The sequence below is a fragment of the Rubrivivax sp. JA1026 genome (genome assembly GCF_011065555.1).
In the GTDB taxonomy this organism is placed as follows: Bacteria; Pseudomonadota; Gammaproteobacteria; order Burkholderiales; family Burkholderiaceae_C; genus Rubrivivax; species Rubrivivax benzoatilyticus.
Genome location: NZ_JAALCQ010000012.1, coordinates 110,964 through 155,589 on the forward strand (window position 1 = coordinate 110,964; position 44,626 = coordinate 155,589).

Sequence of the window (44,626 nt, forward strand, 5' to 3'; positions counted from 1 at the left end):
GGCGGCGGCACCAGGCCGCGTTCGAGGCCGTCGAGCCCGGCGGCGATCAGCCCTGCGGTGGCCAGGTATGGGTTGGCGCTGGCGTCGGGCAGCCGCCACTCGAAGCGGCCGGGCAGGGTGCGCACGAGCGCGGTGCGGTTGTTCGGCCCGTGGGCGATGCAGGCCGGCGCCCAGGTCGTGCCCGACAACGATTCGCCGACGGTCAGCCGCTTGTACGAGTTGACGGTCGGCGCGGCGAGCGCGGCCAGCGCAGGTGCATGGGCCAGCACACCGGCGACGAAGGCCGGCAGCAGCTCGGCCGCCGGCTCGGCGCCGCGCCACAGCGAGACGTGGAGGTGCAGCCCGCTGCCCGGCTGGTCGGCGAAGGGCTTGGGCATCATCGAGAAGACGAGCCCACGCTCCTCGGCCAGTGCATGCGCGGCGAGCTTGAACAGCATCAGGTGGTCGCAGCTCGCCAGTGCCTCGTCGTGGCCGAAGTTGACTTCGTACTGGCCGTGGGCGTCCTCGTGGTCGATCTGCAGCACGTCCAGCCCGGCGTCGGCCAGCGCGGAAGACAGCGCGTGCAGAAACCCATGCTGGCGCGGCAGCGACTTCAGGTCGTAGGAGGGCTTGTCCAGGCGGTCGGCGTCGTCGGCCGGCAGCCAGCGGCCTGCGGCGTCGCGCTTCAGCAGGAAGAACTCGGGCTCGATGCCGGTCTGCATCGCGAGCCCGTGCGCGGCCAGACGCTCGCGCGCGCGGCGCAGCACCTGGCGCGGACAGGCGTCGAAGGGTTCGCCGGCCACGAAACCGTCGCCGACCAGGCGCGCGACCCCCGGCCACCACGGCAAGGGCAGGGCGGTCGCGGCGTCGCCGCGGGCGTAGTACTCGGAGCGCGGGCCGCAGCGCGGCAGCGCCGTGCCCCAGATCGACGGCCCGGCGAAACCGGCGCCGGTGGCGAGCACCTCGTCCAGGTGCGCCAGCGGCACGAGCTTGCCCTTGGCGACGCCGTGCACGTCGGTGAACTGCAGCAGCAGCGTGTGCACGCCGGCGGCCTCGAGCCGCTCGCGCAGCGGCTTCATGCCGGGTTGATGCGCAGCCAGGTGGTCTTCAACTCGGTGTACTTGTCGAAGGCGTGCAGGCTCTTGTCGCGGCCGTTGCCGCTCTGCTTGTAGCCCCCGAACGGGACGGTGATGTCGTCCTCGTCGTACTGGTTGACGTGCACGGTGCCGGCGCGCAGCGCACGCGCGACGCGGTGCGCGCGGTGCACGTTGTCGCTCCAGACGCTGGCCTGCAGGCCGTAGGCGCTGGCGTTGGCCATCGCCACCGCCTCGGCCTCGTCGGCGAAGCGCAGCACCGACAGCACCGGGCCGAAGATCTCCTCGCGGGCGATGCGCATCGTGTTCGTCACGCCGGCGAAGACCGTCGGCTCGACGTAGAAGCCGCCGCTGTCGGCGCGCGCGCGCCGGCCGCCGGCCAGGCAGCTCGCGCCTTCGGCCAGGCCGGCGTCGATGTAGCCGAGCACGGTGGCCATCTGCTGCTCGTCGACCAGCGCGCCCATCACGGTCGAGGGCTCCAGCGGGTCGGCCGGCGTGAACCTGGGCGCCAGCGCCGCCACGCGCGCGGCGAACTCGTCGGCGATGCTGTCGTGCACCAGCAGGCGCGACGGTGCGTTGCAGCTCTCGCCCTGGTTGAAGAAGATGCTGTCGGCCACCGTCTCGGCGGCGCGGCCCAGGTCGGCGTCGGGGAAGACGAGGAATGCCGACTTGCCGCCCAGCTCGTTGTAGACGCGCTTCAGGTTGGAGCGGCCCGCGTACTCCAGCATGCGCCGGCCGATGCGCGTGCTGCCGGTGAAGCCGATCGCGTCGACGTCGGGGTGCAGCGCCAGCGCCTCGCCGGCTTCACCGCCGTAACCCGGCACGACGTTGAAGACACCCGGCGGCAGCCCGGCCTCGATGGCGATCTCGGCCAGGCGCAGCGCGGTGTACGGGCTCTTCTCGCTGGGCTTCAGCACCACCGAGTTGCCCGCCGCCAGCGCCGGCCCGAGTTTCCAGGCGGCCATGATCATCGGGTAGTTCCAGGGCACGATCGCCCCGACGACGCCCATCGGCTCGCGCGTGATCAGCGCCAGCGCGTTGTCGGCGGTCGGCGCGATCTCGTCGTAGACCTTGTCCACCGCCTCGGCGTACCAGGCGATGCAGCGTGCCGTCGCCGGCACGTCGACGGCAAGCGACCAGCGGATCGGCTTGCCCATGTCCAGCGTCTCGAGCAGGGCCAGCTCGTCCTTGGCGGCGAGGATGGCGTCGGCGAAACGCTGCAGGATCTTCTTGCGCACCGCCGGGGCCTTGCCGGCCCAGCGGCGGTCGTCGAAGGCCGCGCGGGCCGCAGCCACCGCGCGGTCCACGTCCTCGGCGCGGCCGCGCACCACGTCGCCGAGGCGGCGGCCGTCGATCGGCGAGCGTTTCTCGAAGGTCTCGCCGGAGGCTCCGGCAATGCGCTGGCCGTCGATCAGCGCGCGGCCGTCGAAAGCCAGCGCCGCGGCACGTTCGTGCCAGTTCGGGGTAGAGGAAGTCATCGCGTCTCCTGGAGGGCTCGGCACGGGCCGTGCCGGCCCGCCGGGGGGCGCGGCGTCAGAACTTGACGACCACCGAGGCGCCGAGCAGGTGGTTGTTCTTGCGGTAGCTGCCGTCCTTCACGTCCTCGAACACGGCCAGCGAGGCACCGTCGTAGCGGTACTCGAGCTTGAAGATCGTGTTCTCGTCGTAGAGGTAGTTGCCGCCGACCGTCAGCGCGTAGCGGTTGGCGCCCTTGGACGGATCGCCGACGACGATCGGATTGCCGTCTTCGTCGTAGCCGCTGAGCGCCCGGCCGATGCCGTTGGCACCGTCGTCGAAGCTGTAGCCGAGCAGGCCGCCGCCGTTCTTGCGGTTGTGGATGTAGTCGGCGCGCACCACGCCTTCCAGACGCGGCGTGATCTTGTAGGCCGCGGTCGTCGACAGGCCCCACCAGCGTGCGTCGCGCGGGCCGTCCTCCTGGTAGATCGCGGCCTTCTTCTGCTGGCCGTAGCTGATCTGGCCGAACAGCGAGAGGTCGCCCCGCGTGTAGTAGGCGTCGGCTTCGAGCAGGTGGACCTGGGTGCGCTCGCCTTCGGCGTCGGTGCCGTCGGCGGCGTAGTTGACGGTCTTGCCGTGCAGGCCGGTGAAGCCGAAGCCGCTGAACTCGCCCTTCGAGTAGTCGACGCGGTAGATCAGCGACGGCGACTTCTGGCCCCGGCCCTGGCGCGGCGTGTTGAAGTTGGCCAGGCCGACCTTGGCCACCCACTTGCCGCTGGTCAGTTCGTAGACCGCGCCGGTGTACGACGTCGGCGCCATGAAGTCGAACAGCAGGTTGTGGGTGACAAGCTTGTTGCCGTCGGGCAGTGTCATCTCGTAACCGGTCCAGTCGGGGATCTGGCCCACCCAGAGGCGGTTCTGCAGGTCGCCCAACGGGATCGACACCGAGGCCTCGTGCACGATCGAGCCGCCGTTGGTCAGCGCGCCGGTGCCGCGTTCGGGCGCCAGCGTCAGGTGCCAGATCGTGCCGCCCTCGGTCTCCTTCAGGAAATCGAGCACGGCCATGCCGAAGTACGAGTTGTCGTAGGTGTAGCGGCCGTCCTCGCCGTTGAGCAGCACGAAGGACGCGTTGTCGGCGCGGCGGTTGTAGATCCAGGTCGGGTCGATCTGGCCACTGATCTTCAGGCCCTTGAAGCCCTGCATCTCGAGGTCGTCCTGCAGCGCCTCGGCCTTGGTGCCGATGCGCGCCAGCTCCTGCGCCTGCTCGGGCGTCATGCCCCACTGGCCGGGCTGCGGCGCGGCCGCGGGCTGCGCGGCGAGCTTCTTCTCGAGTTCGCCGACGCGGTCGCGCAGCGCACGCAGTTCCTTCAGCAGTTCCTCGTTGCTCTGGGCGGCCGCGGGGAAGGCGGCCCCGATCGCGATGACGAGGGCGGTCAGGCGGACGGGCTTCATCAGGATTCCTCCTCGGGTGGTCTTCGGATCCGGTTCGATGCTCAGGCGCGGGACGCGGCGGCCAGGTCCAGCAGACGCTGGCGCTCGCGACGGGCAATGACGTAGCTGGCGACGATCACGCCGATCGCGACGACGGCGACGGTGATTGCGGCGACGGCGTTGACGCTCGGGTTCAGCCCCAGGCGGGCGCGCGAGAAGATGACCAGCGGCATCGTCGTCGCCCCGGGGCCGGACAGGAAGTTCGACAGCACGACGTCGTCCAGCGAGATCGTGAAAGTCAGCAGCCAGGCCGAGACCAGCGACTGGCCGATCATCGGCAGCGTCACCAGCCAGAAGACCTGGGCCGGGCGGGCGCCGAGGTCCATCGCCGCCTCCTCCAGCCGCGGGTTCAGGTCCTGCAGCCGCGACTGCACGACCACCGTCGCGTAGGCCATGCCGAGCAGCAGGTGGCCGATCCAGATCGTCGTCAGGCCGCGTTCGGGGAAGCCCAGCGCACGCTGCACGCTGACCAGCATCAGCAGCAGCGACAGGCCGACGACGACCTCGGGCATCACGAGCGGCGCATTGACCATGCCGGAGAACACGGTGCGGCCGAAGAAGCGCTTGTACTTGACGAGCACGAAGGCCGCCAAGGTGCCCAGCACGACCGAGCCACAGGCCGTCAGGAAGGCGACCTTGAGGCTCAGCCACAGCCCCGAGATGATCTCGGTGTCGTGGATCAGCGACTGGTACCAGCGCAGCGTGAAGCCGCGCCAGACGTTGGGCAGCGGCGAGTCGTTGAACGAGTAGACGACCAGCGCGACGATGGGCACGAACAGGAAGGTGTAGCCCGCCGCCAGCCAGGCGCGCCCGAACCACAGGTTGAAACGCGAAGGCTTCATCGCTGTGCCTCCTGGGCTTCGGCCTGGTATTTGTTGAAGATCGCCAGCGGCACGATGATCAGCAGGATCATGATGACCGCGACGCTCGAGGCCATCGGCCAGTCGTTGTTGGAGAAGAACTCGTCCCAGATGACGCGGCCGATCATCAGCGTCTCGGGGCCGCCGAGCAGTTCGGGGATCACGTACTCGCCGACGCAGGGGATGAACACCAGCATCGAGCCGGCGATGATCCCGGCCTTGGACAGCGGCACGGTGATCTTCCAGAAGGCCACCCAGGGCGAGGCGCCGAGGTCGGCCGCCGCCTCCAGCAGCCGCAGGTCCATCTTGGACAGGTTGGCGTACAGCGGCAGGATCATGAACGGCAGGTAGGTGTAGACCATGCCGAGGATCAGCGAGAACGGCGTGTTCATCAGCTTGCCCGGCGCCGGGATCAGGCCGATGGCGGCCAGCAACTGGTCCAGGCCGATGCCGACGACGAACTGGGCGACGACGCCGCCGTCGCTCAGCAGACCCTTCCAGGCGTAGACGCGCAGCAGGAACGAGGTCCAGAACGGCAGCATCACCAGCATCAGCAGCGCCGGCTGCACCGTGCTGCGCGCGCGTGCCATGAAGTAGGCGAACGGGTAGCCGATGGCCAGGCACAGCAGCGTCGTCGTCGCCGCGTACTGCACGCTGCTCAGGTAGGTGCGGAAGTAGAGGCTGTCCTCGGCGATGTAGAGGTAGTTGCCGAACTTCAGCGTCAGCTGGAAGACGCCGTCGGCGAAGCTGATCACGTCCTTGAACGCGACCGTCTCCATCTCGGAGACGCTGATCTTGCCGACGATCAGGAACGGGAACAGGAAGAACAGCAGCAGGAACGCGTACGGCAGCGCGATGACGAGCTGCCGGCCGTTGAACCAGGACTTCAGACGTTGCACGGCCGCGCTCACTGGGTGAGGACGACGTGGGCCGAACGAGACCAGTGCACCCAGACCTCGTCGCCCCAGGTGTAGCTCTCGTCGCGGTGACGCTGCGTGTTGGCCACGCTCACCTTGATCAGCGCGCCGCTGGGCAGCACGACGTGATAGACGGTGAACATGCCGAAGTACGACAGCTCCTTGATCTTGCCGGGGGCGCAGTTGAACTCGTGCTCGGCCGGCTGGTGGTGCGAGATGTGGATCTTCTCGGGGCGCAGGGCCACCGTGACCGGCATGCCCTCGGTGCCGGTGATGCCGTGGCCGACGAAGTGGCGGCAGTCGGCGCAGTCGATGACGACGTGGTCGGGCTCGTCGACGGTCAGCGTGCCGTCCATCAGGTTGACGTTGCCGATGAAGTCGGCGACGAAGCGCGTCGCCGGCGTCTCGTAGATCTCGCTGGGGGCGCCGACCTGCAGGAAGCGGCCTTCGGACATGATGGCCAGGCGGGTGGCCATCGTCATCGCCTCTTCCTGGTCGTGGGTGACCATCACGCAGGTCACGCCGACCTGCTCGATGATGTTGACGAGCTCGATCTGGGTCTGTTCGCGCAGCTTCTTGTCGAGCGCGCCCATCGGCTCGTCGAGCAGCAGCAGTTGCGGCTGCTTGGCCAGGCTGCGCGCCAGCGCGACACGCTGCTGCTGGCCGCCGGAGAGCTGGTGCGGCTTGCGCTGGGCGTACTTGCCCAACTGCACCAGCTTGAGCATGGCCTCGACACGTTCGGCGATGCGATCCTTGGGCTGGCCTTCGCGGCGCAGGCCGAAAGCGATGTTCTCCCACACCGTCAGGTGCGGGAAGAGCGCGTAGCTCTGGAACATCATGTTCATCGGCCGCTCGTACGGCGGCAGCGTCGCCAGGTCGACGCCGTTCAGCAGGATGCGCCCGGAGGTCGGCGTCTCGAAGCCGGCGAGCATGCGCAGCAGCGTGCTCTTGCCGCAGCCCGAGGGGCCGAGCAGGGCGAAGATCTCGCCCTTGGCGATGTCGACGTTGGCGTGGTTGACGGCACGGTGACCGTCGAAGTCCTTGACGACGTCCTGGATCTGCAGGAACTGCTTTTCTTTGTCGGTGGCAACCATCTCAGCGGCGGGCCTGTGTCTGTCTGAAGAAGGAAAAAGAACGAGCGGAAAGCGAGTCAAGCTGCCGCTGCGGACCGGCTCCGCCGGTCCGCTGGCGGCGCCCCCCCTCGGGGGGGGGAGCGCCGCAGGCGCTACGGGGGGCTCAAATCCCGGGGGCTACATCCCCGTCTTGAACGAGGTGAAGGTCCGGGTCATCAGCCGGCGCAGGTCGTTGTTCAGCGAGTCCGGCGAAACCATGCGGGCCATGTCCGAGGGTGACAGGAAGACCGTCGGATTGTTGGCCACTTCGGGCTTGACGAACTTGCGCGACTCGGCGTTCGGGTTGGCGTAGAAGACCTTGTTGGTCAGCGACGCGTGCACCTCGGGGCGCAGGATGTAGTTGATGAACTTGTGCGCGTTGCCCGGACGCGGCGCGTCCGCCGGGATCACCATCACGTCGAAGAACAGCAGGCCGCCGGTCTTCGGGATCAGCGCCTCGATCTTCTGGCCGGTCTTGCCGTCGATCGCCCGCTGGCGCGCGATGTTGATGTCACCCGACCAGCCCAGCGCCAGGCAGATCGAGCCGTTGGCCATGTCGTTGATGTAGCCCGACGAGCTGAACAGCGTGATGTGCGGTCGCACGCTCTTCAGCAGCTGGCCGGCCGCGGCGTAGTCGCTCGGCGTCTTGCTGAACGAGGGCTTGCCCAGGTAGTGCAGCGCCGCGGGCACGACCTCGGAGGCCGAGTCCAGGAAGCTGACGCCGCAGCTCTTGAGCTTGGAGATGTACTCGGGCTTGAAGACCAGGTCCCAGGCGTTGTCGGGCATCGGCATCGAGCCCAGCGCCGCCTTGACCTTGTCGACGTTGATGCCGACCGTCGTGTAGCCCCACAGCCAGTCGACCATGTACTCGTTGCCCGGATCCATCTTGGCCAGTGCCGCCTGCACCGCCGGGTCGAGGTTCTTCAGGTTCGGGATCTGCGCCTTGTCCAGCTTGCGCAGCAGGCCGCCTTCGAGCTGCAGCTTGGCCCAGTTGGACGACGGCACGACGATGTCGTAGCCCGTCTTGCCCGCCACCAGCTTGGCGTGCACGATCTCGTTGTTGTCGAAGTTGTCGTACCGGACCTTGATCCCGGTTTCCTTCTCGAAGTTGCGGATCGTGTCCTCGGCGATGTAGTCCGACCAGTTGTAGACGTTCAGGATCTTTTCTTCTTCCTGGGCGAACACGGACGAGCAGGCCAGGGCCAAGCCTGCCATCGCTAGGACGGACTTCAAGTTCATGAGGGAACCTCCGAAGGGGTGGGGATTGTCGTGAACAGCGCGCGAGTCTAAGACAGCTAGGACAGCCAGCCGCCCGCCTTGGCGTCGGCAAGCGTCAGATCCAGGCAACGACGGATCAGACCCATCATCTCGTCGATCTGCTGCCGGGTGATCACGAGCGGGGGCGCGATGATCATCCGGTCACCGACCGCCCGCATGATCAGGCCTTCGCGGAAGCAGTGGCCCCGGCAGACCATGCCGATCTCCACGGACTCGGGGAAGGGCGTGCCCGTCGCCTTGTCTTTGGCCAGCAGGATCGCCCCCATCAGCCCGCAGCTTTCCGCGTCGGCGACCAGCGGATGGTCGCGCAGCGTCGCGAACTGACTCGCAAGATACGGGCCGACGTCGTCGCGCACGTGCTCGACGAGCTTGAGCTCGCGCATCAGCTTGATGTTGGCCAGGGCCACCGCGCAGGCCACCGGGTGGCCGCTGTAGGTGTAGCCGTGGTTGAACTCGCCGCCCTTCTCGATCAGCACCTTGGCGATGCGCTCGCCGACCATCACGCCGCCCAGCGGCACGTAGCCGCTGGTCACGCCCTTGGCGAAGGTCATCAGGTCGGGCTTGGTGCCCATGGTCTCGCAGCCGAACCAGCGGCCGGTGCGGCCGAAGCCGCAGATGACCTCGTCGCTGACCAGCAGGATGCCGTACTGGTCGCAGATGCGCTGGACTTCGGGCCAGTAGGTCGCCGGCGGGATGATGACGCCGCCGGCGCCCTGGATCGGCTCGCCGATGAAGGCGGCGACTCGCTCGGGGCCGAGCTCGAGGATCTTGGCTTCGAGCCAGCGTGCGGCGACGAGGCCGAACTCGTCGCGCGACAGGCCCTTGCCGTGTTCGTGCCAGTAGGGCTGGCCGATGTGCACGATGCCGGGGATCGGCAGCCCGCCCTGGGCGTGCATGCCGCTCATGCCGCCCAGCGAGGCGCCGGCCATCGTCGAGCCGTGATAGGCGTTGTCGCGGCTGATGATGACCTGGCGCTCGGGCTGGCCGAGCAGGTCCCAGTAGCGGCGCACCATGCGCACGACGGTGTCGTTGCCTTCGCTGCCCGAGCCGCTGAAGAAGACGTGCTGGAACTGCGGCGGCGTCACCTCGGCCAGCAGCTCGGCCAGCTCGATGGCCGGCGGCGTCGCGGTCTGGAAGAAGGCGTTGTAGAACGGCAGCTGCTTGAGCTGCGCGGTCGCGGCGTCGACCAGCGCCTGCTGGCCGTAGCCGACGTTGACGCACCACAGCCCGCTCATCGCGTCGAGGATCTTGTGGCCCTCGGTGTCCCAGAGGTAGATGTTCTCGGCGCGTTCGATGACGCGCGCTCCCTTGCGCGACAGCGCCTGGAAGTCGGTGAACGGGTGCAGGAAGTGCGCCGCGTCGGCGGCCTGCCATTCCCGGGTGGTGCGTTGCGTGGACATCGGGCTTCCTTCAGACGTGGAGCAGCAGGTGTTCACGCTCCCAGGGCGAGATCACCTTCATGAATTCGGCGTGCTCGATCTCCTTCACCTCGGTGTAGACGGTGATGAAGTCCTCGCCGAGCACACGCGCGAGCTCGCGCTCGTCGCGCAGCAGCGTCAGCGCCTCGCCCAGGCTGCGGGGCAGGGCGTACTCGCCGAGGTAGGCGTCGCCCTTGCACTCGGCCGAGGGCTCGATGCGGTGCTGGATGCCGAGCCAGCCGCAGGCCAGCGTCGCGGCCAGCGCGACGTACGGGTTGGCGTCCGCGCCGATGACGCGGTTCTCGATGCGGCGCGCGTTCGGCGACGCCACCGGGCTGCGGATGCCGACGGTGCGGTTGTCGGTGCCCCACTGGATGTTGATCGGCGCCGCGGTGAAGCGCGCCAGCCGGCGGTAGCTGTTGACGTAGGGGGCGAACAGCGCCATCGCCGCCGGGATGTATTTCTGCAGGCCGCCGATGTACCAGTAGAACTCCTTGCTCGGCGTGCCGTCGTCGTTGCTGAAGATGTTGCGGCCGTCGCTCTTGCGCACGATGCTCTGGTGCACGTGCATCGCGCTGCCCGGCTCGCCGGCGATCGGCTTGGCCATGAAGGTCGCGAACATGTCGTGGCGCAGCGCCGCCTCGCGCACCGTGCGCTTGAAGAGGAAGACCTCGTCGGCCAGGCCCAGCGGGTGGGCGTGGAAGAAGTTGATCTCCATCTGCCCGGCGCCGATCTCGTGGATCAGCGTGTCCACGTTCAGGCCCATCTTCTCGCAGTAGTCGTAGACGTCCTCGAACAGCGGGTCGAACTCGTTGACCGCGTCGATCGAATACGCCTGGCGCGAGGTCTCGCTGCGGCCGCTGCGGCCGACCGGCGGCTTCAGCGGCACGTCGGGGTCGGTGTTGCGCGCCACGAGATAGAACTCGAGCTCGGGCGCCACCACCGGCTCCAGCCCGAGATCGGCGTACAGGTCGCAGACGCGGCGCAGCACCGAACGCGGCGCGAACGGCACGAGCTTGCCTTCGCGGTCGTAGCAGTCGTGGATGACCTGTGCCGTCGGGTCGCTCGCCCAGGGCACGATGCGCACCGTCGTCGGGTCCGGCTGCAGGTGCATGTCGCGGTCGGTCGGCGTGATGACGTCGTAGTACGGCCCCTCCTCGGGGAACTCGCCGGTCACGCCCATCGCGACGATGGCCTCGGGCAGCCGCATGCCGCGGTCTTCGGTGAACTTCTCGCGCGGCAGGATCTTGCCGCGGGCCACGCCGGTGAGGTCGGGCACCAGGCACTCGATCTCGGTGACGCGGTTCTTGTCGAGCCACTGTTCGAGCTCGCTGAAGGTGTAGGGATCTTTCTTGACCATGGGGTACCTGTCTTCGCTGTCGGCGCGCCGCGATCGAAGGGGCGGCGCACGAAACCCTGTCGTTCAAGCGGCAGGGACGCGAGGCAAGGGCCCGCGCACCCGGTCGCGGTAGGCACGCACGGCGACGCCGAACGCGGTGAAGAGCTGGACCGAGACGGGGTTGTCCGCGGCACGCCACTCGGGGTGCCACTGGACGCAGAGGTTGAAGCCCGGCGCGGCGGGCAGGGTGAAGGCTTCGACGAGACCGTCGGGCGCATGGGCCTCGGCGCGCAGGCCGGGCGCGAGCCGGCAGACGCCCTGGCCGTGCACCGAGTTGACCTCGAAGTGCTCGCGCCCGGTGATCGCCGCCAGCACGCCGCCGGCGACGACGTCGACACGGTGCGCCAGGTCGTACTGAATCGCCGCCGGCTGGTCGGCCGGCGCGCGGTGGTCGTGGCGGCCCTCGGCCTGGTGCACCGCCTGGTACAGCGTGCCGCCGAGCGCGACGTTGACCTCCTGGAAACCGCGGCAGATGCCGAACAGCGGCACGCCGCGTTCGAGCGCCCGCCGGATCAGCGGCAGCGTCCAGGCGTCGCGCTCCGGGTCCAGCGGTAGCGTTGGGTCGAGCACCGTCTCGTTGAAATGCGAGGGGTGCACGTTGGATTGCGAGCCCGTCAGCAGGACGCCGTCGCAGGTGTCCAGCAGCGCGTCGATCTCGTCGGGTCCGAAGGGCGGTGCGATCAGCGGCAAGGCGCCGGCGAGGCGCACGGCGTCGACGTACTTGCGTCCGGCGACGTGGAACGGGTGTTCGCCGGAAGGGCGATTGCAGCTGGTGACGAGAACGACGGGCGGGCGTTGGCTCATGAAGTACGGGGGTCAGCCGAGGATGTCTCGCAGCCTATACCAGGCCATGCCGAGCACCAATGCGGGTGTACGCAGCATCCGGCCGCCGGGGAAGGCCCGGTGGCGCAGCCTGGCGAAGACGTCGAAGCGGGACGCGTCGCCGGCGATCGCCTCGGCGACGAGGCGGCCGGCCAACCCGGTCAGCGCGAGGCCGTGACCGGAGAAACCTTGCAGGTAGTAGACGTTGGGCGCGCCGGCGAGGCGGCCGAAGTCGGGGGCGCGGTTCATCGAGATGTCGACGAAACCGCCCCAGGCGTAGTCGACCTGGGCCGACGCGAGCTGGGGGAAGCTCAGCAGCATGCGCTGGCGCATGCTCTGTGCGAGGTTGGACGGCGTCAGCGTGCTGTAGCTGACGCGGCCGCCGTAGAGCATGCGGTTGTCGTCGGTGGTGCGGAAGTAGTCGAGCACGAAGTTGGTGTCGCAGACCGCCGATCGCGACGGGATCAGCCGGTCGGCCACCGCGTCGTCGAGCACGCTGCTGCACGCAATGTACGTGCCGACCGGCATGATGCGCGGCTCGAGCGCCGGCGCCAGTCCCGAGAGGTACACGTTGCCGGCGAGCAGCACGCGCCGGGCGTGCACCTCGCCGCCGGCGGTGCGCAGCACGGCCGGCTCGCCCGGCGTCATCGACACCACCGGGCTGTGTTCGTGCAGGCGCACGCCGGCCTCGGCGGCGGCGCGCGCGATGCCCAGCGCGTACTTCAGCGGATGCAGGTGCCCGGAGCGCGGGTCGTGCACGCCGCTGTGGAATCGCGGGCTGTCGATCCAGTCGCGCACCTCGGCGTGGCCGACGCGGGTCAGCGGGTAGCCGTAGACCGAGTCCATGCGGTCGGCCCATTCGGCGAGCTCGGCGCCCTTGCGGGCGTTGGTCGCCAGGCCCAGGTAGCCGTCGCGCCATTCGCATTCGATGCCGTGGCGGGCGATGCGCTCGCGGATCAGGTCCAGGGCCTCGATCGACATCGCCCAGACGCGCTTGGCTTCGTCCAGGCCGAGCTGGGCCTCGATCGTGGCCTGGTCGCAGGCCAGGCCGTGGATCGCCTGGCCGCCGTTGCGGCCGCTGCCGCCCCAGGCGAGCTGGCGGCCTTCGAGCAGCACGACGTCGAAGCCGCGCTGGCGCAGCTCCAGCGCCGCCGACAGCCCGGCCAGACCGCCGCCGACGACGGCGACGTCGCAGCTCGTCGTGCCGGCCAGCGGTGCATGGCCGGGGCCACGCGCCACGGTCGCCGCGTAATAGGAGTCGCGGGCCAGGTCCTGGTCCGTGTCGAGCAGCGGCATCGCGGCGGCCTCCGGGCGTCCGTGCGTCAGGCCAGGCGGCGCAGGGCCGTGCGGATCGTCTCGACGATGCGGTCGATCTGCGCCGTCTCGATGATCAGCGGCGGCGACAGCGCGATGACGTCACCGGTGGTGCGGATCAGCACGCCCTGCTCGTAGCAATCGAGGAAGGCGTCGAAGGCGCGCTTGCCGGGCTCGCCCGGCCGCGTGGCCAGCTCGATGCCGCCGACGAAGCCGACGTTGCGCACGTCGACGACATGCGGCTCGCCCTTCAGCGAATGCACCGCCTGCGCGAAGTGGCCGCCGAGCTCGGTGGCGCGGGTCAGCAGGCCTTCCTCGGCGTAGGTGTCGAGTGTCGCCAGGCCGGCGGCGCAGGCCAGCGGGTGGCCGGAATAGGTGTAGCCGTGGGCGAACTCGATCAGGTGCTCGGGCCCGTTCATGAAGGTGTCGTGGATCGTGTCCTTGACGAGCACGGCCCCCATCGGCACGGTGCCGTTGGTCACGCCCTTGGCCAGCGTCACGAGGTCCGGCGTCACGCCGAAGGTCTGTGCCGCGAAGGGCTGGCCGGTGCGGCCGAAACCGGTGATGACCTCGTCGAAGATCAGCAGGATGCCGTGGCGGTCGCAGATCTCGCGCAGGCGCTGCAGGTAGCCCTGGGGCGGCAGCAGCACACCGGTGGAGCCGGCGACCGGCTCGACGATGACCGCGGCGATCGTCGACGCGTCGTGCAGCGCGACCAGGCGCTCCAGGTCGTCGGCGAGTTCGGCGCCGTGCGCGGGCTGGCCGACGCTGAAGGCGTTGCGCGCCGGGTCGTGGGTGTGGCGGATGTGGTCGACACCCCCCAGCAGCGTGCCGAAGACCTTGCGGTTGCCGACGATGCCGCCGACCGAGATGCCGCCGAAGTTGACGCCGTGGTAACCACGCTCGCGGCCGATCAGCCGCGTGCGGCTGCCTTCACCGCGCGCGCGGTGATAGGCCAGCGCGATCTTCAGCGCCGTCTCGACCGACTCGGAGCCCGAGTTCGTGAAGAAGACGTGGTCCAGCCCGGCCGGTGCCAGCTTGGCGAGACGGTCGGCGAGCTCGAACGCCTTGGGGTGCGCCATCTGGAACGGCGGCGCGTAGTCCAGTTCGGCGGCCTGGGCCTGGATGGCCTGCACGATCTTCGGGCGCGCGTGGCCGGCGTTGACGCACCACAGGCCGGCCACGCCATCGAGGATCTGGCGGCCACGGTCGTCCCAGTAGTACATGCCTTCCGAGCGGGTCAGCAGGCGCGGAGCCTTCTTGAACTGCCGGTTGGCGGTGAAGGGCATCCAGTAGGCGGAAAGATCCTGAGTCATGGCGGTGTTCCGGGGTGGCGCCAAGGCTGGCGCCGGGTGTTTCGACGTGGGAAGACGGGTGCGGGACCCGGCCTCAGTCTAGCCAGGACCGTTAGCAATGTGCGTGCTCGGTCGATGCGGGTTGGCCCGTGGCAACGCACTATGATGCGATCGAACTGACGGAAAGCGCAATTTCATGCGAACTAGCGAAGCATCGCCGCAATGGCCTGCCAAACTCGACGCGATCGACCGGGCCATCCTGCAGGAACTGCAGATCGACGGCCGGCTGTCCAACGTCGACCTCGCGCAGCGTGTTCACCTGTCGCCGTCGGCCTGCCTGCGGCGCGTCAAGGCGCTGGAGGAGCAGGGCGTCGTCGACCGCTACGTCGCGCTGCTCAATCCACGCGCCATCGGTCGCCACGGCACGAGCTACACCATCGTCAACCTGGAGAGCACGCAGCCGGGCAAGCTCGAAGCCTTCGAGCGCGCGGTGAAGGACACGCCGGAGATCCTCGACTGCTTCTACGTCGCCGGGGCCAACGACTACCTGGTGCGCTTCACCTACCGCGACGCCGAGGACCTGGAGCGTTTCCACGCCGAGGTGCTGCCCCGCCTGCCCGGCGTGGTGCGCTCCAACTCCATGTTGGTGCTGCGCACCGTGAAGAAGACCAGCGCCTTGCCGCTGTGACGCCACAACGAAAACGGGCGCCCTCGGGCGCCCGCGTCGGCTGGAGACGATGCCGCTCAGCCGCGCGACTTCGCGCCTTCCTCCAGCGAGGCCTGGTGGCGCCGGGCCGCCGGGTAGACCAGCGACTCCTCCAGGCCGATGTGCTCGTAGTAGAGCGCGGTGAAGACCGGCAGCGCGTGGCGCAGCATCACCAGGTCGTACCAGTTGTAGCCCTCGGCGATGGCCTCGATCTGCGGCGCCAGCTCCAGCCAGTCTTCCTCGAGCCAGCCGTGGTCCTGCTGCAGACGCTTGATGCTCTGCACCAGTTCGGCATCGCCCTTGGCCAGCAGCTGCGGGAAGACGAAACGCTCTTCGTCGGCGTGGTGCTGGCGGGCGTGGCCGCTGAAGAACGCGTGGATCTCGGCGGCGCTGGCGCGCGCCACCTCGTCGGCACCGTTCTCGTCGATGTGCGCCAGCAGGCGGTCGAACTGGCCCAGCACCTCGATCACGCGGGCATGCGTGCGGTCGAGCGCCTCGAAAGGCGGAACCGGCGGCGCCGGGATGCGGGCGGGACGGGCCTTGGTTCCAGAGCTAGCAACCATCGCGACTCCTTCAGGGTTTTCCTGATTGTTCGAACGAGCAAAGTGCCGGACTTGCGCGGGATCAAGTTCGGTTCGCCGTCACCGGCGCACCGCTCCTGCTCCGGTCGGGGCCTGGGACAGCCGGCCGGACAGGTAGGTCCAGACGAAGGTCGCGGCGGCCGACGACGCGAGTTCCGCATGATCGTACGGCGGCGAGACCTCGACGCAATCCATGCCCACGAAAGCAAGGTCTGCCCACTCCTCGAGCAGCGTCAGCACCTGGTTGGTGCTCATGCCACCCGGTTCCGGGGTGCCGGTGCCGGGCGCGAACGCCGGATCCAGGCAGTCGATGTCCAGCGACAGATAGACCGGCGGCATGCCGTGCGCGGCGAAACGCTCGCGCACCGCGGCCAGCACCGGAGCCAGTTGCGCCGGGCTCTCCAGGCCGCGCAGCTCGCGCGCGCCGAAGAACAGGCCGCCCCGGTCGGGCACGTAGTCGCGGGCCTCGCGCACCGCGGCCGAGCGGATGCCGACCTGGACGAAGCAGGCAGGATCGACCAGGCCTTCGACGAAGGCCTCGTGCACCCAGGTGCCGTGGCCCGAGGGCTCGCCGAAGTGGTCTTCCCAGGTGTCGCAATGGGCGTCGAAATGGATCACCGCCAGCGGCCGGCCGAGCCGGGCGCGGTACTCGCGCAGCAGCGGCAGCGTCATCGAGTGGTCGCCGCCCAGCCAGGCCATGTGGTGGGCGGCGATCAGTTCCGCCGCCGCGGGCTGCAGCGCACGCCGCATGCCCTCGATCGAGGTGTTGGGCAGCGGCAGGTCGCCGGCGTCGGCCAGCGCGCCGATCGGCGACGTGCCGAACAGCGGATGCGTGGCGTCGCAGAGCATGTGGCTGGCGGCGCGGATCGCGCGTGGCCCGAAGCGTGCACCGGGCCGGTTGGTCACCGCGCCGTCCCAGGCGACGCCGGCGACGCAGAACGGCATCGCCGGCGCGGCCTCGCGCGTCGGCACCTTCAGGAACGAGGCGTGATCGGAAAGGAAGGCGAAGTGGCTCATCGGACGGGAGGGCAGCGGCGCGATCGCGCCGCAGTGGCAGCCATCATAAGGAAGCGCGGGCGATGAAGCCGGTGCTCGTGCTGCAGCACCAGTCGAGCGACGGGCCGGCCTTTCTGGCGACGTGGCTGCGCGCGCGTGGCGTCGCCTTCGAGGTCCGCAACGCCGAGGCCGGAGAGGCCTTCCCCGAATCGACCGAAGCCTATGCCGCGCTGGCCCTGCTGGGCGGCGAGATGAGCGCCAACGACCCGCTGTCGGCGCTGCGCGCCGGCGAGCGCCTGATCCTCGACGCGATGCAGCGCTCGCGGCCGGTGATCGGCCACTGCCTAGGCGGGCAGCTGATGGCGCGGGCACTCGGTGCGCGTGTCGTCGAGTCGCCGGCCCCCGAGATCGGCTGGTTGCCGATCGACGTCGCCGACTAGGACGTCGCGCGCGCCTGGTTCGGCGAGGCGCGGCAGTACACGGTCTTCCAGTGGCACTACGAGGCGTTCGAGCTGCCGCGTGACGCCGTGCGCCTGGCCGGCAGCGCAGCCTGTCCGAACCAGGCCTTCGCGATCGGCCCGCACCTGGCGCTGCAGTTCCATGTCGAGCAGGACGCCGAGAAGCTGGCGCGATGGTCGTGCGACGACGGCCCGCGCTATCGGCAGGCGCTCGGAGCGCACGCCAGCGTGCAGGACGGCGAGGCCATGCGTCGGCACGGCCTGGCCGCACTGGCCGCGCAGCAAGGCCTGGCCGATGGCCTTTACCGGCGCTGGCTGGCGGCGAGCGGCATCGATCTCACGTGATGGAAGGCTTCTTCCGCATCGCGGGATCGGGCGACGCTGCACCGCAGCAAAATGCACCATATGAAAGAAAGCGATCTCGCATCGCGGGACTTTCTTGCTAAGTCATTGATTTGTCTAGACTCAATCTTTTGTCTTATATAAGACAGAAGTCTTGGCAGCGCGCGTCGCGAAGGGTACGCTTGCGTCATCGTTTCTCCCTTGGACCAGGAGTCTTCCGATGACGCAACCGACCCGCGAACAACAGGCCGCCGCACTCGAAAAAGAGTGGGCCGAGAACCCGCGCTGGAAAGGCATCAAGCGCGGCTACACCGCCGCCGACGTGGTGCGCCTGCGCGGCTCGCTCGCCATCGAGCACACGCTCGCCAAGCGTGGTGCCGAGAAGCTCTGGACGCTGATCAACAACGAGCCGTTCATCAACGCGCTCGGCGCGCTCACCGGCAACCAGGCGATGCAGCAGGTCAAGGCCGGCCTGAAGGCGATCTACCTGTCGGGCTGGCAGGTCGCCGGTGACGCCAACAGCAACGGCGAGATGTATCCCGACCAGTCGCTGTACTCGGTGGACTCGGTGCCCAAGGTCGTCAAGCGCATCAACGCGACCTTCCAGCGTGCCGACCAGATCCAGTGGAGCGAAGGCAAGAACGACATCGACTTCTTCGCGCCCATCGTCGCCGACGCCGAAGCCGGCTTCGGCGGCGTGCTCAACGCCTTCGAGCTGATGAAGGCCATGATCGACGCCGGTGCCGCCGGCGTGCACTTCGAGGACCAACTCGCCGCCGTCAAGAAGTGCGGCCACATGGGTGGCAAGGTGCTGGTGCCGACGCGTGAAGCGATCAGCAAGCTCGTCGCCGCCCGCCTGGCCGCCGACGTGATGGGCACGCCGACCGTGCTGCTGGCGCGCACCGACGCCGAGGCCGCCGACCTGGTGACCAGCGACGTCGACGAGAACGACCAGCCCTTCCTGACCGGCGAGCGCACCGTCGAAGGCTTCTTCCGCACGAAGAACGGCCTCGAGCAGTCGATCAGCCGCGGCCTGGCCTACGCGCCGTACGCCGACCTGATCTGGTGCGAGACCGGCAAGCCCGACCTGGCGTTCGCCAAGGCCTTTGCCGACGCGATCCACGCCAAGTTCCCGGGCAAGCTGCTGGCCTACAACTGCTCGCCGTCGTTCAACTGGAAGAAGAACCTCGACGACGCGACGATCGCCAAGTTCCAGCGCGAGCTGGGCGCGATGGGCTACAAGTTCCAGTTCATCACGCTGGCCGGCTTCCACAGCCTGAACTACGGCATGTTCGACCTGGCCTACGGCTACGCCCGCGACAACATGACGGCCTTCGTCGAACTGCAGCAGAAGGAGTTCGCCGCCGCCGAGCGTGGTTTCACCGCGGTGAAGCACCAGCGCGAGGTCGGCACCGGCTACTTCGACGCCGTGACGACGACGATCGAGAAGCAGGCCTCGACGGCCGCGCTGAAGGGTTCGACCGAGGACGAGCAGTTCCTCGACGGCGCGCACTGACGCGCCCCGCGCCGGGCCGCAGCGCCCGGCGCGCAACCGGTTCCGAGAGGAAGCCAGAGGAGACAGGCGAACGGCACGGCCCGCGAGGGTCGTGCCGTTTTGCCATGCGAAGTCGGGATTTGCCCCGCGGGAAGCCCGGCGGCGTAGCATGGCCCGCCAGGAGGTGACTCGATGAAAGTCGGAATCATCGGCGTCGGTTATGTCGGCGCCAGCGTGGCGGTCTCGCTGCTGCACGGCGGCGTCACGCGTGAACTGCTGCTGCACGACCGCGACGCCGCGCGCGCCGAAGGCGAGGCGATGGACCTGGCGCAGGGCGCGCCGTACTACCCACGCGCCACGGTGCGTGCGGTCGACCTCGACGAGGTCTCGCGTTGCGACGTCGTCGTCTTCGCCGCCGGCCGCAACGGCCGTCCGGGCGAATCGCGGCTGCAGCTGCTGGCCGACAACTTCCGCGTCGCCAGCGACATCGGCCGCGTCGTCGGCCGCCATGCGGGGATCATCGTCGCGATCTCCAACCCGGTCGACGTGTTGACGCGCGTGCTGCAGCAGTCCTCGGGGCTTCCGCCGGAGCGTGTCCTCGGCACCGGCACGATGCTCGACACCGCGCGCCTGCGCCAGGCGCTGGCCGAACGGCTGGCGGTGGACTCGCGTTCGGTGCACGCCCAGGTGCTGGGCGAACACGGCGACTCCGAGATCGTGCAATGGTCCGGCGCCCAGGTCGGCGGCCGGCCGCTGCGCGACTGGCCGGGCTGGACGCGCGACGACGAACAGCGCCTGGGCCACGAGGTCAAGCGCGCGGCCTACGAGATCATCCAGCGCAAGGGGGTCACGAACCACGCGATCGGCCTCGTCACCGCCGACCTGGTGCGCGCCATCGTGCGTGACGAGCACCGCGTGCTGACCGTCACACGCTGCCACGCGGGCGAGGGGCTGGACGGTGTCGCGTTGTCGCTGCCGGCGATCGTCGGCCGCGACGGCGCGACGAAGGTGATCCCGCCGTCGCTCGCCGACGACGAAGCCGAGGCCCTGGCGCATTCGGCGCAGGTGCTGCGCGACGCCTGGTCGCAGCTGGCGCCGGCCTGAACTACATCGACGCTTCGAGCATTGCGAGGTAGTCCTCGGCGCTGGCCAGCCGCGGATTGGTCTTGTGGCAGTGGTCGGCCAGCGCGCCGGCCACGACCTTGTCGAACAGCTCGCGCGTGACGCCCATCTCGGCCAGCCGCGCCGGCAGGCCGAGGCGGGCATTGAGCGCGCGCACGGCCTCGGCGACTTCGGCGCCGTCGTCGCCGCAACCCGGCAGGCCCATCGCCTGCGCCAGGTGCTGCATGCGCTTGTCGCGACGCACCGACTCGGCCTTGGCGTTGAAACACAGCACCGCCGGCAGGAAGACCGCGTTCAGGCTGCCGTGGTGCAGCCGCGGGTCGGCACCGCCCAGCGCGTGGCTCAGCGAATGCACGCAGCCCAGGCCTTTCTGGAAGGCCAGCGCGCCCTGCATGCTGGCGCTCATCATGTTCCAGCGCGCCTCGCGGTCCTGGCCGTCGCGGGTCGCACGTTCGATGTGCGCCCAGCCGCGTGCCAGGCCATCGAGCGCGATGCCATCGGCCGGCGGGATCGGCGCCGGCGCGAGAAAGGTCTCGATGCAGTGCGCGATCGCGTCCATGCCGGTGGCCGCGGTCAGCTTCGGGGGCAGCGCCAGCGTCAGCTCGGGGTCGAGCAGCGCGGCCTTGGGCACCAGATGCCAGCTGTGGAAACCCAGCTTGCGGCCGTCGTCGACGATGACGATCGCGCCGCGTGCGACCTCGCTGCCGGTGCCGGCGGTCGTCGGCACCGCGATCAGCGGCGCGACACGCTCGCTGATGCGTGCGCTGCCGCCTTCGATCGTCGCGTAGTGCGCCAGCGGGCCGTCGTGCGTCGCGGCGATCGCGACGCCCTTGGCCAGGTCGATCGACGAGCCGCCACCGACGGCCACCAGCCCGTCGCAGCCGTGTTCGCGCCAGACGCGCACGGCCTCGCGCACCGCGGCTTCGGTCGGGTTGGACGGCGTGCCGTCGTAGACCGCGTGCGGCAGGTCGCCGAGCGCGTCCAGCGCCGGTTGCAGCACGCCGGCGGCACGCACGCCGGCGTCGGTGACGACGAGCGGGCGGCGCATGCCGGTGCGTTCGCACTCGGCGCGCAGCAGGCGCACCGCGCCGAAATCGAGGTCGATCTGGGTGACGTAGAACATTCGGGCCATCGGGCCAGTATCCTCGCGGCCACCTTGGGAACGCATCTGCTGAAACCCGCAATGGCGGGCCTGCTCGAACGCATCCGCCGCGCCGAGCGCAGGCCCTTCCATGCGATGGAACCCGCGGCCGCCCGCGCCGCCTACGAAACCGCCGCCGAAGTGCTGGACCTGCCGCGTGCGCCGCTGGCCCGTGTCGAGGACTTCACGATCCCCGCCGCCGACGGCACGGCGCTGCGCGCGCGGCTCTACGCGCCGTCGCACGAACGCCTGCCGCTGCTGCTGTACCTGCATGGCGGCGGCTTCGTCGTCGGCAGCCTGGAGACCCACGACAGCCTGTGCCGCCAGCTCGCGCGGCGCAGCGGCGGCGCCATCGTCGCGCTGGACTACCGCCTGGCGCCCGAGCACCGTTTCCCGGCCGCGGTCGACGACGCCTGGGCGGCGATGGCCTGGCTGGCCGCGAACGCCGGCACGCTGGGGCTGGACGGCTCCCGGCTGGCGGTCGGCGGCGACAGCGCCGGGGGCACGCTGGCCGCGGTCTGCGCGATCCACGCCCGCGACCTCGGCCTGCCGCTGGCGCTGCAGCTGCTGGTGACGCCGGGCACGACGGCGCACGCCGACACCGCCAGCCACACGCTGTTCGCCAACGGCTTCCTGATCGACGCCGCGACGATCGCCTGGTTCTTCGACCATTACATCGACCACCACCACCGCCGCGACTGGCGTTTCGCGCCGCTGGAGGCCGAGGACCTGGATGGCGTCGCGCCGGCCTGCCTGCTGCTGGCCGAATGCGACCCGCTGGTCGACGAAGGCATCGCCTACGCCGACCGGCTGCGCCTCGCCGGCGTGCCGGTGGCGCTGGAGATCGCGCGCGGTTTGACCCACGACTTCATCAAGATGGGCCGCGCGCTGCCCGAGGCCGCCATGGCTCTCGAACAGGCTGCCGCGGCGCTGAAACACGCCTGGAACCCATGACGACGCACGACACCTTCCGATCGCCGACGACGCTGCGCGTCGGCACCTGGGCCGAACTCGGCACCGACGCGCAGGCCGTGCGCAGCGCGGTCTTCGTCGTCGAGCAGGGCATCCCGGCCGAACTGGAATGGGACGCGGCCGACGCCGGCGCGCTGCACGTCGTCGCCTGCGCGGATGGCGTGCCGGTGGCCACCGGGCGCTGGCTGACCAGCGACGAGCCGGGCGTGGTGCGTGTGGGCCGCATGGCCGTGCTGGCGGCGCACCGAGGCGGTGGTCTCGGCCGCCGGGTGCTCGACGCCCTGATCGACGCCGCGCGCGCCGCGGGCCACGCCACGGTGATGCTGCACGCGCAAGAGAGCGCGATCGGCTTCTACGACCGGGCGGGGTTCGAGGCCGTCGGCCCGAGCTTCGTCGAGGCCGGCATCGTGCACCAGGAGATGCGCCGCCGGATCTGAGCCGGTGCGCGGCGCAAGTTCAGGCCAGCGGCACGAAGCGCTCGACGTGGCGCTCGCCGACGATCCACGGTGCCAGCGCCGTCGCCAGGTGCGCCTCGGCGGTGTCGGCCTCGCGTTCGTCAGCAGCGCCGTGCACTTCCATCAGCGTCGCCAGGCCGTCTCGGACCTCTGGCCGGCGCAACAGCTCGACGGCAAAGGGCAGCGCTGCGAAGGCGGCGCGCGCCGCCACCGCGCAAGCCTCGACGTCGCGTTCGGCGACGCGGTAGTAGACGTAACGCCGCGCCGGCGCGGCCATCAGGCCTCGGCCGCCGGGATGGCGTAGGGCAGGGCGGCCGGGCGCAGCGCCGGGCCGTCGGCGGCGCCCAGGTGCAGCGCGACACCGTCGGCCAGCGCGGCGATCTTGGTTTCGGCCAGCACCGCCCAGGCGCCGGAGCCGTCGGGTGCCGGCGCCGCGGCGACGACCATGCCGGCCGGCTGTGCCGGATCGTCGGCGGCATAGACGTCCTGGCCAGGGGCGGCCGGGGCGTCGGCGTCGAACAGGAAGGCGCGGCGCTTGAGCGTGCCGCGGTACTGGCTGCGCGCGACGATCTCCTGGCCGGGGTAGCAGCCCTTCTGGAAGTTGACGCCGCCGACGAGTTCCAGGTTCACCATCTGCGGCACGAACTGCTCGACGGTGGCGGCGACGATGCGCGGCACCGCGCTCTGCACCTCCAGCCAGGCCCAGGCTTCGGGCGCCAGCGCCGGCAGCACCGGCGGCTCGGCGCCGGCGAACAGCCAGCGCGGCACGCCCTGCACGTCGTCCAGGCGCAGCAGCTCGCTGGCTTCGTCGGGCGCGACGCGCCGCCAGGCCGCAGCCGGCGCCCCGGCACCGAGCGCGGCCGCCGCCGCGTCACCGGCCAGCCCCCACAGCGGCCATTCGGCGCTGGCGTCCTCAAGCTGGCACTGGGCGCGCAGCACGAACATCTTCAGCCGCTTGAGCACGGCTGGCAGCAGGTCGGCGCTGCAGGCCAGCAGGAACTCGGCCGGGCCGCGGCGCCAGACGACGAAACTGGCCAGCAGCCGGCCCTTGGCCGAGCAGTAACCGGCGAGGCGCACGGTGCCCGCATCCAGGCGCAGAACCTCCTGCGTCAACTGGCCTTGCAGAAAGGCGGCGGCATCGTTGCCGGAGGCCCGAATCACGCCCCAGTCGGTCAGACGAACGGCACCCTGGAGCTTTGACATGGCAGCGACGGTTGACTTCATGCGGCCCATTATCATCGCCGCCCATGTCTAGAAGGGGGTCCGGCTCGGGCCGGTGGCAGGCTGCGATCCTGTCCTTGTTGCTGCTGCCGCTGGTCGGCGTGGTCATCGCGCTGTGGTGGCTCGGCCGCCCGCTGGAGCTGGCCGCGCCGACGGTGGAAGTCTCGGTCGAAGCCGGCACGCCGCCGCGGCAGATCGCCGAGGCCTGGGTGCGCGCCGGCGTCGTCACGTCGCCGCGCCTGCTCTACGAGTGGTTCCGCTGGTCGGGCGAGGCGCGCCGCATCCGCGCCGGCAGTTATGCCGTCGAACCCGGCGCGACGCCGCGCACGCTGCTGGCCAAGATGGTCGAGGGTGACGAGCAGCTCGCCACCGTGCGCCTGATCGAAGGCTGGACCTGGCGCCAGTTCCGTGCCGAGCTCGCCAAGGCGCCGCGGCTGAAGCCGACCACCGCGCAGATGAGCGACGCCGAGCTGATGGCCGCGATCGGCGCGCCCGGCATCGCGCCCGAAGGCCGCTTCTTCCCCGACACCTACGCCTACAGCGTCGGCGTCAGCGACCTGCTGGTGTTGAAGCGCGCCTACGCCAAGATGCAGCAGGAACTGGACGCTGCCTGGGCCGAACGCGCCGCCGACCTGCCGCTGAAGACGCCCGAGCAGGCGCTGACGCTGGCCTCGATCGTCGAGAAGGAGACCGGCCGCGAGGCCGACCGTTCGCTGGTTGCCGGCGTGTTCACCAACCGGCTGCGTGTCGGCATGCCGCTGCAGACCGACCCGACCGTCATCTACGGCCTGGGCGAACGTTTCGACGGCAACCTGCGCCGCGTGCACCTGGAAACCGACGGCCCGTTCAACACCTACACCCGTCCCGGCCTGCCGCCGACGCCGATCGCGATGCCCGGGCGCGCCTCGCTGCGCGCCGCGGTGCAGCCGGCGGCGACCAAGGCGCTGTACTTCGTCGCCCGCGGCGACGGCAGCAGCCAGTTCAGCGAAACGCTGGACGCCCATAATCGCGCGGTGAACCAGTTCCAGCGCGGCCGCAAGTGACGGCGGGCCGCTTCCTCAGCTTCGAAGGCATCGACGGCGCCGGCAAGAGCTCGCACATCGAGTGGCTGGCCGGCTGGCTGCGCGAGCGTGGCCGCGAGGTGCTGGTGACGCGCGAGCCCGGCGGCACCGAACTCGCCGAACGCCTGCGCGAACTGGTGCTGCACCAGCCGATGGACGCGCTGACCGAGGCGCTGCTGGTCTTCGCCGCACGTCGCGACCACCTCGCCACGCGCATCGAGCCGGCGCTGGCTGCGGGTGCCGTCGTGCTTTGCGACCGTTTCACCGACGCGACCTTCGCCTACCAGGGCGCCGGCCGCGGCTTCGACCTCGGCGTGCTCGCCACGCTGGAAACCTGGGTCCAGCAGGGCCGCCAGCCCGACCTGACCGTGTGGTTCGACCTGCCGACGGCGGTCGCTGCCGCGCGCCGCGCCGCGGTGCGTGCACCCGACCGCTTCGAGAGCCAGGACGAGGCCTTCTTCGAGCGTGTGCGCTCGGGTTACGCCCGCCGCGCCGCGGCCGACCCGGGCCGCTTCGTGATCCTCGACGCCGCAGCCACGCCCGACGCGGTGCGGGCGCAGCTCGAAGCCGCCTTGGAGTCTCGCGGCCCGTGGTGAACCTGGTCGTCGACGAACACGGCGCGCCGCCGCTGCCCTGGCTGGCCGCGCCGCTGGCCGACACGCTGGCACGCCAGCGTGGCCACGCGCTGCTGCTGCACGGCGCGGCCGGTGTCGGCACGCTGCATTTCGCCGTCGCGCTGGCGCAGAGCTGGCTGTGCGAGGGCCACGACGGCCATCCGCGCCCGGCCTGCGGCCGCTGCCCGAGCTGCCATCTCGTGCAGAGCAAGCTGCACCCGGACCTGCTGGTGCTGATGCCTGCGACGGCCCGCCAGAGCCATGCCTGGCCGGCCCCGGGGGACAAGACCGAGGACGAAGGCAAGAAGAAACCCAGCCGCCAGATCCGCATCGACGAGATCCGCCACGCGATCGACTGGGTGGCGCGCACCACCTCGCGCGGCCGCGGCAAGGTCGTCGTGCTGCATCCGGCCGAGGCGATCAACCTGCAGGCCGCCAACGCGCTGCTGAAGACGCTGGAGGAGCCGCCGCCCGGCACCCGGCTGCTGCTCGGCGCCGGCGACCCGCAGCACCTGCTGCCCACCGTGCGCAGCCGCTGCCACCGCGTCGCGCTGGCCGCCCCGCCGACGGCGCAGGCGCTGGACTGGCTGGCCGGGCAGGGCGTCGCCGAACCCGAGGTGCTGCTGGCCGCGGCCGCCGGCCGGCCCCTGGATGCCCAGGCGCTGGCTGCCGACGGTGTCAGCGCCGCGGCCTGGCGCGCGCTGCCGGCGGCGCTGGCGCGCGGCCAGGCGCAGGCCGTTTCGGGCTGGCCGGTGCCGCGCATCGTCGACGCGCTGCAGAAGCTCTGCCACGACGCGGCGGCGATCGGCGCGGGCGCCGCGCCGCGTTACTTCCCGGCCGGCAGCGTGCCGCGTGCGCGCAGTCCGCAGGCGCTGCACGACTGGCATCAGGCGCTGCAGCGCGTCGCCCGCCACGACGAGCACCCCTGGCACGAGCCGCTGCTGGTCGACGCGCTGGTCGCCCAGGCGAGCGCCGCGCTTACACTGCGCTCATGACAGATCGCGTGCCGTCGAGACTTGGCGGGCTGGGCCCGGCCACGGCGCCAGCCGGCCTGCAGAGCCGCCCCAGCGTGATCCAGCTGGTGTTCCGCGAGAAGGGCGCGCTGTACGCGGCCTACATCCCCTTTCTCAGCGAAGGCGGGCTGTTCGTGCCGACCACGCGTGACTACCGGCTGGGCGACGACATCTACCTGCTGCTGTCGCTGCCCGAGGACCCGCAGCGTTACCCGGTCGCCGGCAAGGTCGCCTGGATCACCCCGGCCAACGCCTCCGGCGGCCGCACCCAGGGCGTCGGCGTGCGTTTCCCGGCCGACGAGAAGACCCGCGCGCTGCGGCTGAAGATCGAGGAAGTGCTCGGCACGTCGATCTCCTCGTCCAAGCCGACGCAGACGATCTGACCCCGTCGTGACACCCGGCCGGCGCGAGCACGGTCCTGCATTGCCCATGTTCGTCGACTCGCACTGCCACCTGACGTTTCCTGAATTGCACGGCCGCGTCGACGCCGTGCTGGCCGACATGGCCGCCGCCGGCGTGCACGCCGCGCTGACGATCTGCACCACGCTCGAGGAGTTCGAGGCCGTGCATGCGCTGGCGCTGGCCCACCGCGAGCTGTGGTGCAGCGTCGGCGTGCATCCCGACACCGAAGGCCAGGCCGAGCCCGACCTGTCGACGCTGGTGGCGCTGGCCCGCCGCGACCGTGTCGTCGCCATCGGCGAGACCGGGCTGGACTACTACCGGCTCAACGGCCGCAGCCTGGCCGACATGGCGTGGCAGCGCGAGCGTTTCCGCGTGCACATCCGCGCCGCGCGCGAGACCGGCCTGCCGCTGGTCGTGCACACGCGGTCGTCGGCCGAGGACACGCTGGCGATCCTGAAAGAGGAGGGCGCGGAGGCGGTCGGCGGCGTCTTCCACTGCTTCACCGAGACGCGCGAGGTCGCGCGTGCGGCGCTGGACCTGGGGTTCCACATCTCGTTCTCCGGCATCCTGACCTTCCGCAACGCCGAGGAGTTGCGCGCGGTGGCGCTGGAGGTGCCGCTCGATCGCTGCCTGATCGAGACCGACAGTCCCTACCTGGCCCCGGTGCCGCACCGCGGCAGGACCAACGAGCCGGCCTACGTCGCCCACGTCGCGGCCAGGCTCGCCGAGCTCAAGGGGCTGGACCCGGCCGAGGTGGGCGCCGCGACGACACGCAACTTCGAGCGGCTGTTCAGGGTCTCGACGGCCTCTGCGCAGGCTTGAGAAGACACTTCAGCTTCAGGCCACAAGTTGCTGTCCTGAAATGAGTTTTCTCGGAAGATCGGGATCTGTCCAGATGTTCAAGCGTTGGTTGAAGTTCATCCTACAGGCAGCTGTCGCACTGAGCGTTTTTCCCGCCGCAGCCGATTCCTACGTCGATTTCTTCCGCGCGGTCCAGATCGACAACGACAGCGCCGTGAGCCGGCTGCTCGAGCGCGGCTTCGACCCGAACTCGGTCAGCGAGCAGGGTGAGCTCGCTCTGGCGCTGGCGATCAAGGAGCGCGCCGATCGTGTCGCGCAGCGTCTGCTGCAGGACCCGCGCATCGACATCGACCGCGCCAGTGCCCGCGGCGAGACGGCGCTGATGATGGCGGCGATCCACGGCCGGCTGGACTGGGTCGAGCGCCTCGTCGCGCGGGGGGCCGCGATCGACCGCGAGGGCTGGACGCCGCTGCATTACGCGGCCAGCGGGCCCGACATGCGCATCGTCACCCGGCTGGTCGCGCTGGGCGCCCGCATCGACGCCCGATCACCCAACGGCAGCACGCCGCTGATGATGGCCGCCGGTTACGGCGACCAGCGCAACGCCCTGGCGCTGCTCGGCCTGGGCGCCGACCCGGCACTGCGCAACGCCCGCGGCCTCAGTGCCGCCGACTTCGCCCGCCAGACCGGCCACGACGCGCTGGCCGACCAGCTCGACGCCGCCGCCAAGGCCGGCGCGGCGCGGCGCTGACAGCACGCTTGTCGGAAAGCCGCCGACATCCGCCATGGCATCGGCCCGACTCGGCAGGCCGAGCCGCCGCCCGTACATTGAGATCAGCCGGAATCGCCGGCCAACGGGAGGTCCGCCATGGCCCGCATCACGTCTCGCAGCAATCCGTTCACGCTGATGATGAATCCCGAGGTCGTGCTCGCCGCGATCGAGCGTTCCGAACGACTGGGTCAGCTGAACCGCCGGATCTGCCGCCCGCTGGACCGTCCGGTGCTCCGCGCCGTCATCGGCTCGGAGGTGACTGCGGACGACGATGACGAGTCGGGCGAACCGGATCTGCAGTGACACGCCGTCGCGCGCGCGCCGAACGCTGGCGCGCCGAGACGACGGTGCCGACGGCGGCCACCGCCAGGACGATCAGCCCGCCGACGAAGACCTGCAGGCGGTGCTCGCGCAGATAGGCGACGGCGCGTCGCACGGCAGACGGCTCGGCGCTGCGCACCGGGCTGGGCGCGGGCGCAGCTGACGGTTCGCCACCGGCGCCGGCCGGGCCTCCGGTCCACTGGGTCGACGGCTCGGCCGCGGCCTCGGTGTGGCCGCCAGCGACGTCGTGCTCCTGCGGCTCCTGCATCACGGCGGCCGTGCCGCTGCGAGCGCTGTCCTGCGGTCTTGCGCGCGCCGGGTTGGTGCCGTCGCTGCCGGTCGCGGCTTGCGGCTGGCCGTTCTGCAGTTCCAGCAGCAGGCGGATGGTCTGCGACGCGCCGGGCACGACGTCGATGCCGCCGGCCGTGGCCGTCGAAGCCGACGGACCCGGCGCCGCAGGCGGGGTGTCCGGAACACCCGTGGCCGGTGCCGCGAGGCAGCACGAGGCGCCGAAAGCCAGCGACACGACGGCCGCACGGGGCGACCCAGGCACACGAATCATGGGATGGGGGCTTGCAAGATGGACCGCACGCGCTAGCAAAAGCCGAGCCCTCGAAGAAACGGCGTGTCGGCACAGGCACTTAGCGAGGGTGACGATGTTCTCAGGGAGAAGATGTAACGAAATCCGACAGCAGCGATGGGGCCGAAACAACGACAATGTATATTATGTCAAATATGCGGTCGCACAGCAGCCTGGCGTCTTCAGCTTTCCGCACCGCCCACACGATGGCGGCACCTGCAAGCCGCAACGCCGCTCAGCGCGTCTCGGGAGGCTGCGCGCGATGGATGCGTCCGCGGCCGGCCAGCTTGGCGCGGTACATCGCCCGGTCGGCACGTTCGATGGCGGGCTCCAGGTCGGCAGGCCCCAGGCAGCGCGCGACGCCGGCGGAAAAGCCGATCCGCCAGTTCGTCGGCAGGCCGTCGACGATGATCTCGGCGCACACCGCCAGCACGCGCTCCAGGCAGGCACAGGCCTCGTCCTCGGAGGTGTCGGGCAGGATGAAGAGGAACTCCTCGCCTCCCCAGCGCGAGACGCAGTCCTCGGCGCGCAGTTCTCGCTGGGCGACGTCGGCGAAGGCCTGGAGCACGCGGTCGCCGGTCTGGTGGCCATGGCCGTCGTTGATCTGTTTGAAGCGGTCCAGGTCGACCAGCGCAACGACCAGCGGGCGTTCGTGTCGGGCCGCCTGCCCTGCCGCTCGCCGAAGCTCGTCCATCGCGGCGCGCCGGTTCAGCAGGCCGGTCAAGGTGTCGCGCGTGGCCAGCAGCCGGATGCGCTCCAGCGCCTGGCTCAGCTCGTTCTTCTGGCGCGTCAGCCGCGAGCGCAAGCGGCTCAGACGGTCGGACAGAACCTGCATCATCGTCATCGACGTGGCGAGGAAGGCCCAGCTCGCGGCCTCCACCAGTGCCGGGTGCGACTGCGGCGACTCGGCCGCCAGGGCGGCCATCACGCCGCCCATCAGCACGATGCCGAAGTTGGCCAGCGCACGCGACGCACGCGACTCCAGCGCGAAGATGCCGAAACACAGGATCAGCGGCATCAGGCACAGCAGCGCTGACCGGTAGGGCCCGCACAAGGCGTAAGCGCTGGCGGTGCAGAGCATCGCGAACACCATCTGCGGCGCGCTCAGCGACGGCTCGACGCGGGCCCGCTCCCCCAGGCCGCTGCGCACCGCGGCGTAGAAGGCCACGCAGCCGACGAGCGTGACGGCGACGTACCACGCGACCGTCGCGCCCGGCAGCACACCCTGGCGCCACGCGAGCACGAGCAGCGCGTGGATCAGCAGCAGCGGCGGCATCGCCAGCAGCGACTGGGAGACGCGCGTGCGGCGGCCGTGGCTCGTGCCGAGCACGAGCGCACTCCAGGAGACTTGACGGCGCGCCATTCGCCTTGTTATCGGCTGTACGACCGATAGATGAAGCTGCGATGACGCAGCCGGGGCGACAGATGTCATGCAAGCCCGCGCCCCGGCGACGGGAGCCGCCGTGCGCGCAGCGTCTGCCACGCACGGCGAGCGGCTCAGAACAGAAGCCAGAAGCGCCGCAACCAGGCCGGAGCCGGCGGCGCGGGACGGTAGGTCTGGCGGTACTTCGCGGCGGTGTTCATGGCGGCGGCTCCGGTGAAGATACGTAACTGTATGGGCATACAGTATCGCTGCGCAAGCCCGGCATGGCGGCGCCGCGTCGGACCCCGGGCGCCCTTGCCCGCCGCGACACCCGCGAAGCGGTGTCGCGTCGGGCCGGCCGGGCTCAGAGTTCGACCTTGCCGATGTTGTCCAGCAGGAAGGGCTGCACCCGCGCCGCGACCGCCGGCTGCACCGCGAGCAGGCGCTCGAACCCGATGTCGAAGTGCGCCTGCGCCGCGCGCAGCCTCGCGTGCTCCGACGCGAGCTTGAAGAACAGCACCTGGGTGATCTGGCGGCGCGCCTCGATCGCCAGGGCCGCCAGCCGCACGTTGACGGTCCCGGCCGCCTCGTCGGCGTCGACCGAGCCGAGCTGGAACTTGGCGCCGCCGACGTGCATGCTGCTGCGGTCGAAGATCGTGATCCACGGGCTGCCGGCGTCCATCTCCTTCAGGCCCTTGAGCACCGAGACGACGAGCGAGGTCGCGGCAACCGCGGCGCCGCCGAGCGCGGCGGTCAGCACCGGCAGGATCGCCTGGTGCACGCCGGCGTTGTCGTCGCCGACGGCGGTGTCGTGGAACTCCATCGACCGAGTCGTCCAGCCGACGTTCTGCAGCACCTCGACGTACTTCGTGTACCAGGCCATCACGTCGGGGTTGCCGTTGGAAGCCTTGTTGGCGGCCAGCTGCGCCAACAGCAGGCAGTCGGCCACCGCCGAGCGCTGCGCCGGCTTGACGACCGGCCGGAACTCGGCGAGCTGGGCGCCCACGGCCACCACCTCCTGGCCGCTGCCGAACTCCGGCACGCTGGCGCCGCTGCGCGTGACGCGGCGTTCGATCTCGGGCAGCGCGAGTGCGCGCACGTACTGGACGGGATCTCGTGACATGGGCCCTCCTCGGGGCCGGCACGCGGGGAGGCGCCGGCTCCGGCAGCCTACGCTGCGAACCCCGGCCTGCCCGCAGACCAGCTAGGGATGCGGCGGCCGCCTTCAGTGCCCTCCGCCGAGCTGGGCCCGCGCCAGCTGCCCCAGCGTGCGCAGCGCCGGCTCGATGCGTGCATCGCCCGGGTGACCGTAGTTCAGCCGCAGACAGCGCGCGAAACGCCGGTCGGCCGAGAACAGCGGCCCCGGCGCCAGGCCGATGTCGTGCGCCGCCGCCTGGCGCTGCAGCAGCAGCGCGTCGACGCCTTCGGGCAGCTCGACCCAGAGGAAGTAGCCGCCTTCGGGCCGCGTGACGCGCGTGCCGGCCGGGAAGTGGCGCGCCAGCGCCGCCAGCATGCGCGCCTGGCTGTCGGCCAGCGCCTGGCGCAGCTGGCGCAGGTGGCGGTCGTAACCGCCGTGCTGCAGGTAGGCCGCCAGCGCCTCCTGCGAGGGCATCGCGGTGGTCAGCGTCGTCATCAGCTTCAGGCGCTGCACCGCCTGGGCGTGGCGCCCCGCCGCCGTCCAGCCGACGCGGTAACCCGGCGCCAGGCATTTGGAGAACGAGCTGCAGTGCATCACCAGCCCGTCGCGGTCGAAGGCCTTGGCCGGCGGTGGGCGGCGGGCGCCGAAGTGCAGCTCGCCGTAGACGTCGTCCTCGATCAGCGGCACGCCGTGGCGCGCCAGCAGCTCGACCAGCGCGCGTTTGTTCGCCTCGGGCATCAGGCTGCCCAGCGGGTTCTGGAAGCTGGGCATGAACCAGCAGGCCTTGACCGGGTGGCGCTGCAGCACCTCGGCCAGCGAATCGATCTCGACGCCGTGGCGCGGGTGCGTGGCGACCTCGACGGCGCGCAGCTGCAGCCGCTCCAGCGCCTGCAGCGCGGCGTAGAAGGTCGGCGACTCCACGGCGACCAGGTCGCCGGGCCGCGTGACGGCCTGCAGGCACAGGTTCAGCGCCTCCATCGCGCCGTCGGTGACGACCAGCTCGCGCGCGTCGACCGCGGTGCCGGCGACGACGTAGCGCAGGCCGATCTGCCGGCGCAGCGCCTCGCTGCCGGTGGTCAGCTCTTCGACGATGCGGCCGGCGTCCAGGCGGCGCATCGCCGGCGTCAGCGTGCGCGCCAGCGCGTCCAGCGGGAACAGCGCCGGGCTCGGGAAGGCCGAGCCCAGCGGCACGACGTCGGGCCGGCGTGTCGAGCCGAGCACGTCGAAGACCAGCTCGCTGATCTCGACTTCGGTCGTGCGCGGGCTCGGCGAGGCCGTCGCCGGCTCGGTGGCGCGTGCGGCCACCGGCTCGGCGACGTAGTAGCCCGAACGCGGCCGCGCCTGGATCAGGCCCCGCGCCTCGAGCCGGTAATAGGCCTCGAAGACGGTCGCCGGGCTGATGCGCCGGCTGGCGCTGGCCTGGCGCACCGAGGGCAGGCGCTCGCCCGGCCGCAGCGTGCCGCTGCGGATCAGTTCGGCGATCTCTTCTGCATAACGTTCGTAGCGCTTCACTGATCCGGTCCCGGTTGGCGAGCCACTGTAGCGCCGCTGGGAGCGGCCGGGTGCGATGCCCTCGGGCGGGCCATCTGATCCGGTTTTTTGTCTGGCTTCTGAGTCTTATCGGATCAGTTTCGACGCGGCACAGTGCGCTTGACTTCCCGCAAGACGCCATGAGCACACCCGCCCGCGTGATCCCCTTGAAGCCCGTGGCCGCCGACGGCCGCACGCCGCTGCTGACGCCGCGGCTGAAGATCCACCCGCGTTCGACGTCCGGCCGCTACACACGCTGGCGCTGGGCGCTGGTCTGGCTGACGCAGGCGGTGTTCTACGGCCTGCCCTGGCTGCCGTGGAACGGCCGGCCGGCGGTGCTGTTCAGCCTGGAGACGCAGCGCTTCTACCTCTTCGACCTGGTGCTGGTGCCGCAGGACATGGTGTTCCTCAGCGGGCTGCTGGTGTTCAGCGCGCTGCTGCTGTTCTTCGTCACCGCGCTGGCCGGGCGGCTGTGGTGCGGCTTCGCCTGCCCGCAGACGGTCTACACCGAGATGTTCATCTGGCTGGAGGCACGTTTCGAAGGCGACCGTGCGGCGCGCCAGCGCCTGGACGCGGCGCCCTGGGGCGCCGCCAAGCTGGCACGCCGCGGCGGCAAACATCTGGCCTGGACGGCGCTGTCGCTGTGGACCGGCATCAGCTTCGTCGCCTGGTTCACGCCGATGCGCGAGCTGCTGCCGGCGCTGCTGGCCGGCACCGCCGGCTGGTACGCCTTCTGGGCGCTGGTCTACGGCGGCTTCACCTACCTGAACGCCGGGCAACTGCGCGAGCAGGTCTGCCGCCACATGTGCCCGTACGCGCGTTTCCAGGGTTCGATGCTCGACCCCGACTCGCACATCGTCGGCTACGACCGCCAGCGCGGCGAACCGCGTGGCCACCACGCCCGCGGCGAGAACGCCGCCGCACGCGGCCAGGGCGCCTGCGTCGACTGCACGCTGTGCATGCAGGTCTGCCCGGCCGGCATCGACATCCGCGCCGGGCTGCAGAGCGAGTGCATCAGCTGCGGCGTCTGCGTCGACGCCTGCGACGCGGTGATGGACAAGCTGGGCGACGCGCGCGGGCTGATCCGTTTCGACAGCCAGCGCCGTTTCGACGGCCAGCCGGCGCCGGCGCGGCGCTGGCGCGTGCCGGTCTACGGCGCGCTGCTGCTGGGCGTCGGCAGCGCGCTGGCCGCCGGGCTGGTGATGCGCTCGCCGCTGCGCGTGGACCTGATGCGCGACCGCGGCGTGATGGCGCGCGAAGCCGAGCCGGGCTGGGTCGAGAACGTCTACCGCGTGCGCCTGACCAACGCCAGCGAACACGCCTGGCGGCTGCAGGCACGGGTGCAGGGCCTGGACGGTGCCGAGGTGCTGGGCGCCGGCGCGATCGAGCTGGCGCCGGCCGGCGAACACACGCTGCCGCTGAGCGTGCGTGCGCCGGTGCTGGCCGACGGCGAACGGGTGCGCACGATCCGCCTGGTCTTCGAGCCGGCCGAAGGCAGCGCGGGACCGCGGGTCGAGGAGGCCAGCACCTTTCTGATGCCGCGCTGAGCCGTCAGAGCGCCGGCATCGCCCGCGCCACGATCGCCGCCACGTCCACCCCACGCGGCAGCGTGCCGTACTGGCGCGCGCCGCCGCCGCCCAGGCGCGAGGCGCAGAAGGCGTCGGCCACCGCCGCCGGGGCGTGGCGCACCAGCAGCGAGGCCTGCAGCGCCAGCGCCATGCGGTCGACGAGGCCGCGCGCGCGGAACTCCAGGTCGGAGAGCTCGGCGAACTCGTCCTGCAGCGCCGTGACCCAGCGGTCGAGCCGGCGGTCGGCGCCACGCGCCGGCGCCAGCTCGGCGAAGAAGGCGTGCAGCGCCGCCGGCGCCTTCTCGGCGGCGCGCAGCATGTCCAGGCACTGCACGTTGCCGCTGCCTTCCCAGATCGCGTTGACCGGCGCCTCGCGGTACAGGCGCGGGAACGGGCTGTCCTCCATGACCCCGCTGCCGCCGATGCACTCCATCGCTTCGGCGGCGTGAGCGGCCGTGCGCTTGCAGACCCAGTACTTGCCGATCGCCGTGCCCAGGCGCAGCAGCGCCTGCTCGTGGGCGTCGCCGGGCGTGTCCATCGCACGCGCCAGGCGCATCGTCAGCGCCAGCGAGGCTTCGCTCTCCAGCGCCAGGTCGGCGAGCACGTTTTGCATCAGCGGCTGCTCGGCGAGGCGGCGGCCGAAGGCCGAACGCAGCGTGGCGTGATGCAGCGCCAGCGCCGCCGCGGCACGCTGGCCGGCGCTGGAGCCGACCATGCAGTCGAAACGCGTGCAGGCGACCATCTCGATGATCGTGCGCACGCCGCGGCCTTCGTCGCCGACGCGCCAGGCGAGCGCGCCGCGCAGCTCGGTCTCGCTGCTGGCGTTGGAGACGTTGCCCATCTTGCGTTTCAGCCGCAGCAGCTGCAGCGCGTTCTTCGTGCCGTCGGGCCGCCAGCGCGGCAGCAGGAAACAGCTCAGCCCGCCCGGCGCTTGCGCCAGCACCAGGAAGGCGTCGCACATCGGCGCCGAGACGAAGTACTTGTGGCCGACGAGTTCGTAGACGCCGCCGGCACCGGCCGGCCGCGCCTGCGTCGTGTTGGCGCGCACGTCCGAGCCGCCCTGCTTCTCGGTCATCGCCATGCCGATCGTGACGCCTGCCTTCTGCGCGTCGGGCACGTTGCGCGGGTCGTAGACGCGGGCGGTGATGCGCGGCAGCCAGGCCTCGGCCAGCGCCGGCGTCGTGCGCAGCGTCGGCACCGAGGCGAAGGTCATCGTCACCGGGCAGCCGTGGCCGGCCTCGACCTGGCTCTGCAGGTAGAACGCGGCTGCACGCGCGACGTGCGCGCCCGGCCGCGGCGCGGTGTGCGGCGCCGAATGCAGCCCGTGCTCGATCGCCGAGCGCATCAGCTCGTGGTACGCGGGGTGGAAGCGCACCTGGTCGACACGGCGGCCGAAACGGTCGTGGGTGTCGAGCTCGGGCGGGTGGCGGTTGGCCTCGGCGCCCAGTTCGCGGTAGGCGGCAGCGCCGGTCAGACGGCCGAAGGCGCTAAGCTCGTCGTCGGCCCAGGCCGCGCCTTCGCGCACGACGGCTTCGACCAGCGCGGCGTCGGCGCGGTAGGCGTCATGGTCGGGCAGCTCGGCGCCGACGTTGAAGACCTCGTGGGTCTCGGCCAGCACGCTGTCGTTCGGGTTCATCGGTGGATCTCCTCGGTTTCGGCGGCACGGGCAGCGCGTGATCGGGCCAGAAAGCCGTGCCAGATCGCCTGGCCGGCGGCATCGAAACGTTCGACGGTGCGCAGGTAGCGTGCGCGGGCCTCGGCGTCGACCAGCGGCGCCGGCAGCAACGGGTCGAAGACCAGACGGCGGATGGCCTCGCCACCGAGTTCGAAGGACTCGCGTGCCGCCTGCTCGGGCGCCAGGCCGGGCGCGGCGTCCAGCCAGGCGGCGAGCCGCGCCGTGCCTTCGCGGTAGCTGGCGTCCAGCGCCGCGCCGTCCCAGAGCGACGCAGCACGCGTGGCGTCGGCGGCCGACAGCCCGCCGAGCACGAACACCGTGCCGACGGCGGCACCGTCGGGCAGCAGCGCGGCCAGGCGCTCGCGCAGCGCCTCGACGCCGCCGGCCAGGTTGTCGGGCCGCAGGTGCAGGCCACGTTCGAACTCGGCCAGGCCGAGCAGGCCGAAAGCCCGCTCGCGAGCGCGCAGCGCCGGCCGGTCGCTGCGGCCGGCGGCACCGACGTGCACCGCCAGCCAGTCGCCGCGCCACGCGACCAGGCGTTCGGGCAGGCGTTTCCAGGCCAGCACCGCGTCGGCCAGCGGCCTTGCCGCGGGGCCGAGCGCGTAGCGCCCGCGTGCCGGCGCCACCAGCAGGCCCGCGGCGGCGGCGCGGGTCAGCGCGACACGCACGGTGTTCTCCGGCAGACCGAACAGCGCCGCCGCAGCCAGCAGTTCGGGCACCGCCAGCGCCGTGTCGCCGCTGCGTTCGGCACCGAGCAGCAGGCTGAGGATCAGCGATCGGGGGTCGGGGGCCATGCCAAGACATTACGTGCGTCGACAGGAATCTCCTATCGCCGTAATCCCTGCCGACAATCGCCAGAAGTTGCACGTTTGCATTCTTGTTGGTGCACGTTTATCCTCGGTGCATGGAATCCATCGACGTCCCGCTTGCCCGCCGCGAACTGATAGCCGCCCGGCTCGCCGCCGGCCAGGGCGTTGCCGCCGCGGCTTTGGCGGCCGAGTTCTCCGTCTCGGAAGACGCGATCCGCCGCGACCTGCGCGCGCTGGCCGCCGAAGGCCGCTGCCGCCGCGTCTACGGCGGCGCGCTGCCGCCGATGCCCGGAGTGCTGCCAATGGCGGTGCGAAGCGGCGCCGACCTCGTGCACAAACGTGCATTGGCACGCGCGGCCGCCACCACCGTGCGCCGCGGCGAGTTCCTGTTTCTGGACAACGGCAGCACCAACCTCGCGCTTGCCGAACTGCTGCCCGAGGACCACGCGCTGACGGTGGCGACGAACTCGGTCGACATCGCCGCGGCGCTGCTTCGCCGCGCGGACCTGCGCCTGCTGATGCTGGGCGGCGTCGTCGACCCGACGGTCGGCGGCTGCGTCGACACGACCGCGCTGCTGGCGCTGCAGCGCCTGGACATCGACCGCGCCTTCGTCGGCGCCTGCGCGATCTCGGCCGAGACCGGCGCCAGCGCGCACGACGCGCCCGACGCCGAGTTCAAGCGTGCGCTGCTGGCCGCCAGCCGCGAGCACGTGGTGATGGTGACGAACGACAAGCTCGGCACGCGTGCGCCGCACCGTTTCGCGGCGCTGCAGGCGCTGGGCACGGTGATCGTCGAACACGACGCCGATGCCGCCGCGCTGGCCGCCGCCGGCGCCACCATCCTGCACGCCGACGCGCCGGTCTGAACCTTCACCGGAGACACCCGATGCGCCTCGCCCACGTCGCCCTCTGGACCCGCGACCTCGACGCCTCGGCCGCCTTCTGGCAACGCCTGTTCGGCGCCACGATCGCCCCGCCCTACCGCAGCCAACGCCGGCCGGGTTTCGTCTCGATCTTCGCGACACTGCCCGGCGACACGCTGCGGCTGGAGCTGATGGCCGCACCCTGGCTGGCCGACGCGCCGGCCGGCGACGCCGTCGGCTGGGATCACGTCGCGATCTCGCTCGGCGATGCGGCGGCCGTCGATGCGCTGGCGACGCTCAGTGCATCCGAAGGCTGTTTGCTCTCGGCGCCGCGCCGCACGGGTGACGGCTTCTACGAAGCGGTGATCGCGACGCCGGACGGCACGCGTGTCGAGGTGACGGCCTGAACCCGGCTCAGCGCAGCCGCGTCGGCGGCGACGCGGCCGCGGCCGACAGCGTCGACAACATCGGCGACGGCGCCGCCGCCTCGGGGTCGTACGGGTGCCAGCGCTGCCCGCCCAGCGCCGCCAGGATGCGGCGCACGTAGGCCCGCGTCTCGGCGTACGGCGGCACGCCGCGGTAGCGGTCGACCGCACCTTCGCCGGCGTTGTAGGCGGCCAGCGTGAACAGCACGTCGCCCTGGTAGTACGCCAGCAGCCAGCGCAGATAGGCCATGCCGCCGCGGATGTTCTGCACCGGGTCGGACAGCTTGCGCACCTTGAAACGTGCCGCGGTGTCGGGCATCAACTGCATCAGGCCCTGGGCGTTCTTCGGCGACAGCGCGCCGGGGTCGAAGCCGCTCTCGGTGGCCATCACCGCCAGCACGAGCTGCGGCGCGAGCTTGTACTCGGGCGCCACGAGGTCGACGAAACGCACGATGGGCTGCGGCGCGTTGGCCGGCGGCGGCAGCGCGGCGAACAGCGCCGACGGCGAACGCACGGCGCCGGCGCGGGGCTGCGGCCGGGCGGTGGCCGTCAGCGGGTCCTGCTCCGGCGGCCGCAGGCACGGCGGCGGCGGCCCGAGCGGCGCGCCCAGGTGCGAGGCCATGTTCAGCGCCTGCGGCAGGCCTTGTTCGGCGGCGGCAGCGAACAGGTGCGCGGCCTGCGCCTCGTCGCGCTCGATGCCGCGGGCGTTGGTCAGCATCCAGGCCAGGTTGAACTGCGACTCGGCGTCGCCGTAGCGCGCGGCCCGGCAATACAGCTGCGCGGCCAGCAGCGCGTCGCGCGGCACGCCGTCGCCGTACTCGTGGGCCTTGGCCTCCAGCCGCCAGCGTTCGACCTGGGCCGGCACGACCGGCCCGCGTTCGGGCGGCGGGGTGTCGGGCCGCGGCAGCGCCGACAGGTCGGGCACCGCCTGCGCGTGCGCGGCCAGCACCAGCCAGCAGGCGGTGGCGGCGAGGACGGCGCGGCCGCTTCGGGCGGCGCGCACGACGGCGGCAGGGCGGCACGGCTTCATCGGCGCAGCGAGTCTAGGCCGCGCGGCAGCGCCCCGCTCTCCCCGAGCTCGGCGGGTCGTTGGGCGCCGGGCGTGACGGAATGCGCCGGTCGGCCGCTCAGCTGAACAGCCGCCGCGCCGCCGGCGAGCCGGCGGCCAGGTCCAGCTGCTCGAGCTGGGCATAGAGCTGCTGCAGCTCGCGGCCGATGGCGTCGAAGGCGTGCAGCGTGACCGGCTGGCCCTGGTCGTCGACGATGGTCGCGTCCATCTCGTCGGCCAGCGTCGTCGTCACGCGGTGCCAGGTCGGGAACGGTTCGTGGCGGGCCTCGGTCTGCGGCACGTCCAGCGTCAGCGTGCAGTCGCGCACGGCCGCCATCTGGGCGTCGTCGGCGAGCGCGGCCTGCGAGTCGTAGCTCAGCACCAGCACCGGCGGCGCCCCGGCCTCGGGCCCCGGCAGCACCAGCCGGCCCGGCAGCGCCCCGGGCAGGAAACCCAGGCGCTGGGCCACCTGCTGCAGGTAGCCCACCGACCAGGCGACGTGGTTGGAGCGCAGCGTGACGGTCAGCTGGGCGTCCAGCGGGCTGGCCAGGCCGTCGAGCTCGCGGGCGCGGGCCACGACTTCCAGCATGTCGGGGAAGTCGGGCATCGCGCCGATGGCTTCGCAGAAGGCCTGCACCTTCTGCACGAACTCGGAGTACTCGATCTCGTTGAGCGCGCCGCTGCGGCTGGCGAGCTGCACGCCGGCCTGCAGTTCGCCGTAGCGGTGGCCCGCCCGCGGCTGTTCCCAGTCGCCGGTCTCGGTGTCCAGGCCCTCGACGTAGAACGGTTTGGTGCCGGCGCGGCGCGACGGCGGCAGGTGCGAGAGCACGAAATCGCCGGTCACCGGCGACTCCAGCGTCATCGGCACGAGTGCGTCGATCAGCGCGTCCAGGCGCGCCGGGCGGCGTGTGCCCGGGGGCGGCGGCGCCGGGGCGGCGTCCAGCGCCGGTTCGTCGGCCGGATCGCCGGTGGCAGGCGCGCTGCCCAGGCCGGGTTCGACACGCTCGGGCGCGTCGGGTTGGACGTCCGGCCGGCGCGGGCCGGCGCGGCGGGTGGAGAGCCAGCCCTGGACGATCAGGGCAACGAGAACGAGGCCGCCGACGAGGGCGAGTGCCGTGGTGAGGGTCATGCCGCTTCGGCGAAACCGATGGCCGCTTCCATGTCGACGGCGACGATGCGCGAGACGCCCTGCTCCTGCATCGTCACGCCGATCAGCTGTTCGGCCATCTCCATCGCGATCTTGTTGTGGCTGATGAAGAGGAACTGGGTGCCCGCGCTCATCTCGGTGACGAGGTTGCGGTAACGCTCGGTGTTGGCGTCGTCCAGCGGTGCGTCGACCTCGTCGAGCAGGCAGAACGGCGCCGGGTTGAGCTGGAAGATCGCGAACACCAGCGCGATCGCGGTCAGCGCCTTCTCGCCGCCGGACAGCAGGTGGATGGTGCTGTTCTTCTTGCCCGGAGGCTGCGCCATCACCTGCACGCCGGCGTCGAGGATCTCGTCGCCGGTCATCACGAGCCTGGCCTGGCCGCCGCCGAACAGCGACGGGAACATGCGCCCGAAGTGTTCGTTGACCTGGTTGAAGGTGCTGCCCAGCAGGTCGCGTGTCTCCAGGTCGATCTTGCGGATCGCGTCTTCCAGCGTCGTGATGGCGTCGGTCAGGTCGGCGAGCTGGGCGTCGAGGAAGGTCTTGCGTTCGCGCGAGGCGGTCAGCTCGTCCAGCGCGGCGAGGTTGACGGCGCCCAGCGCCGCGATCTCGCGGTTGATGCGGTCGATCTCGGTCTGCAGACCCCAGAGCTTGACGCCGCCCTGCTCGATGCCGGTGGCCAGCGCCTCCAGGTCGACTTCGGCGGCCTGCAGCTGCTCCAGGTACTGCGCGCCGCCGAGCTGCGCCGCCTGCTGCTCCAGCTGCAGCTTGGTGATCTGCTCGCGCAGCGGCGCCATGCCGTGCTCCAGCCCCAGGCGCTGCTCGTCGGCGCGGCGCATCTGCGCCGACAGGTCGTCGTAGCGGCTGCGCGCGGCGCCGAGTTCACGTTCGCGATCCAGGCGCAGCGCCAGCGCTTCCTGCAGCCCGGCTTCGGCCGCGGCGTCGTCGAAACCGGCGAGCTCGGTGCGGATCTGCTCGGCGGCCTGCTCGTTGGCGGCGATCTGCGCCGCCGCGGTTTCCAGCGAACGCTGCAGCTCGTCGCGTCGAGCGGCCAGCGAACGGGCCTGGAAACGCGCTTCCTGCGCCTGGCGCTCCAGCGCACGCTGCTGCTCGCGTGCGTCGGCCAGGCGGCGGTCGGCGGCGATGACCTCGTCTTCCAGGTCGGCGTGGCGCTGCTGGGCGTCACCGAGTTCGACGTCGAGTTCCTCGAAACGCGCTTCGCCGACGGCGCGGCGTTCCTCGATGGCCTCCATCTGGGCGTCGATCTCGGCGAGCTCGTCGCCGAGCTGCTCGCGGCGCTGCAGCGCGGCCTCGGCCTGCTGGCTCAGGCGCAGCAGCTCGACGTGCAGCGCGTGGGCGCGGTTCTGCGCCTCGGCGGCTTCGCGGCGTGCGGCGGACAGGCGGCCGCTGGCTTCGGTGTAGGCGGCTTCCAGGCGCACGGACTGGGTGCGAGCCTCCTCGGCGATCAGCGTCTGGGCGCGCTGCTGGCGGTCGAGGTTCTCGATCTCCTGGGCGCGCGCCAGCAGGCCGGCCTGTTCGGAGTCGGGCGCGTAGAAGGCGACGGCGTACTGGCTGACGGCGTGGCCCTCGCGCGTCATCACCACTTCGCCGTGCGTCAGCTGGCCGCGTGCGGCCAGCGCCGCGTCCAGCGAGTCGGCGGTGTAGACGCCTTCGAGCCAGTCGCCGAGCAGCGCCTTCAGGCCGGCGTCGCCCAGGCGCAGCAGGTCCGCCAGCCGCGGCAGCGTGGCGTGCGTGCTGGCGATGGCGCCCGAGGGCAGCGCGTAGAAGGCCAGCTTGGCCGGCGGGGCGTCGGCGGCGAAGGCACGCACGGTGTCCAGGCGGCCGACGGCGAGCGCGTTCAGGCGTTCGCGCAGCGCGGCTTCCAGCGCCGTCTCCCAGCCCGGCTCGATGTGCACCTGGCGCCACAGGCCCTGCATGCCGGTGAGGCCGTGGCGCTCCAGCCAGGGCTTGAGCTTGCCTTCGGTCTGCACCTTCTCCTGCAGCGTACGCAGTGCTTCCAGGCGCGCGGCGATGTCGGCCTGCCTGGCGTTCTCGCGGTTGACGGCGGCCTGCGCGGCGCGGCGCTGCTCGTCGAGTGCCGGAACCTGCTCGGACAGCTCGTGCAGCCGGCCTTCGGCTTCTTCGTGACGCGCGGCGGCGACGGCTTCGTCTTCGCGCAGCGCGTCCAGGCGCGCGGTGTCGGGCGCCTGCAGTTGCTGGCGCTCGCCGGCCAGGCGCTCGCGGCGTGTGCGCAGCTGGCGCGCCTGCTCGTCGAGGTTGCGGCTGTCGGCGGCCAGCACCTGGATCTGCTGCTGCACCTGGGTGACGGCGTTGCGCTGGCGGTTGGCGTCGGCCTGGGCGGCACGCAGGCCGTCTTCCAGCGCCGGCAGTTCCAGCCCCTGGTCCTCGGCCTGGGCGACGAGCACGTCGGCCTCTTCGTCGGCGGCGACGATCTGGCCGGCGATGTCTTCAAGCTCGGCCTCGGCGGCAGCCTGGCGTTCGCGCCAGCCCTCGTTCTGCGCGTCGAGTGCGGCCAGGCGCTGCTCGGCACGCTGGCGGCCGTCGACGACGTAGCGGATGCGTTCCTCGAGCCGGCTCACTTCCAGTGCCGCTTCGGACAGCGAACCCTGGCGCGCATGCAGCTCGTCGCTGGCTTCGTAGTGCGCCTGGCGCAGCTGCTCGAGTTCGGCCTCGACGTGGCGCAGCTCGGCCAAACGTTGCTCGAGCACGTTGGTCGCGGCCAGCACCGCGGTCTTGACACGTTCTTCCTCGCCGGCGGCGTCGCGCGCCTTCAGGAACCACAGCTGATGCAGCTTGGTCGTGCCGTCGTCCTGCAGCCGGCGGTAGGCGGCGGCGACCTCGGCCTGCTTCTCCAGCTTCTCGAGGTTGAGGTTCAGCTCGCGCAGGATGTCCTCGACGCGCGTCAGGTTCTCGCGCGTGTCCTTCAGCCGGTTCTCGGTCTCGCGGCGGCGTTCCTTGTACTTGGAGACGCCGGCGGCCTCTTCGAGGAACAGGCGCAGCTCCTCGGGGCGGCTCTCGATGATGCGGCTGATCGTGCCCTGGCCGATGATCGCGTAGGCACGCGGGCCCAGGCCGGTGCCGAGGAACACGTCCTGCACGTCGCGCCGGCGCACCGGCTGGTTGTTGATGAAGTAGCTGGACGTGCCGTCGCGCGTCAGCACGCGCTTGACGGCGATCTCGGAGAACGCGTTCCACTGGCCGCCGGCGCGCGCCGAACTGTTGTCGAAGACGAGTTCGACGCTGGCCCGGCTGGCGGGCTTGCGCTGGCCCGAGCCGTTGAAGATCACGTCCTGCATCGACTCGCCGCGCAGTTCGCTGGCCTTGCTCTCGCCGAGCACCCAACGCACCGCGTCCATGATGTTGCTCTTGCCGCAGCCGTTCGGGCCGACGACGCCGACACGCTGCCCGGGCAGCTGGAAGGTGGTCGGTTCGGCGAAGGACTTGAAGCCGGCGAGCTTGATCTGGTTCAGTCGCATCGAGGCGGCCGCTGACGGTGGGTCAAAACACGCAAGTGCTTGATCTACATGGCAAAACGCGCTCGACGGGGGAGCGCGC

General features: G+C 71.1%; 43 protein-coding genes (1 of these 43 running past the window's edge). 17 read left to right on the forward strand and 26 right to left on the reverse strand.

The features are described from left to right. From G5B56_RS18510 to G5B56_RS18565, 12 genes are all read right to left on the reverse strand, one after another. Nucleotides 1-1,058 carry the 5' portion of a type III glutamate--ammonia ligase gene (locus G5B56_RS18510; RefSeq protein WP_164964196.1) on the reverse strand. The gene continues 238 nt to the left of window position 1, outside the view, so 1,058 of the gene's 1,296 nt are visible here — the first part of the coding sequence; it begins with the start codon at nt 1,056-1,058; its stop codon lies beyond the left edge, outside the window. Next, nucleotides 1,055-2,551 (reverse strand): aldehyde dehydrogenase, encoded by a 1,497-nt coding sequence (locus tag G5B56_RS18515; protein WP_164964197.1) that lies wholly within the window; start codon nt 2,549-2,551, stop codon nt 1,055-1,057. The genes G5B56_RS18510 and G5B56_RS18515 overlap by 4 nt, the downstream gene beginning before the upstream one ends. 55 nt (nt 2,552-2,606) lie before the next feature. Next, a complete protein-coding gene (locus tag G5B56_RS18520) occupies nt 2,607-3,980 on the reverse strand; it encodes a DUF3138 family protein (protein ID WP_009856944.1) in 1,374 nt (457 codons plus the stop codon). 41 nt (nt 3,981-4,021) lie between these two features. Beyond that, the gene (locus G5B56_RS18525) at nt 4,022-4,861 is read right to left on the reverse strand and encodes an ABC transporter permease subunit (RefSeq protein ID WP_164964198.1); all 840 of its coding nucleotides are present in this window, start codon (nt 4,859-4,861) and stop codon (nt 4,022-4,024) included. Further along, the gene (locus tag G5B56_RS18530) at nt 4,858-5,778 is read right to left on the reverse strand and encodes an ABC transporter permease subunit (protein ID WP_037289828.1); all 921 of its coding nucleotides are present in this window, start codon (nt 5,776-5,778) and stop codon (nt 4,858-4,860) included. Before G5B56_RS18530 ends, G5B56_RS18525 begins: the two co-directional genes overlap by 4 nt. 8 nt (nt 5,779-5,786) lie before the next feature. Continuing rightward, nucleotides 5,787-6,890, reverse strand: a complete 1,104-nt coding sequence (locus G5B56_RS18535) for an ABC transporter ATP-binding protein (RefSeq protein ID WP_009856941.1) — start codon at nt 6,888-6,890, stop codon at nt 5,787-5,789. A gap of 156 nt (nt 6,891-7,046) precedes the next feature. Then, nucleotides 7,047-8,123, reverse strand: a complete 1,077-nt coding sequence (locus G5B56_RS18540; RefSeq protein ID WP_009856940.1) for a polyamine ABC transporter substrate-binding protein — start codon at nt 8,121-8,123, stop codon at nt 7,047-7,049. A gap of 80 nt (nt 8,124-8,203) precedes the next feature. Beyond that, the gene (locus G5B56_RS18545) at nt 8,204-9,586 is read right to left on the reverse strand and encodes an aspartate aminotransferase family protein (RefSeq protein ID WP_164964199.1); all 1,383 of its coding nucleotides are present in this window, start codon (nt 9,584-9,586) and stop codon (nt 8,204-8,206) included. Nucleotides 9,587-9,596: 10 nt separating this feature from the next. Beyond that, nucleotides 9,597-10,964 (reverse strand): glutamine synthetase family protein, encoded by a 1,368-nt coding sequence (locus tag G5B56_RS18550; RefSeq protein ID WP_009856938.1) that lies wholly within the window; start codon nt 10,962-10,964, stop codon nt 9,597-9,599. 63 nt (nt 10,965-11,027) lie between these two features. Then, a complete protein-coding gene (locus G5B56_RS18555) occupies nt 11,028-11,807 on the reverse strand; it encodes a gamma-glutamyl-gamma-aminobutyrate hydrolase family protein (protein WP_164964200.1) in 780 nt (259 codons plus the stop codon). Between the two features lie 12 nt (nt 11,808-11,819). Further along, on the reverse strand, nt 11,820-13,121 hold the full coding sequence (locus G5B56_RS18560; protein WP_164964201.1) for an FAD-binding oxidoreductase: 1,302 nt from the start codon (nt 13,119-13,121) through the stop codon (nt 11,820-11,822). Nucleotides 13,122-13,147: 26 nt separating this feature from the next. Next, nucleotides 13,148-14,455, reverse strand: a complete 1,308-nt coding sequence (locus G5B56_RS18565; RefSeq protein WP_164964202.1) for an aspartate aminotransferase family protein — start codon at nt 14,453-14,455, stop codon at nt 13,148-13,150. Between the two features lie 175 nt (nt 14,456-14,630). Here G5B56_RS18565 and G5B56_RS18570 point away from each other — a divergent pair, with 175 nt between their 5' ends. Continuing rightward, nucleotides 14,631-15,122 (forward strand): Lrp/AsnC family transcriptional regulator, encoded by a 492-nt coding sequence (locus G5B56_RS18570; RefSeq protein ID WP_009856934.1) that lies wholly within the window; start codon nt 14,631-14,633, stop codon nt 15,120-15,122. Between the two features lie 56 nt (nt 15,123-15,178). On the opposite strand, the gene G5B56_RS18575 is transcribed toward G5B56_RS18570, so the two are convergent. Together G5B56_RS18575 and G5B56_RS18580 are read right to left on the reverse strand one after the other, a co-directional pair. Next, complete coding sequence (locus G5B56_RS18575) at nt 15,179-15,703, reverse strand: hemerythrin domain-containing protein (protein ID WP_029718366.1); 525 nt, start codon at nt 15,701-15,703, stop codon at nt 15,179-15,181. A gap of 78 nt (nt 15,704-15,781) precedes the next feature. Then, nucleotides 15,782-16,738, reverse strand: a complete 957-nt coding sequence (locus tag G5B56_RS18580) for an agmatinase (RefSeq protein ID WP_009856932.1) — start codon at nt 16,736-16,738, stop codon at nt 15,782-15,784. Between the two features lie 62 nt (nt 16,739-16,800). Here G5B56_RS18580 and G5B56_RS19980 point away from each other — a divergent pair, with 62 nt between their 5' ends. The 4 genes from G5B56_RS19980 (at nt 16,801) to G5B56_RS18595 (ending at nt 20,116) form a co-directional block, all read left to right on the forward strand. Beyond that, nucleotides 16,801-17,157: a glutamine amidotransferase-related protein gene (locus G5B56_RS19980; protein ID WP_240920848.1), complete on the forward strand. Its 357-nt coding sequence runs from the start codon at nt 16,801-16,803 to the stop codon at nt 17,155-17,157. 87 nt (nt 17,158-17,244) lie between these two features. Continuing rightward, complete coding sequence (locus G5B56_RS19985) at nt 17,245-17,520, forward strand: hypothetical protein (RefSeq protein ID WP_240920849.1); 276 nt, start codon at nt 17,245-17,247, stop codon at nt 17,518-17,520. A 217-nt stretch (nt 17,521-17,737) separates the two neighbouring features. Further along, complete coding sequence (gene aceA / locus G5B56_RS18590; protein WP_009856930.1) at nt 17,738-19,033, forward strand: isocitrate lyase; 1,296 nt, start codon at nt 17,738-17,740, stop codon at nt 19,031-19,033. Between the two features lie 171 nt (nt 19,034-19,204). Further along, complete coding sequence (locus G5B56_RS18595) at nt 19,205-20,116, forward strand: L-lactate dehydrogenase (RefSeq protein ID WP_164964203.1); 912 nt, start codon at nt 19,205-19,207, stop codon at nt 20,114-20,116. Between the two features lies 1 nt (nt 20,117). Here G5B56_RS18595 and G5B56_RS18600 read toward each other — a convergent pair whose 3' ends face one another. After that, entirely contained in the window at nt 20,118-21,266 is a 1,149-nt protein-coding gene (locus G5B56_RS18600; RefSeq protein WP_164964204.1) for an iron-containing alcohol dehydrogenase, read from the reverse strand. 51 nt (nt 21,267-21,317) lie between these two features. On the opposite strand from G5B56_RS18600, the gene G5B56_RS18605 reads away from it, so the two are divergent. Together G5B56_RS18605 and G5B56_RS18610 are read left to right on the forward strand one after the other, a co-directional pair. Further along, on the forward strand, nt 21,318-22,229 hold the full coding sequence (locus tag G5B56_RS18605; protein ID WP_164964205.1) for an alpha/beta hydrolase: 912 nt from the start codon (nt 21,318-21,320) through the stop codon (nt 22,227-22,229). Then, nucleotides 22,226-22,684, forward strand: coding sequence for a GNAT family N-acetyltransferase (locus tag G5B56_RS18610; protein ID WP_009856926.1), 459 nt, complete (start codon nt 22,226-22,228; stop codon nt 22,682-22,684). The genes G5B56_RS18605 and G5B56_RS18610 overlap by 4 nt, the downstream gene beginning before the upstream one ends. Before the next feature lie 19 nt (nt 22,685-22,703). Here the strand turns inward: G5B56_RS18610 and G5B56_RS18615 are convergent, their stop codons facing one another. Beyond that, complete coding sequence (locus G5B56_RS18615; RefSeq protein ID WP_164964206.1) at nt 22,704-22,979, reverse strand: DUF4936 family protein; 276 nt, start codon at nt 22,977-22,979, stop codon at nt 22,704-22,706. Beyond that, the gene (locus G5B56_RS18620; RefSeq protein WP_164964207.1) at nt 22,979-23,905 is read right to left on the reverse strand and encodes a folate-binding protein YgfZ; all 927 of its coding nucleotides are present in this window, start codon (nt 23,903-23,905) and stop codon (nt 22,979-22,981) included. Before G5B56_RS18620 ends, G5B56_RS18615 begins: the two co-directional genes overlap by 1 nt. Before the next feature lie 44 nt (nt 23,906-23,949). On the opposite strand from G5B56_RS18620, the gene mltG reads away from it, so the two are divergent. The 7 genes from mltG to G5B56_RS18655 all read left to right on the forward strand — a co-directional run bounded on the left by mltG (nt 23,950) and on the right by G5B56_RS18655 (nt 28,889). After that, nucleotides 23,950-24,966: an endolytic transglycosylase MltG gene (gene mltG / locus G5B56_RS18625; RefSeq protein WP_310731945.1), complete on the forward strand. Its 1,017-nt coding sequence runs from the start codon at nt 23,950-23,952 to the stop codon at nt 24,964-24,966. Further along, on the forward strand, nt 24,963-25,580 hold the full coding sequence (tmk, locus tag G5B56_RS18630; protein WP_009856922.1) for a dTMP kinase: 618 nt from the start codon (nt 24,963-24,965) through the stop codon (nt 25,578-25,580). Before mltG ends, tmk begins: the two co-directional genes overlap by 4 nt. After that, nucleotides 25,577-26,593: a DNA polymerase III subunit delta' gene (locus G5B56_RS18635; RefSeq protein WP_237704867.1), complete on the forward strand. Its 1,017-nt coding sequence runs from the start codon at nt 25,577-25,579 to the stop codon at nt 26,591-26,593. Before tmk ends, G5B56_RS18635 begins: the two co-directional genes overlap by 4 nt. Then, nucleotides 26,590-26,994: a PilZ domain-containing protein gene (locus tag G5B56_RS18640; protein WP_050801748.1), complete on the forward strand. Its 405-nt coding sequence runs from the start codon at nt 26,590-26,592 to the stop codon at nt 26,992-26,994. Before G5B56_RS18635 ends, G5B56_RS18640 begins: the two co-directional genes overlap by 4 nt. A gap of 46 nt (nt 26,995-27,040) precedes the next feature. Continuing rightward, nucleotides 27,041-27,835, forward strand: a complete 795-nt coding sequence (locus G5B56_RS18645) for a TatD family hydrolase (RefSeq protein WP_009856919.1) — start codon at nt 27,041-27,043, stop codon at nt 27,833-27,835. 73 nt (nt 27,836-27,908) lie between these two features. After that, nucleotides 27,909-28,565 (forward strand): ankyrin repeat domain-containing protein, encoded by a 657-nt coding sequence (locus tag G5B56_RS18650; RefSeq protein WP_009856918.1) that lies wholly within the window; start codon nt 27,909-27,911, stop codon nt 28,563-28,565. 117 nt (nt 28,566-28,682) lie between these two features. After that, nucleotides 28,683-28,889, forward strand: a complete 207-nt coding sequence (locus G5B56_RS18655) for a hypothetical protein (RefSeq protein WP_081467607.1) — start codon at nt 28,683-28,685, stop codon at nt 28,887-28,889. Here the strand turns inward: G5B56_RS18655 and G5B56_RS18660 are convergent. From G5B56_RS18660 to G5B56_RS18675, 4 genes are all read right to left on the reverse strand, one after another. Next, complete coding sequence (locus G5B56_RS18660; protein ID WP_164964208.1) at nt 28,828-29,469, reverse strand: hypothetical protein; 642 nt, start codon at nt 29,467-29,469, stop codon at nt 28,828-28,830. The genes G5B56_RS18655 and G5B56_RS18660 overlap by 62 nt on opposite strands. Before the next feature lie 253 nt (nt 29,470-29,722). Further along, on the reverse strand, nt 29,723-30,850 hold the full coding sequence (locus tag G5B56_RS18665) for a GGDEF domain-containing protein (RefSeq protein WP_029718371.1): 1,128 nt from the start codon (nt 30,848-30,850) through the stop codon (nt 29,723-29,725). Nucleotides 30,851-31,214: 364 nt separating this feature from the next. Beyond that, nucleotides 31,215-31,973, reverse strand: coding sequence for a hypothetical protein (locus tag G5B56_RS18670; protein WP_029718372.1), 759 nt, complete (start codon nt 31,971-31,973; stop codon nt 31,215-31,217). 102 nt (nt 31,974-32,075) lie between these two features. Further along, nucleotides 32,076-33,500 (reverse strand): PLP-dependent aminotransferase family protein, encoded by a 1,425-nt coding sequence (locus G5B56_RS18675; protein WP_164964209.1) that lies wholly within the window; start codon nt 33,498-33,500, stop codon nt 32,076-32,078. A 158-nt stretch (nt 33,501-33,658) separates the two neighbouring features. Here G5B56_RS18675 and ccoG point away from each other — a divergent pair, with 158 nt between their 5' ends. Continuing rightward, nucleotides 33,659-35,065 carry a cytochrome c oxidase accessory protein CcoG gene (ccoG, locus tag G5B56_RS18680; RefSeq protein ID WP_240920850.1) on the forward strand — a complete coding sequence of 469 codons (1,407 nt, stop codon included), beginning with the start codon at nt 33,659-33,661 and terminating at the stop codon, nt 35,063-35,065. A gap of 4 nt (nt 35,066-35,069) precedes the next feature. Here ccoG and G5B56_RS18685 read toward each other — a convergent pair whose 3' ends face one another. Both G5B56_RS18685 and G5B56_RS18690 read right to left on the reverse strand, forming a co-directional pair. Continuing rightward, nucleotides 35,070-36,722 (reverse strand): isovaleryl-CoA dehydrogenase, encoded by a 1,653-nt coding sequence (locus tag G5B56_RS18685; RefSeq protein ID WP_164964210.1) that lies wholly within the window; start codon nt 36,720-36,722, stop codon nt 35,070-35,072. Continuing rightward, the gene (locus G5B56_RS18690) at nt 36,719-37,555 is read right to left on the reverse strand and encodes a PaaX family transcriptional regulator C-terminal domain-containing protein (protein ID WP_164964211.1); all 837 of its coding nucleotides are present in this window, start codon (nt 37,553-37,555) and stop codon (nt 36,719-36,721) included. The genes G5B56_RS18685 and G5B56_RS18690 overlap by 4 nt, the downstream gene beginning before the upstream one ends. Nucleotides 37,556-37,665: 110 nt before the next feature. Between G5B56_RS18690 and G5B56_RS18695 the strand changes: the two genes are divergently transcribed. After that, nucleotides 37,666-38,436, forward strand: a complete 771-nt coding sequence (locus G5B56_RS18695) for a DeoR/GlpR family DNA-binding transcription regulator (RefSeq protein ID WP_164964212.1) — start codon at nt 37,666-37,668, stop codon at nt 38,434-38,436. 20 nt (nt 38,437-38,456) lie between these two features. After that, a complete protein-coding gene (locus G5B56_RS18700) occupies nt 38,457-38,840 on the forward strand; it encodes a VOC family protein (RefSeq protein ID WP_164964213.1) in 384 nt (127 codons plus the stop codon). Between the two features lie 7 nt (nt 38,841-38,847). On the opposite strand, the gene G5B56_RS18705 is transcribed toward G5B56_RS18700, so the two are convergent. The 3 genes from G5B56_RS18705 to smc form a co-directional block, all read right to left on the reverse strand. Further along, complete coding sequence (locus G5B56_RS18705) at nt 38,848-39,888, reverse strand: lytic transglycosylase domain-containing protein (protein ID WP_164964214.1); 1,041 nt, start codon at nt 39,886-39,888, stop codon at nt 38,848-38,850. A gap of 97 nt (nt 39,889-39,985) precedes the next feature. Continuing rightward, nucleotides 39,986-41,035, reverse strand: a complete 1,050-nt coding sequence (locus G5B56_RS18710) for a cell division protein FtsZ (RefSeq protein WP_164964215.1) — start codon at nt 41,033-41,035, stop codon at nt 39,986-39,988. Then, nucleotides 41,032-44,547, reverse strand: coding sequence for a chromosome segregation protein SMC (gene smc, locus G5B56_RS18715; RefSeq protein WP_164964216.1), 3,516 nt, complete (start codon nt 44,545-44,547; stop codon nt 41,032-41,034). Before smc ends, G5B56_RS18710 begins: the two co-directional genes overlap by 4 nt. Between the last annotated feature and the right edge of the window lie 79 nt (nt 44,548-44,626).

What these genes read in the sequence shown, in the direction of transcription:
- G5B56_RS18515 (WP_164964197.1), bottom strand. Translation starts at nt 2,551, where the DNA reads ATGACTTCCTCTACCCCGAACTGGCACGAACGTGCCGCGGCGCTGGCT.
- G5B56_RS18520 (WP_009856944.1), bottom strand. Translation starts at nt 3,980, where the DNA reads ATGAAGCCCGTCCGCCTGACCGCCCTCGTCATCGCGATCGGGGCCGCC.
- G5B56_RS18525 (WP_164964198.1), bottom strand. Translation starts at nt 4,861, where the DNA reads ATGAAGCCTTCGCGTTTCAACCTGTGGTTCGGGCGCGCCTGGCTGGCG.
- G5B56_RS18535 (WP_009856941.1), bottom strand. Translation starts at nt 6,890, where the DNA reads ATGGTTGCCACCGACAAAGAAAAGCAGTTCCTGCAGATCCAGGACGTC.
- G5B56_RS18540 (WP_009856940.1), bottom strand. Translation starts at nt 8,123, where the DNA reads ATGGCAGGCTTGGCCCTGGCCTGCTCGTCCGTGTTCGCCCAGGAAGAA.
- G5B56_RS18545 (WP_164964199.1), bottom strand. Translation starts at nt 9,586, where the DNA reads ATGTCCACGCAACGCACCACCCGGGAATGGCAGGCCGCCGACGCGGCG.
- G5B56_RS18550 (WP_009856938.1), bottom strand. Translation starts at nt 10,964, where the DNA reads ATGGTCAAGAAAGATCCCTACACCTTCAGCGAGCTCGAACAGTGGCTC.
- G5B56_RS18555 (WP_164964200.1), bottom strand. Translation starts at nt 11,807, where the DNA reads ATGAGCCAACGCCCGCCCGTCGTTCTCGTCACCAGCTGCAATCGCCCT.
- G5B56_RS18560 (WP_164964201.1), bottom strand. Translation starts at nt 13,121, where the DNA reads ATGCCGCTGCTCGACACGGACCAGGACCTGGCCCGCGACTCCTATTAC.
- G5B56_RS18565 (WP_164964202.1), bottom strand. Translation starts at nt 14,455, where the DNA reads ATGACTCAGGATCTTTCCGCCTACTGGATGCCCTTCACCGCCAACCGG.
- G5B56_RS18570 (WP_009856934.1), top strand. Translation starts at nt 14,631, where the DNA reads ATGCGAACTAGCGAAGCATCGCCGCAATGGCCTGCCAAACTCGACGCG.
- G5B56_RS18575 (WP_029718366.1), bottom strand. Translation starts at nt 15,703, where the DNA reads ATGGTTGCTAGCTCTGGAACCAAGGCCCGTCCCGCCCGCATCCCGGCG.
- G5B56_RS18580 (WP_009856932.1), bottom strand. Translation starts at nt 16,738, where the DNA reads ATGAGCCACTTCGCCTTCCTTTCCGATCACGCCTCGTTCCTGAAGGTG.
- G5B56_RS19980 (WP_240920848.1), top strand. Translation starts at nt 16,801, where the DNA reads ATGAAGCCGGTGCTCGTGCTGCAGCACCAGTCGAGCGACGGGCCGGCC.
- aceA (WP_009856930.1), top strand. Translation starts at nt 17,738, where the DNA reads ATGACGCAACCGACCCGCGAACAACAGGCCGCCGCACTCGAAAAAGAG.
- G5B56_RS18595 (WP_164964203.1), top strand. Translation starts at nt 19,205, where the DNA reads ATGAAAGTCGGAATCATCGGCGTCGGTTATGTCGGCGCCAGCGTGGCG.
- G5B56_RS18600 (WP_164964204.1), bottom strand. Translation starts at nt 21,266, where the DNA reads ATGGCCCGAATGTTCTACGTCACCCAGATCGACCTCGATTTCGGCGCG.
- G5B56_RS18605 (WP_164964205.1), top strand. Translation starts at nt 21,318, where the DNA reads ATGGCGGGCCTGCTCGAACGCATCCGCCGCGCCGAGCGCAGGCCCTTC.
- G5B56_RS18610 (WP_009856926.1), top strand. Translation starts at nt 22,226, where the DNA reads ATGACGACGCACGACACCTTCCGATCGCCGACGACGCTGCGCGTCGGC.
- G5B56_RS18615 (WP_164964206.1), bottom strand. Translation starts at nt 22,979, where the DNA reads ATGGCCGCGCCGGCGCGGCGTTACGTCTACTACCGCGTCGCCGAACGC.
- G5B56_RS18620 (WP_164964207.1), bottom strand. Translation starts at nt 23,905, where the DNA reads ATGTCAAAGCTCCAGGGTGCCGTTCGTCTGACCGACTGGGGCGTGATT.
- mltG (WP_310731945.1), top strand. Translation starts at nt 23,950, where the DNA reads ATGTCTAGAAGGGGGTCCGGCTCGGGCCGGTGGCAGGCTGCGATCCTG.
- G5B56_RS18640 (WP_050801748.1), top strand. Translation starts at nt 26,590, where the DNA reads ATGACAGATCGCGTGCCGTCGAGACTTGGCGGGCTGGGCCCGGCCACG.
- G5B56_RS18645 (WP_009856919.1), top strand. Translation starts at nt 27,041, where the DNA reads ATGTTCGTCGACTCGCACTGCCACCTGACGTTTCCTGAATTGCACGGC.
- G5B56_RS18650 (WP_009856918.1), top strand. Translation starts at nt 27,909, where the DNA reads ATGTTCAAGCGTTGGTTGAAGTTCATCCTACAGGCAGCTGTCGCACTG.
- G5B56_RS18655 (WP_081467607.1), top strand. Translation starts at nt 28,683, where the DNA reads ATGGCCCGCATCACGTCTCGCAGCAATCCGTTCACGCTGATGATGAAT.
- G5B56_RS18660 (WP_164964208.1), bottom strand. Translation starts at nt 29,469, where the DNA reads ATGATTCGTGTGCCTGGGTCGCCCCGTGCGGCCGTCGTGTCGCTGGCT.
- G5B56_RS18665 (WP_029718371.1), bottom strand. Translation starts at nt 30,850, where the DNA reads ATGGCGCGCCGTCAAGTCTCCTGGAGTGCGCTCGTGCTCGGCACGAGC.
- G5B56_RS18670 (WP_029718372.1), bottom strand. Translation starts at nt 31,973, where the DNA reads ATGTCACGAGATCCCGTCCAGTACGTGCGCGCACTCGCGCTGCCCGAG.
- ccoG (WP_240920850.1), top strand. Translation starts at nt 33,659, where the DNA reads ATGAGCACACCCGCCCGCGTGATCCCCTTGAAGCCCGTGGCCGCCGAC.
- G5B56_RS18685 (WP_164964210.1), bottom strand. Translation starts at nt 36,722, where the DNA reads ATGAACCCGAACGACAGCGTGCTGGCCGAGACCCACGAGGTCTTCAAC.
- G5B56_RS18690 (WP_164964211.1), bottom strand. Translation starts at nt 37,555, where the DNA reads ATGGCCCCCGACCCCCGATCGCTGATCCTCAGCCTGCTGCTCGGTGCC.
- G5B56_RS18695 (WP_164964212.1), top strand. Translation starts at nt 37,666, where the DNA reads ATGGAATCCATCGACGTCCCGCTTGCCCGCCGCGAACTGATAGCCGCC.
- G5B56_RS18700 (WP_164964213.1), top strand. Translation starts at nt 38,457, where the DNA reads ATGCGCCTCGCCCACGTCGCCCTCTGGACCCGCGACCTCGACGCCTCG.
- G5B56_RS18705 (WP_164964214.1), bottom strand. Translation starts at nt 39,888, where the DNA reads ATGAAGCCGTGCCGCCCTGCCGCCGTCGTGCGCGCCGCCCGAAGCGGC.
- G5B56_RS18710 (WP_164964215.1), bottom strand. Translation starts at nt 41,035, where the DNA reads ATGACCCTCACCACGGCACTCGCCCTCGTCGGCGGCCTCGTTCTCGTT.
- smc (WP_164964216.1), bottom strand. Translation starts at nt 44,547, where the DNA reads ATGCGACTGAACCAGATCAAGCTCGCCGGCTTCAAGTCCTTCGCCGAA.